The sequence below is a fragment of the Lyngbya sp. PCC 8106 genome, assembly GCF_000169095.1.
Taxonomy (GTDB): domain Bacteria; phylum Cyanobacteriota; class Cyanobacteriia; order Cyanobacteriales; family Microcoleaceae; genus Capilliphycus.
This window is the reverse complement of the sequence record NZ_AAVU01000006.1, coordinates 1-57,671: the sequence shown is the minus strand read 5'-3', so window position 1 is coordinate 57,671 and position 57,671 is coordinate 1. Positions and strand designations below refer to the sequence as shown.

General features: G+C 40.5%; 55 protein-coding genes and 1 pseudogene (1 of these 56 running past the window's edge). 30 read left to right on the top strand and 26 right to left on the bottom strand.

The genetic code is table 11. The annotated features are described in order from the left end of the window. Together L8106_RS29390 and L8106_RS05940 are read right to left on the bottom strand one after the other, a co-directional pair. On the bottom strand, positions 1-167 hold the 5' portion of the coding sequence (locus L8106_RS29390) for a hypothetical protein (protein WP_009783317.1). 97 nt of this gene lie to the left of the window's left edge; only the first 167 of its 264 coding nucleotides appear in the window; the start codon lies at positions 165-167; its stop codon lies off the left edge, out of view. 83 nt (positions 168-250) lie between these two features. Beyond that, positions 251-1,084, bottom strand: a complete 834-nt coding sequence (locus L8106_RS05940) for an alpha/beta hydrolase (RefSeq protein WP_039895585.1) — start codon at positions 1,082-1,084, stop codon at positions 251-253. Between the two features lie 83 nt (positions 1,085-1,167). Here L8106_RS05940 and gcvH point away from each other — a divergent pair, with 83 nt between their 5' ends. Beyond that, positions 1,168-1,557, top strand: a complete 390-nt coding sequence (gene gcvH / locus L8106_RS05935) for a glycine cleavage system protein GcvH (protein WP_009783315.1) — start codon at positions 1,168-1,170, stop codon at positions 1,555-1,557. Positions 1,558-1,917: 360 nt separating this feature from the next. After that, a complete protein-coding gene (gcvP, locus tag L8106_RS05930) occupies positions 1,918-4,896 on the top strand; it encodes an aminomethyl-transferring glycine dehydrogenase (RefSeq protein ID WP_009783314.1) in 2,979 nt (992 codons plus the stop codon). Between the two features lie 98 nt (positions 4,897-4,994). Here the strand turns inward: gcvP and L8106_RS05925 are convergent, their stop codons facing one another. Next, positions 4,995-5,843, bottom strand: a complete 849-nt coding sequence (locus L8106_RS05925) for a DUF4435 domain-containing protein (RefSeq protein ID WP_009783313.1) — start codon at positions 5,841-5,843, stop codon at positions 4,995-4,997. Next, positions 5,840-7,186, bottom strand: a complete 1,347-nt coding sequence (locus L8106_RS05920) for an AAA family ATPase (RefSeq protein WP_009783312.1) — start codon at positions 7,184-7,186, stop codon at positions 5,840-5,842. The genes L8106_RS05925 and L8106_RS05920 overlap by 4 nt, the downstream gene beginning before the upstream one ends. Positions 7,187-7,368: 182 nt before the next feature. Here L8106_RS05920 and L8106_RS05915 point away from each other — a divergent pair, with 182 nt between their 5' ends. Both L8106_RS05915 and L8106_RS05910 read left to right on the top strand, forming a co-directional pair. Next, positions 7,369-7,620 (top strand): DNA-directed RNA polymerase subunit omega, encoded by a 252-nt coding sequence (locus L8106_RS05915; RefSeq protein WP_009783311.1) that lies wholly within the window; start codon positions 7,369-7,371, stop codon positions 7,618-7,620. 116 nt (positions 7,621-7,736) lie between these two features. Beyond that, positions 7,737-7,982: a hypothetical protein gene (locus tag L8106_RS05910; RefSeq protein WP_039895584.1), complete on the top strand. Its 246-nt coding sequence runs from the start codon at positions 7,737-7,739 to the stop codon at positions 7,980-7,982. A gap of 26 nt (positions 7,983-8,008) precedes the next feature. Here the strand turns inward: L8106_RS05910 and L8106_RS05905 are convergent, their stop codons facing one another. Both L8106_RS05905 and L8106_RS05900 read right to left on the bottom strand, forming a co-directional pair. Then, complete coding sequence (locus L8106_RS05905) at positions 8,009-9,364, bottom strand: flippase (protein ID WP_009783309.1); 1,356 nt, start codon at positions 9,362-9,364, stop codon at positions 8,009-8,011. Positions 9,365-9,400: 36 nt separating this feature from the next. Continuing rightward, positions 9,401-10,204, bottom strand: a complete 804-nt coding sequence (locus L8106_RS05900; RefSeq protein WP_009783308.1) for a hypothetical protein — start codon at positions 10,202-10,204, stop codon at positions 9,401-9,403. Positions 10,205-10,778: 574 nt separating this feature from the next. Here L8106_RS05900 and L8106_RS05895 point away from each other — a divergent pair. Beyond that, entirely contained in the window at positions 10,779-11,540 is a 762-nt protein-coding gene (locus L8106_RS05895; protein WP_009783307.1) for a pentapeptide repeat-containing protein, read from the top strand. Between the two features lie 134 nt (positions 11,541-11,674). Here the strand turns inward: L8106_RS05895 and L8106_RS05890 are convergent, their stop codons facing one another. Both L8106_RS05890 and L8106_RS05885 read right to left on the bottom strand, forming a co-directional pair. Beyond that, positions 11,675-11,995 carry a transposase gene (locus L8106_RS05890; protein WP_198012906.1) on the bottom strand — a complete coding sequence of 107 codons (321 nt, stop codon included), beginning with the start codon at positions 11,993-11,995 and terminating at the stop codon, positions 11,675-11,677. A 94-nt stretch (positions 11,996-12,089) separates the two neighbouring features. Then, positions 12,090-13,379: an RNA-guided endonuclease TnpB family protein gene (locus tag L8106_RS05885; RefSeq protein ID WP_009783305.1), complete on the bottom strand. Its 1,290-nt coding sequence runs from the start codon at positions 13,377-13,379 to the stop codon at positions 12,090-12,092. A gap of 31 nt (positions 13,380-13,410) precedes the next feature. Between L8106_RS05885 and tnpA the strand changes: the two genes are divergently transcribed. Further along, on the top strand, positions 13,411-13,830 hold the full coding sequence (gene tnpA, locus L8106_RS05880) for an IS200/IS605 family transposase (RefSeq protein WP_039895582.1): 420 nt from the start codon (positions 13,411-13,413) through the stop codon (positions 13,828-13,830). Between the two features lie 70 nt (positions 13,831-13,900). On the opposite strand, the pseudogene L8106_RS31970 reads toward tnpA, so the two are convergent. Then, positions 13,901-14,104 (bottom strand): annotated as a pseudogene (locus L8106_RS31970) (helix-turn-helix domain-containing protein); the annotation flags it as partial. Between the two features lie 176 nt (positions 14,105-14,280). On the opposite strand from L8106_RS31970, the gene L8106_RS05875 reads away from it, so the two are divergent. The 3 genes from L8106_RS05875 to L8106_RS05865 all read left to right on the top strand — a co-directional run bounded on the left by L8106_RS05875 (position 14,281) and on the right by L8106_RS05865 (position 16,471). Then, positions 14,281-15,057, top strand: a complete 777-nt coding sequence (locus L8106_RS05875) for an endonuclease/exonuclease/phosphatase family protein (RefSeq protein WP_009783303.1) — start codon at positions 14,281-14,283, stop codon at positions 15,055-15,057. Beyond that, on the top strand, positions 15,050-15,688 hold the full coding sequence (locus L8106_RS05870; protein ID WP_009783302.1) for a YqiA/YcfP family alpha/beta fold hydrolase: 639 nt from the start codon (positions 15,050-15,052) through the stop codon (positions 15,686-15,688). Before L8106_RS05875 ends, L8106_RS05870 begins: the two co-directional genes overlap by 8 nt. Positions 15,689-15,754: 66 nt before the next feature. Further along, positions 15,755-16,471 (top strand): ROK family protein, encoded by a 717-nt coding sequence (locus tag L8106_RS05865; protein WP_009783301.1) that lies wholly within the window; start codon positions 15,755-15,757, stop codon positions 16,469-16,471. Here the strand turns inward: L8106_RS05865 and L8106_RS05860 are convergent. Beyond that, complete coding sequence (locus tag L8106_RS05860; protein WP_009783300.1) at positions 16,451-17,467, bottom strand: bestrophin family protein; 1,017 nt, start codon at positions 17,465-17,467, stop codon at positions 16,451-16,453. The genes L8106_RS05865 and L8106_RS05860 overlap by 21 nt on opposite strands. 394 nt (positions 17,468-17,861) lie before the next feature. On the opposite strand from L8106_RS05860, the gene purB reads away from it, so the two are divergent. Together purB and L8106_RS05850 are read left to right on the top strand one after the other, a co-directional pair. Beyond that, positions 17,862-19,157, top strand: a complete 1,296-nt coding sequence (gene purB / locus L8106_RS05855; RefSeq protein ID WP_009783299.1) for an adenylosuccinate lyase — start codon at positions 17,862-17,864, stop codon at positions 19,155-19,157. A 126-nt stretch (positions 19,158-19,283) separates the two neighbouring features. Continuing rightward, positions 19,284-20,009 carry a M15 family metallopeptidase gene (locus L8106_RS05850; RefSeq protein WP_009783298.1) on the top strand — a complete coding sequence of 242 codons (726 nt, stop codon included), beginning with the start codon at positions 19,284-19,286 and terminating at the stop codon, positions 20,007-20,009. A gap of 4 nt (positions 20,010-20,013) precedes the next feature. Here the strand turns inward: L8106_RS05850 and L8106_RS05845 are convergent, their stop codons facing one another. Together L8106_RS05845 and L8106_RS05840 are read right to left on the bottom strand one after the other, a co-directional pair. Then, positions 20,014-20,640, bottom strand: a complete 627-nt coding sequence (locus L8106_RS05845) for a 4Fe-4S single cluster domain-containing protein (protein WP_009783297.1) — start codon at positions 20,638-20,640, stop codon at positions 20,014-20,016. 167 nt (positions 20,641-20,807) lie between these two features. Beyond that, complete coding sequence (locus L8106_RS05840; protein ID WP_039895581.1) at positions 20,808-21,551, bottom strand: SH3 domain-containing protein; 744 nt, start codon at positions 21,549-21,551, stop codon at positions 20,808-20,810. A gap of 211 nt (positions 21,552-21,762) precedes the next feature. Here L8106_RS05840 and L8106_RS05835 point away from each other — a divergent pair, with 211 nt between their 5' ends. Then, the gene (locus L8106_RS05835) at positions 21,763-23,157 is read left to right on the top strand and encodes an NACHT domain-containing NTPase (protein ID WP_009783295.1); all 1,395 of its coding nucleotides are present in this window, start codon (positions 21,763-21,765) and stop codon (positions 23,155-23,157) included. A gap of 252 nt (positions 23,158-23,409) precedes the next feature. Here L8106_RS05835 and L8106_RS05830 read toward each other — a convergent pair whose 3' ends face one another. Further along, entirely contained in the window at positions 23,410-23,511 is a 102-nt protein-coding gene (locus L8106_RS05830) for a PetM family cytochrome b6-f complex subunit 7 (protein WP_009783294.1), read from the bottom strand. Between the two features lie 94 nt (positions 23,512-23,605). Continuing rightward, positions 23,606-24,814 (bottom strand): L-2-hydroxyglutarate oxidase, encoded by a 1,209-nt coding sequence (gene lhgO, locus L8106_RS05825; RefSeq protein WP_009783293.1) that lies wholly within the window; start codon positions 24,812-24,814, stop codon positions 23,606-23,608. Positions 24,815-24,988: 174 nt separating this feature from the next. On the opposite strand from lhgO, the gene L8106_RS05820 reads away from it, so the two are divergent. Both L8106_RS05820 and L8106_RS29385 read left to right on the top strand, forming a co-directional pair. Further along, a complete protein-coding gene (locus L8106_RS05820) occupies positions 24,989-25,465 on the top strand; it encodes a DNA phosphorothioation-associated protein 4 (protein WP_039895580.1) in 477 nt (158 codons plus the stop codon). Positions 25,466-25,536: 71 nt separating this feature from the next. Then, on the top strand, positions 25,537-26,661 hold the full coding sequence (locus L8106_RS29385; RefSeq protein WP_009783291.1) for a serine/threonine-protein kinase: 1,125 nt from the start codon (positions 25,537-25,539) through the stop codon (positions 26,659-26,661). Between the two features lie 9 nt (positions 26,662-26,670). On the opposite strand, the gene L8106_RS05810 is transcribed toward L8106_RS29385, so the two are convergent. Continuing rightward, entirely contained in the window at positions 26,671-28,152 is a 1,482-nt protein-coding gene (locus L8106_RS05810; protein WP_009783290.1) for a site-2 protease family protein, read from the bottom strand. Between the two features lie 322 nt (positions 28,153-28,474). Here L8106_RS05810 and L8106_RS05805 point away from each other — a divergent pair, with 322 nt between their 5' ends. After that, complete coding sequence (locus tag L8106_RS05805; protein WP_009783289.1) at positions 28,475-29,149, top strand: MBL fold metallo-hydrolase; 675 nt, start codon at positions 28,475-28,477, stop codon at positions 29,147-29,149. Between the two features lie 237 nt (positions 29,150-29,386). Here L8106_RS05805 and L8106_RS05800 read toward each other — a convergent pair whose 3' ends face one another. Beyond that, positions 29,387-30,520: an RNA-guided endonuclease TnpB family protein gene (locus L8106_RS05800; protein ID WP_009783288.1), complete on the bottom strand. Its 1,134-nt coding sequence runs from the start codon at positions 30,518-30,520 to the stop codon at positions 29,387-29,389. A gap of 307 nt (positions 30,521-30,827) precedes the next feature. On the opposite strand from L8106_RS05800, the gene L8106_RS05795 reads away from it, so the two are divergent. Continuing rightward, complete coding sequence (locus L8106_RS05795; RefSeq protein WP_009783287.1) at positions 30,828-31,292, top strand: hypothetical protein; 465 nt, start codon at positions 30,828-30,830, stop codon at positions 31,290-31,292. Between the two features lie 110 nt (positions 31,293-31,402). Beyond that, positions 31,403-31,861 carry a hypothetical protein gene (locus L8106_RS05790; RefSeq protein ID WP_156803597.1) on the top strand — a complete coding sequence of 153 codons (459 nt, stop codon included), beginning with the start codon at positions 31,403-31,405 and terminating at the stop codon, positions 31,859-31,861. Between the two features lie 10 nt (positions 31,862-31,871). Here the strand turns inward: L8106_RS05790 and L8106_RS05785 are convergent, their stop codons facing one another. Further along, positions 31,872-33,680, bottom strand: a complete 1,809-nt coding sequence (locus tag L8106_RS05785) for a pentapeptide repeat-containing protein (protein ID WP_009783285.1) — start codon at positions 33,678-33,680, stop codon at positions 31,872-31,874. Between the two features lie 146 nt (positions 33,681-33,826). Between L8106_RS05785 and L8106_RS05780 the strand changes: the two genes are divergently transcribed. Beyond that, entirely contained in the window at positions 33,827-36,961 is a 3,135-nt protein-coding gene (locus tag L8106_RS05780) for an NACHT domain-containing NTPase (protein ID WP_009783284.1), read from the top strand. Between the two features lie 563 nt (positions 36,962-37,524). Further along, positions 37,525-38,028, top strand: a complete 504-nt coding sequence (locus tag L8106_RS05775) for a hypothetical protein (protein WP_009783282.1) — start codon at positions 37,525-37,527, stop codon at positions 38,026-38,028. Positions 38,029-38,108: 80 nt separating this feature from the next. Here the strand turns inward: L8106_RS05775 and rsmI are convergent, their stop codons facing one another. Beyond that, the gene (gene rsmI, locus L8106_RS05770) at positions 38,109-38,966 is read right to left on the bottom strand and encodes a 16S rRNA (cytidine(1402)-2'-O)-methyltransferase (protein WP_009783281.1); all 858 of its coding nucleotides are present in this window, start codon (positions 38,964-38,966) and stop codon (positions 38,109-38,111) included. A gap of 124 nt (positions 38,967-39,090) precedes the next feature. Between rsmI and L8106_RS05765 the strand changes: the two genes are divergently transcribed. From L8106_RS05765 to L8106_RS05755, 3 genes are all read left to right on the top strand, one after another. Beyond that, positions 39,091-39,951, top strand: coding sequence for a sugar kinase (locus tag L8106_RS05765; protein WP_009783280.1), 861 nt, complete (start codon positions 39,091-39,093; stop codon positions 39,949-39,951). 186 nt (positions 39,952-40,137) lie between these two features. Beyond that, a complete protein-coding gene (locus L8106_RS05760; RefSeq protein WP_009783279.1) occupies positions 40,138-41,262 on the top strand; it encodes a cupin-like domain-containing protein in 1,125 nt (374 codons plus the stop codon). 169 nt (positions 41,263-41,431) lie between these two features. After that, on the top strand, positions 41,432-41,725 hold the full coding sequence (locus L8106_RS05755) for a hypothetical protein (RefSeq protein ID WP_009783278.1): 294 nt from the start codon (positions 41,432-41,434) through the stop codon (positions 41,723-41,725). Between the two features lie 18 nt (positions 41,726-41,743). Here the strand turns inward: L8106_RS05755 and L8106_RS05750 are convergent, their stop codons facing one another. The 3 genes from L8106_RS05750 to holA form a co-directional block, all read right to left on the bottom strand. Next, complete coding sequence (locus L8106_RS05750; protein WP_009783277.1) at positions 41,744-42,328, bottom strand: DUF99 family protein; 585 nt, start codon at positions 42,326-42,328, stop codon at positions 41,744-41,746. A 7-nt stretch (positions 42,329-42,335) separates the two neighbouring features. After that, entirely contained in the window at positions 42,336-43,364 is a 1,029-nt protein-coding gene (locus L8106_RS05745; protein ID WP_009783276.1) for a hypothetical protein, read from the bottom strand. A 127-nt stretch (positions 43,365-43,491) separates the two neighbouring features. Further along, complete coding sequence (gene holA / locus L8106_RS05740) at positions 43,492-44,487, bottom strand: DNA polymerase III subunit delta (RefSeq protein ID WP_009783275.1); 996 nt, start codon at positions 44,485-44,487, stop codon at positions 43,492-43,494. A gap of 75 nt (positions 44,488-44,562) precedes the next feature. Here holA and L8106_RS05735 point away from each other — a divergent pair, with 75 nt between their 5' ends. From L8106_RS05735 to L8106_RS05720, 4 genes are all read left to right on the top strand, one after another. Beyond that, positions 44,563-45,300: a DUF1868 domain-containing protein gene (locus L8106_RS05735; RefSeq protein WP_009783274.1), complete on the top strand. Its 738-nt coding sequence runs from the start codon at positions 44,563-44,565 to the stop codon at positions 45,298-45,300. Positions 45,301-45,321: 21 nt separating this feature from the next. After that, on the top strand, positions 45,322-46,275 hold the full coding sequence (locus L8106_RS05730) for a DNA cytosine methyltransferase (RefSeq protein WP_009783273.1): 954 nt from the start codon (positions 45,322-45,324) through the stop codon (positions 46,273-46,275). 26 nt (positions 46,276-46,301) lie between these two features. After that, on the top strand, positions 46,302-46,916 hold the full coding sequence (locus tag L8106_RS05725; protein ID WP_009783272.1) for a cobalt-precorrin-8X methylmutase: 615 nt from the start codon (positions 46,302-46,304) through the stop codon (positions 46,914-46,916). A 126-nt stretch (positions 46,917-47,042) separates the two neighbouring features. Then, the gene (locus L8106_RS05720; RefSeq protein WP_039895577.1) at positions 47,043-48,332 is read left to right on the top strand and encodes a bifunctional cobalt-precorrin-7 (C(5))-methyltransferase/cobalt-precorrin-6B (C(15))-methyltransferase; all 1,290 of its coding nucleotides are present in this window, start codon (positions 47,043-47,045) and stop codon (positions 48,330-48,332) included. 14 nt (positions 48,333-48,346) lie between these two features. Here L8106_RS05720 and L8106_RS05715 read toward each other — a convergent pair whose 3' ends face one another. Further along, positions 48,347-49,852, bottom strand: coding sequence for a diguanylate cyclase domain-containing protein (locus tag L8106_RS05715; protein ID WP_009783270.1), 1,506 nt, complete (start codon positions 49,850-49,852; stop codon positions 48,347-48,349). Between the two features lie 212 nt (positions 49,853-50,064). Here L8106_RS05715 and msrA point away from each other — a divergent pair, with 212 nt between their 5' ends. Then, on the top strand, positions 50,065-50,733 hold the full coding sequence (msrA, locus tag L8106_RS05710; RefSeq protein WP_009783269.1) for a peptide-methionine (S)-S-oxide reductase MsrA: 669 nt from the start codon (positions 50,065-50,067) through the stop codon (positions 50,731-50,733). A 110-nt stretch (positions 50,734-50,843) separates the two neighbouring features. Here the strand turns inward: msrA and galT are convergent, their stop codons facing one another. The 3 genes from galT to L8106_RS05695 all read right to left on the bottom strand — a co-directional run bounded on the left by galT (position 50,844) and on the right by L8106_RS05695 (position 54,470). After that, positions 50,844-51,911 (bottom strand): galactose-1-phosphate uridylyltransferase, encoded by a 1,068-nt coding sequence (gene galT, locus L8106_RS05705; protein WP_009783268.1) that lies wholly within the window; start codon positions 51,909-51,911, stop codon positions 50,844-50,846. Positions 51,912-51,988: 77 nt separating this feature from the next. Further along, the gene (locus L8106_RS05700) at positions 51,989-53,023 is read right to left on the bottom strand and encodes a DUF2891 domain-containing protein (protein ID WP_009783267.1); all 1,035 of its coding nucleotides are present in this window, start codon (positions 53,021-53,023) and stop codon (positions 51,989-51,991) included. Positions 53,024-53,150: 127 nt separating this feature from the next. After that, positions 53,151-54,470: an MFS transporter gene (locus L8106_RS05695; RefSeq protein WP_009783266.1), complete on the bottom strand. Its 1,320-nt coding sequence runs from the start codon at positions 54,468-54,470 to the stop codon at positions 53,151-53,153. A gap of 79 nt (positions 54,471-54,549) precedes the next feature. Here L8106_RS05695 and L8106_RS05690 point away from each other — a divergent pair, with 79 nt between their 5' ends. The 3 genes from L8106_RS05690 (at position 54,550) to L8106_RS05680 (ending at position 57,155) form a co-directional block, all read left to right on the top strand. Further along, a complete protein-coding gene (locus L8106_RS05690) occupies positions 54,550-56,076 on the top strand; it encodes a DEAD/DEAH box helicase (protein WP_009783265.1) in 1,527 nt (508 codons plus the stop codon). 131 nt (positions 56,077-56,207) lie between these two features. After that, on the top strand, positions 56,208-56,426 hold the full coding sequence (locus tag L8106_RS05685; protein WP_009783264.1) for a hypothetical protein: 219 nt from the start codon (positions 56,208-56,210) through the stop codon (positions 56,424-56,426). A gap of 264 nt (positions 56,427-56,690) precedes the next feature. Continuing rightward, a complete protein-coding gene (locus L8106_RS05680) occupies positions 56,691-57,155 on the top strand; it encodes an EF-hand domain-containing protein (protein WP_009783263.1) in 465 nt (154 codons plus the stop codon). Between the two features lie 178 nt (positions 57,156-57,333). Here the strand turns inward: L8106_RS05680 and L8106_RS32790 are convergent. Beyond that, positions 57,334-57,671 (bottom strand): hypothetical protein (locus L8106_RS32790; protein WP_009783262.1); only part of this gene is annotated, 338 nt, incomplete at its 5' end.

The following is a 57,671-nucleotide window of genomic DNA, read 5'->3' as shown; positions in this document are numbered from 1 at the left end:
TTTGCAAGTTGATATTCAGCTTGAGGTAGATGTATCGAGTTGAGTCCAGTTTCAGAGGTATGGTTAACCGGAGTTAGGCTAGCAATGGCAGAAAATTGGGGAACCCAAGTTAAGCAAATTCCGGTCAAAATCAATAGGGATTTTCCCAAAAATTTAGTGAGTTTCATCGGGTAAACGTCCTCGTGTTATGTGAACACGGTAAATGCACCCATACACAAATTCTGAATTGACTGATTATACACTGATTGAGTTAAGTTGAGCTAGGGTGATTTTCAACTAATTTGATAAACTGTTTAAGGGTTTCTAGATAACTTTGTCCGGCGACATCTAACAAGTCGTTATGATCCGCGCCGTCTACCCAGAAAGACATTTTCGGTTCATTGGCTTTGGCGTAGAGTTTTTGACCATGCCAAAAGGGAATAACTTGATCCTGATTTCCGTGTAGGATTAAGATTGGACTGCGAACATTCGGGATTTTAGCCAGATTGGGAAACTTATCAAAGGGAAATAGGGGAATGGGGGTAACAGTGCGAAAAATACTCACAAACGAACTTTCAATGATTAACCCCCCAACGGGTTGACGAGACGCTAAATCAACAGACGGCCCTCCCCCAACGGAACGACCATAGACGATAATTTCATGGGGCGGTATATTTAAGTCTTGGGTGAGGTAGTTGTAGGCCGCATTAATGGCGTGATAGGTGCCTTTTACCGTCGGTTTTCCACTGCTAGTCCCATAACCTGGATAGTCATAAACCAAGACTGAAAAGCCTATTTCCTGTAGCTGTTTTAAGTGGAAGTGAGTCTGTCCGATGTCTTCGGCATTGCCATGGCTGTAAAGGATAGTATACTGACTTTCGGGGTTGGGCAGGTAGAGGGCGGTAATATTGTCGCCATTTGCGGCTTTGAGTTGGATCAACTCGTTAGTCTGGGTGTAACTCGACGGTGGTGGGAGAAAAATTAGGCGATCAGTCCCAAAATAGGCCCAGATTCCAACGCAAGCATAAATGATCATTGTCGAGATCAGCAAGCGATGGAGTGAAAATTCTCCTATAATGAGGCGTTTGAGAGTTACTTTGTTCATAATTCTAGCCGATTATGCTGGGATTATTCTGTAGCTAAGTTAGCAGTGTTAGGCTGAATTTTTGCAATTTGTGAGGAATGATTATGACGATAGAATATCCTGAAGATCTAAAATACACTGACACCCATGAATATGTCCGACTTGATGGTGAAATTGCCACGGTTGGAGTGAGTGCTTTCGCCGTTGAACAACTTGGGGATATTGTGTTTTTAGAATTGCCCGATGTCAACGATGCGATTGAGAAAGGCGAATCTTTTGGGACTGTTGAGTCTGTCAAAGCGGTAGAAGATATGAAAGCTCCCATCAGTGGAACAGTAGTCGAACGGAACGATGCTGTGGTAGAATCACCCGAACAGCTTGCAGACGATCCTTATGGCGAGGGATGGTTAATTAAAGTTCGCATTGATGAGGTCAATGATTTAGATGATTGTCTGACAGCAGAGGAATATCGACAGCTTGTTGAAGGCGAGTAAAATTTAAGTCATTGGAACTAGGAACAAAAAATCTAGGATTCACAACTCTTAACTGATGAGGGATAACGGTTTTTCAACAACAGCGACCCCAGGAGTTGTTTTTGAGTACAGATTTGTAAAGTAAGTGCATCAACTATATCACAAGCCACGGTTCCTAGTTCCTTTGTGAAAAAATTTGTTACAAATAAATAAGGAAGCTGTATCTCTCATCGCCATGATTTCATAACCTGTCGTCAGGTTGAGGAACAGAGGGGAAAGTTTACTCTTTCTGTTGATGAAAAGTTATTTTATTGTCCATCTGGCTGTTCTGTAGTTCTCAATCCCATACTATTCACATTTTGGAGTTTTAATTAAAGTTTCATGTTAGATTTTCATTCAACGTCCAATCCAGAAGAAGCCAACACTCCATCTACCGTCACAAAAACTCATCAATTTTATTCCAGTTCTCCAACTGCTGAGGATGAACCCCAATTGACTACTATAACAGATTCTTTTTTAAAGCGACATATTGGCCCGAACTTTGCCGCGATCCAACAAATGTTAGAAACTTTGGGATTTTCTAATCTCAATGAACTCATAGATCGCACCATCCCGGCATCAATTCGCCTCAACCGTTCCCTGAAATTACCTGTCGCTAAAAGTGAATATGCAGCCCTCGCCCAATTAAAAGAAATTGCCTCAAAAAACCAAATCTTTCGCTCGTTTATCGGGATGGGCTATTCTAACTGTATCACGCCTCCAGTTATTCAACGTAATCTTTTAGAAAATCCCGGTTGGTACACAGCTTATACACCCTATCAAGCCGAAATTGCCCAGGGTCGTTTGGAAGCGTTGTTAAACTTTCAAACGATGATTATTGATCTGACGGGGATGGAAATTGCCAATGCTTCTTTACTCGATGAAGCGACGGCTGCGGCTGAAGCAATGAGTATGAGTTATGGCGTTTCTAAGGCGAAAAAAGCAGATGCGTTTTTTGTCTCTGAAGATTGTCATCCCCAAACGATAGATGTGGTTAAAACGCGGGCTTTACCGCTAGGAATTGAAATCATTGTGGGTGATTTTAAAACCTTTAAGTTTGAAACTCCTATTTTTGGGGCGTTGCTACAATATCCCGCAACTGATGGGGCAATTTACGACTATCGAGAATTTATCGAAACCGCCCACAAACACAAAGCATTAGTTACCGTAGCGGCTGATATTTTAAGCTTAACGTTGTTAACGCCTCCTGGTGAATTTGGGGCGGATATTGTGGTTGGAAATACTCAACGGCTTGGAGTTCCTCTTGGTTATGGAGGCCCTCACGCCGCTTATTTTGCCACCAAAGAAACCTACAAACGACAAGTTCCAGGACGTTTAGTTGGGGTGTCAAAAGATGCAAATGGAAACCCGGCTTTGCGTTTAGCTTTACAAACTCGTGAACAACATATTCGTCGGGATAAAGCCACCAGTAATATTTGTACCGCCCAAGTTCTTTTAGCAGTTATTGCGGGGATGTATGCGGTTTATCACGGGCCAAAAGGGTTAAAACAAATCGCTGAAAAGATTCATCAGTTAACGGCAATGTTAGCCGAAGGATTACAACGCTTAGGTTATGAAATTAGCAATGAATCCTATTTTGATACCCTACGAGTGAATTTAGGGTCCCAACCATTACAAGAGATTCTAGATGCAGCCAAAGTTCATCATATTAATCTACGAACTCTGAATCAAAATACTGTCGGTATCAGTTTAGATGAAACCACCACACTGAAAGATTTAATTGATTTGTGGCAAATTTTCTCAGATACCGATGAATTGCCTTTCCGACTGGATGAACTCTCCGGAAATTCTACACTGCTAGATGCTTTCAAACGAACTAGCGAATATCTCACCCATCCGGCTTTTAATCAGTATCATTCTGAAACCGAATTATTACGGTATTTGCATCGGTTGGAAAACAAAGATTTATCGTTAACCACTTCGATGATTCCTTTGGGTTCCTGTACGATGAAGTTAAATGCGGCAGCAGAAATGTTACCTGTAACTTGGCCGGAATTTGGTAAAATTCATCCCTTTGCCCCCAAATCTCAAACCACAGGTTATCAAATTTTATTCCAACAACTTGAATCTTGGTTAGCAGAAATTACCGGATTTGATGGAATTTCTCTCCAACCGAATGCAGGTTCTCAAGGGGAATATACAGGTTTATTAGTGATTCGTCGCTACCATCAACAACGCAGCGAAACTAACCGTAATATTTGCTTAATTCCTGAATCTGCCCACGGAACAAACCCGGCAAGTGCGGTTATGTGTGGCTTAAAAGTTGTTGCTGTAAAATGTGATGCGGATGGAAATATTGACATTGATGACCTCAAAACCAAAGCCGAAAAACACGGTCAAAATTTGGCGGCGTTGATGGTAACATATCCTTCCACTCACGGGGTTTTTGAAGAAGGAATTCAGGAAATTTGTGATATTATTCATCACAATGGCGGTCAAGTTTATATGGATGGGGCGAATATGAACGCCCAGGTTGGTTTGTGTCGCCCGGCTGATTTTGGGGCGGATGTTTGCCATTTAAACTTACACAAAACCTTCTGTATTCCTCACGGTGGCGGTGGGCCGGGAATGGGGCCAATTGGGGTAAAATCTCATTTAATTCCCTTTTTACCGGGGCATTCAGTTGTTACAATGCAGGATGATAATCCTCAGTCTTTGGGCGCTATTTCTGCGGCGCCTTGGGGAAGTCCGAGTATTTTGGTAATTTCTTGGATGTATATCGCCATGATGGGTGCCGAAGGGTTAACGGAAGCGACAAAAGTGGCAATTTTAAATGCGAATTATATGGCTTTTCGTCTCAAAGACGCTTACCCGATTTTATATAAGGGTAAAAATGGTTTGATTGCCCATGAGTGTATTTTAGACTTGCGAGGCGTGAAAAAATCGGCGAATATTGAAGTCGATGATATCGCCAAACGGTTGATGGATTTTGGCTTCCACGCGCCTACTGTTTCTTGGCCGGTACCGGGAACCATGATGGTTGAACCGACTGAAAGCGAGTCGAAAGCAGAATTAGACCGTTTCTGTGAGGCGATGATTGCCATTCGGCGCGAAATTGGGGCGATTGAGTCGGGAGACATAGACACTGAAAACAACCCCTTAAAGAACGCACCACATACCGCAGAATCGCTAATTGTGGGTGAGTGGAATCATCCCTATTCCCGTGAACAGGCGGCTTACCCGGCGCCTTGGTTGCGAGAACATAAATTCTGGCCTTCTGTGGGACGGATTGATAACGCTTATGGCGATCGCAATTTCGTTTGTTCTTGTCTACCAATGGAGGCTTATTCGGACAATTAGAATCGTCTAAAGTTTGGCGGTAATTATTTTCAGGGCGGGTTTTGTATTGATGTCTATTTTGAACAGATTATCGACAGAAACTCGCCCTAATTCTATTCTTATTGATGGAGAATTACAAACGGTGTATTTAAACTTTCCCACTGTTGAATCAGAGAATAAAGTTTAGTTTTGCGAAAATAAGAAGATTCATAAGCCAGTCGCAGAATTTTCTCTATTTTGTCTGCTTCTACATCTTTTGAATTATTTGAACCGAGGAACTGACACAACCCAATTGAGAGAATTTCAATCAAATCATGTCCGCAACAGACACACCAAGGATTATAGTTTGGACTAATTAAATTTTCCATCTTGTCTTTTATCTCTTGTTGGTTAATTTGAGGTTTCTGAGAGTTATTTTTGATAGCCACTATTAATTTAACTCTATCTACAGCCAACGTTTTTTTATCGATAAATTTACTAAAAGATAATCCCTCGAACTTCAAATCAAGAGACTCTTTCAAAGAAATCCACCGCAAGTAACCAATATCAACTCCTCCTGCAAGTAAAATCGAGCGAACATCTTGATTTAGGATTTTGATTTTATCCTCCGAACCAAATTCAACTAAAAATTTTTCTAATGCGGGGGATTTAAGTAACATTATCTCTAAATCATGATTATCAGTTATCAAGATGTTACTTTGAGTCGGTAAATTGTTTTCTAGTCTATCAAAGTCAGCATCAATAATTGCTAAAACACCTAAAAATTCATCGGATTCTAAAATATCTAACACTTGAATCACATTCTTTTTGCCGTTTGCACTAGCAACACGACACTTTTCTTTATTAACTAGGTTTTTATAAAAACGAGCATCCGTATCTCCTTCGACAATGAGAAAAGAACCCTGAAATTGAGTCCGCATTAACCGAATTTTATTTGCTACTCTATCCGGGGTAATAAATTCTCTCATTTATTAGGCCCCTTGAGTTCTACGGTTAAATCCCATCGTTCATTAATAATATCTGGGGAGTGAGTTGCGATTAAAACATCAAAGTTCGCCAGTTTAAGAATATCTTGTAAATCATTGATAAATTCAACCTGCCAAGCAACGTGTAAAGAAATTTCGGGTTCGTCAAGTAAAATTAATGAGTTGGGTTCAACGTTAAATAATAACTCATAAAGCATCACTAATTCATGCTGTTCTCCTGAAGATAAATTTGTAGGAGATAAAGGATTACCGTTGAGTGTAGTAAATGTAAATCCTTTCTCTTTGGTGATTGACATTTTTTTATAACTAAACCGACTTTCAGCAATTTTCTTGAAAACAGCAATTTTGCTCGATATCTCACTAAATACTTTCAGTTTTTTCTCAACATCCTCTACATAAACTGATAATATACTTTTAGTTTTATCATCAATTTCTTGTTCTACTTGAAAATCTGGATTTTCATCTTTTTCTAAAAGACCTAAATCTATTAATTGATTTCGCTGTTCTTCTAATTTACTCAGTTGATCCCTTAACGCATCTTCCGTAAAATTAGAGGATGATTTTTGGTTGACAACTCTTACCGGGAAAGTTCGATCTAGAGACTGAGATAACACACCATATTCGGTTAATGTTTCTTGAATCTGTTCGGATAGTTCCTGAGAATAAGTTGCAACCGAAGGAACCATAGATCTAGCGATAGATCTAGGAGTACGATTGCTAGAAAAACTAAATAAACGTTGTGCTTCTATGAAACCAACTTTAATTTTTTCTTTTAACTCTGACAACCATTTATCTTCCTCCGGTTGACCTTTGACAAGCCTATTGAATCTGTTATTAGAAAATCTAACAGAAAAAAGAGAGTCACCAAAACGTTCAAATATTTCCGATCCATTTAATGTTTCTTGAGTAGGCAAATACAACCATTTCCTGGTTCCGATTCTTTCCAACCCTGGAATAATATCATCTATAATTTCGACCGGAAAATCTAGAGAATCTATATCAGTTCTCAATGGATAGGTAAAAGTTTGTACTTCTGAGTCTACTTGATAATAAGAAAACGAGAGTTTTTTTATTTTTTTATTCTCTTGTTTTTTAGTTATTACTAGATAACTTTCATCATCAAAATCTAATCTAAATTCTGTAAAGGAAATTGTATGAAGAAAATAATATTGTGAATTAAATAAACTGTTTAATATCTTGAGTAAAATAGTTTTTCCTACTCCATTCGGCCCATGAATAATGGTAATTCGTTCATCCAGATTCATTGGGATGACATGATCAAACATACCAAACAGATTTTTTACAGAAATCTCTTTGATTCTCATGGCTACAATTTACGATAATTTTATATTATACCACAGATACAATTCAAATCAGCTTATTGTGGGTCTAAGGGTTTGAACTGACTGATTTCTCCTCGCCCAAAGATAACATGAACTTATCCTATTGTTAACAACGATTTTACCTCGGTTTTCTAGGATGGAACTGTAGAGTAAATCAAGTAGTCATGTATAACACTATCTCCTCGGTCAATACCCATGAAATTAACCGTTTGAGTGAAGAATTAATCAAGAGCGGATCAAGTAGCCGTTATCAGATTACGGTGAAAGTGGCAAAACGAGCGAAACGGTTTCGTTATGAAGATTTTGATAATCCTAATGCTTCTGAAGTTAAACCTGTTGTACGGGCGATTGTAGAGATGTCTGATGAAGTGAACCAGCCCGAATTAATTATTGATGAGATGAGCGCACATTACTAAAACTTAAGTCTTTGATTACTTTTTTATAACATCATTTCTCCAAGTTCGTTATAAAATCTGCATAGGGTTTTCGCGAAAGCTCTTTGAGCGAATTTCAAAATAATTTTTAAACTTTTATGTCAGGGATATGCTTAATTTGGTTAATGATTGCTGTAGTAACAACTTGGGCTGGCTGGAAAACAACTGATGATGTTCATCGCATTGCTTTAGTTTCTATGGGGGTGTTTTGTATCGTCTTGTTTTTGATTTCAACTCCTGAATCTGTGCAGTTGTTTTTAAAGTTCATGTTTTTGATGGTGTTATTGTTGGGGCGGTTTGTATTGCGTTCTTCTCTACGCCCTCAACCTCAACGATATGAATGATTGGGTAAAAAAGTGTATATTAAGGTTTAGTGGTCGGGAGATTTGGGTAAAATGGCATAGAGAATAGAAGGATAAACGTTTAGGTAGCGAACGACTAAAACGTGTAGTAAAATATTCCACATCGCCATCGTTACAGCAGTAGACAGAGCCGCACCTAAAATACCCAAAGTGGGAATCGTAATCGCATTTAAAATAATATTAGTGATCGCACTACATCCAAAGATGATAGCAGATTGATTTTGATGTCCTGTCATCACCATTAGATATCCAACTGAACCGGAACCAACATTCACCAACTGTCCGAAAATTAGAATCGTCATGGGTAGACGGGCGGCGACAAACTCTGAACCAAATAAGCCTAAAATCGGTTCAGCAAAGGTAATGATAGCAATAGAAAGAAGTAAAGACGGCCAGAAAATCCAATGGGCAACAGTCCCCACTAACGATTGTAAACCCGAGCGATCATTTTGGGTGTAAAGTGTGGTAAACACCGGGGCAGCCACTGTATTCACCGCTTGTAAAACAAACGTCACCCAAACCGATGTTTTCGCCGCAGCGCTATAAATTCCAACTGATTCTGGGCTAATAATTGTTCCAATCATTAAAATATCAGTTTGGTTGAGAACAATAGCAAACACCCCTTGCAATAATAACGGAAAAGCCACTTTCAACCATTTAATCGTCTGATAATCAGGAGTGGCTAACTGATATTCAGTCTTGAGTTGATGTTGTAAGAATTTCCACTGACTGACGACGACAAGAATTAAAGATAAAATCGAGAGTCCTAAGACAGTTTCACTCAGAAGGGGGGATTGAATTTGCCCTGCATAAAAAGCCGCCCCTAATACCAATAGCGGCTGAATTAAGCGAAACGGAGCATAGGCTAAAATAATTTTATTAAAAGCCCGAGCAATTTCTGCTTGCAGTTGGGCTAAAGCCATCAAAGGCACCATCCAAACTCCAATTAATAGCGGCGTATAATAGATCCAACTAGAATCAGTAAAGATTAAAATTAAAGCCGTGGTGCCGAAAGCGAGGGCAACACTAATCACACCCGTTAACTGCCAAGTGCCTTGAATTAAGCCCGTTAATTGTTGCCATTGTTGGGTGACTTTATATTCAGCAATAAACCGCAATACAGCAGTCGGCAAACCCAGTCCACTGAAAATGGCGAGTAACAACGTGCAGGAAACAACATATTCATAAATCCCAAACTCAGCCGTTCCGAGCCAACGAGCCAGAAAAATATGGACAATATACGTCAGTCCAACACCTGAAACCTGGACTAAAAAAGCAGTTCCCGCACCTCTAGCCAAATTCACCAGTAGAGGAGAATCAAAAAAAGATAGACCCCATTGGGTCAAAAGTTGTCGAATGCCCATTAAAAACTGGCAAATTAGATTCGGTGAGATCTGATCTTAACGATTGCGTCTGTTTCTGACTTGCGGAGGAAGAAAGTCAGTTTGCTCATCATAAAAAGCATAAGGCCAAGCAAAATTAATCGGTTGCATGGGATACTTTTTCGCACTCGATGAACGTCGCTGAGGTTGAGTGAGGACAAAAATCAAACTCAGGATAAAAATACTTCCGCCTAAAAACAGAGCCACCACAACTCCCACTAAAACCCAAAGAACAGCCGTTTGAATCATCGAGTTGTTTCCGGACTGATTCGGAAAAGGTTTCGAGGAACCCGCCGACCAAGTAATCATGCGTTGTTGTTCATTGAGTTGCATCAAGAGCTGCTCATTTTTGATTCGTTGCTGCTCAGTTTGAGAAGTCAGTTGTTCGATTTGCATCCGATGCCGCTCCGTCTGCGTCGTCAACTGCTCAATTTGCATCCGATGCCGCTCCGTCTGAGTTGTAAGCTGTTGCGTTAAGTTCTGCTGCTGCTGAACTTGGTTTTGGAGTTGGGAATCCGAGTTATTGGGGGGATTGGAAGGACTACTCGGTGTTGCACTCAGAGGAGGGGGAGGAGGCAGTTGCAGCGAACCGTAGGATTGACTCGGTTGAGGAGGGCCAAACGGAAGAGTACCAAAAGGCTGATTGGGTTGGGAAGGATTAAAAGGTAAAACTCCGTAGGGCTGATTATTACGATCAGATTCTGAAGCATCCTTTGAATTACTAGAAGGCAGGTCGCCAAATAATAGCCACCCAATGAGCAAGAGGAGGGCGGTCATTACGGTGAACATACACCCCCCCATAAATGCTGTCGTTTGACTCATTCCCTTCTGCTTCACGCCACAATTCCACTATGGACAATATCAACTTGAATCTCAATGCGATGCTTTACTTGTTTATCCCGTTCTATCCTTTGAACTAGAACAGAGACTCAATGAGCAAGTATAGTTCATAAAAGTCTCTATCGACTAGAGAAGCAGACTTAAATTTTTCAAATCTGAACTCCTATTTCCAGGATAGGCGAGATGAAATTATAGAGGTGTCCAGCTTTTGAGTGAATTGGACTCCTTTCAAGTGCGATCAGATGAGATTTTTTTAGAGCTAGTCTGGCTTAACATACTGTATAAAATGCTCCTCTGTCAATCGGCTCTCAAAAAATGGCTCGATTCACTCCTCATGTCCATTTACTGGGGTTTAAGCGTCTGATTGATTTTTGTCTTTCTTAAGAAAACGATAAAACTGCAAATTGATGAAAGATCACCCTCAACTTACCCCCTCTAAAGTCTTAACAAAGGTTGTTTCATCCTTGCAACTGGGATAACCCGTGATAGAATCAATTGCACAAGCCGTAGATGCGTTCATTTCTGGTTTTTTGTTGGCTGATTGGGGAAAAGGATAATGAAACTGCAAGCTTTAGTCACCACAATTTTACTCTCTCCACTGTGGTTGGCAACGGAAACTTTGGCGGCCGATGACGATGCGATCGCTCAATTACGAGCAACAAATCGCTGTCCAGGATGCGATTTACGGGAAGCGAATCTCAGCGGACTGGACTTGAGAGGGGCGAACTTGTTCAATGCCAAACTACAAGGGGCAATTCTACGCGATGCTGACTTGCGGAGCGCCAACTTGTACGGAGCCAATCTCTATGTAGCCGATTTATTTCGAGCAAACCTCGCAGATGCCAATCTTTACGAGGCGAATCTTCGATATGCGAATCTCCAAGGTGCTGATCTGCGACAAGCTGATTTATCACGAGCATCTTTGACCCGAGCCGATCTTCGCAAAGCAGATCTCCAAGATGCCAATTTGTTTAAAGTCAACTTCAGCGAAGCCTACCTCTCAGAAGCCAATTTTGAGAACGCTGATCTGCGTCAAGTGACTTTCTTCAAAGCGAACTTAGCCGATGCCAACTTCACAGATGCTAATCTGTTTGGATCTGATCTTCGTCTTGCAAACCTCAAGGGTGCAGATTTCTCCAACGCGAATTTGCAGGCAGCCATCCTAGTGAATACAAATATTGCTCAAGCAGAACTGTCCAATACTGACTTAACAAATGCCTTGCTGCAAGGAACAGAAGTTGGCCCGGTTGTTTGTATTCTTGATCAGGTGGTTAACTGCCTAGTTGCACCCCCAACTCCTGCGGCTCCTCTATTTTAAGAGTTCGGCGGGAAGTCCCAAAACCTCTCAAACAACGCTGACATTCTTGAGGGTGCAGCCAAGAACTAGACCGAGATTACAACTCAGCACTTTTTTGAACCTTTGGTTTTCCGGTTCAAAGATTTTTGAGCGAGTCAAAGTTTTTTATAGAGCTTATTAAAATGCTTGGGGTTGGAAACTTTAATTCCATCAGAAGTTGTAAATAGACTGGTGATTCCCAGGTCGATTCCTATCTGTTTTTTGACAGGTTCTAACTTCTGATTTGTTGGATCATCAATCCTTAAAGAAACAAACCATCTACCACTCGGATCTAACTTAACCGTAATGATAGATGGTTCACAACTCTTGGGAAGTTGACGACTCCATCGAATCGGTAAAGGTTCTTTGCATTTAGCAATATAGACTTGACCCTCCTTAAACTTAAAAGCTGACGCTCGTGAATTCAGCACTACCACCGCTTATCTTTTTCTTGAAGTTTGGGTATTTTCCCCGACCTGCAAAGAAATTGGTAAATGCAGTTTGTAAATGCCTCAAACCTTGGTGACGTACTCAACACCCTAAGCTGACGCTATAGGGGTCGCTTAAGATTGAATTTCTTCTAGAGCGTTTTATAGTGAGTTTCACGCCCAGACCCACTTTTTTAATTAAGATGGCACTGTTCAAATCTCTATCAAGTTCAGTTGAACAATGAGGGCAACTATGCCATCTTTCCGATAATTCTTTAGGTACAATATTGAGACAATTTGAACAGAATTGAGACGTATTTCTAGGATTAACTTTGACGACTTTCACTCCAGCGTTTTCGGCTTTGAATGATAGTATTTCGACAAATTGACCTAGACCTGCATCTGCCAAACTTTTATTTAACCCCGACTTAGCCGCTTGACCATTAGGTAAGTATTTTCCGGTTTCATCCTGTTTAGGCTTACATCGCTTTATCATATTGCGAATCTTTAAATCTTCGATAAAGATTACATCGGACTTAGCGATTAATTGATTAGCCTGCTCATAATGAAACTGCTTTCTCTGCCTTTGAATTCTTTGGTGGATCTTGGCAACCTTTCCGTACAGGAGTTTTCTGGCTCTACTTCCCTTCTTTCTACTAGCCGCTTTTCGTTGTAGCTTTTCCAGCTTGTCTTCAGCTTTACGGAAATATTTAGGAATGGGAATTGCTTCACCAGTCGATAAAGTTCCAAATTTCTCTAGCCCTAAATCAATCCCGATACTATTATTCTCTGTTGGTTCAATATCATCAGGGTTGAAGTCAGGAACAGTGTTATCAACTAAGGAAAGTGTTACATAAAAACCATCAGCTTTTTTTGTGACCAGAGCCGTTTTTATTGTGACACCTTCTGGTATAGGTCTGTGATATATGAGCTTAATCTTGCCCAGTTTAGGAAGTTGAATGTACCCGTCTTGAATACAATCAACCTTGACTCTAGAGTAAGAAAAAGTTCTATATCGACCTTTACTTTTAAAGCGAGGTTTACCACTTTTCTTCCCGTTACAATCGCCTTTTAAATACCTGTCAAAAGCTAGTTTGACTCGTTTCACCATATCCTGTAATACATCAGCATGAATGTCTTTGTATTCAGGAAAGAGTTGCTTAAGCCTAACTAAGTCTCGCTTTTGACCATAGTATTCCGGCTGTTCTCTTAGTCCTGGTAAATGAGAAACCAGTATCGAACAAGAATTAATAGGGCATCTGTTGCGCTCCCACCAATCAAATCTATCCCCTAGAAGATAGTTGTAATGGCGGCGTAACAACTCAAGCCAGTGGTTGATTCTGGCTTTCTGCTCAGTCGTAAGTCTTAATCGATACTGATATGCTAATCTCATGCTAGGATTGTAGCATATATCATTTAGTGTTGTGACTACAAAATCTTATAAGTCAACCGGACGTGCTGTTTCAAGCTTGCAAGCTCACTTGGTGCTTACAACCAAATATAGAAGAAAGGTGTTAACTAGACCTATGCTTGAACGACTTAAAGACCATATACATAATCTCTGTTCAAAATGGAACGTCCTCGTTATTGAATTCGTTGGCGAGGACAACCACATCCACTTGCTTTTTTCTTACTACCCGCAGTTAGATTTGTGCAAGTTTATTAACAACTTAAAAACGGTTACGAGTCGATTAATTCGTAAAGAGTTTGAACAAGAATTAAATCAGACTTACCGAGGAAAAGCAGTATTATGGAATGGATCTTACTTCATTGCTTCATGTGGTGGAGTTACTGTTGATGTGTTGAGAAAATACATCGAAGGACAGGAAGTTCCTGTGCATTGATAGAGATCCTGTCTGCCATTCCTCGTCACGGCAAATTAGAAATTATGCCGGACGGCTCCTGGCAGTTTAGCTGAAGCGGAACGCAACTGGCATGATTTAAAAAGTCTAATTCCTCCTGTTTTTTCCAATTTGTCAGCATTGAAGAGGTTTGAGAATAACCCACTCACTCAAAACGTTCATACCACGCTTCGGTTCCTTCGGACAGTGCTTTGTTGTACACTAACCTCACACACCCCAACGTTCTCCTCAACAGATCTTCCTGTTCGGGAGTTGGTTAAAATCGTTAATGGTAGGCTTTCTCTGTCATGTTTCACACTTTAATATACAGTCTGTGAATATGTTAATCTAGACTATTAAAGCCGTCCTTAAAAGACGGGGTTTAAGAGCCAAAATTTCGATGAATATGATACGAATAAATCTCTCGTGTTCAGCTTTTGCGGTGTCGATGTGATGAAAATTGTTACGTTTAACGTTCGTTTTGATAAACCCGATCCGGGTAACAACGCCTGGGTATGGCGGCGACAGGTAATGGCTCAACTCATGGCTGAGTGGGATGCAGATTTAGTTGGGACTCAAGAAGGAAAAGCACATCAGTTACTTGATCTCCATCGACGCTTAAGCAATTATCAAACTGTAGGAGTTGATCGTCAGGGAAACGGTTTGAGTGAATATTGTGCAATTTTTTACCATCAACAGCGATGGCGTTGTCTCAAAACTGGAGATTTTTGGCTGAGTAAGACTCCAAAATTAGTCGGAAGTGTGACGGCTGAGTGGGAAAATCCTGTTCCTCGGATGGTGAGTTGGGGAGTGTTTGAGGGAGTAGGTCAAGACAAACCGATTATTATTTTTAATACCCATTTCGACTATCATAGTCAACGGGCTAGAGAGTTGAGCGCCCAGTTAATTAGCGATCGCTTAAGTCAGTTCAACGCGGATGAATATTTGTTTATTGTCACAGGTGATTTTAACGCCGAACCCGACAGTTTCACCCGTAAAACCCTGTTAAAACCCCTCACGAATGGGGTTGTGTTATGTGATACACTCGCTGATATCGACTTGGACGAGCAAATGACCTATCACGAATTTACCGGAAAAGGGTTTGCTGCGGTCGATACTATTTATTATGATAGCCGTTTAAACTTGCATCAAGTGAGCGTTGATCGCACTCAAATTGATTACGTTTGGCCGTCTGATCATTTTCCTGTTATTGCTCAGTTTAATGGATAAATCTTATATTTATTTGCATGGGTTTGCTTCTAGTCCGAAATCAGCCAAAGCCGATTTTTTGCGGGATCGGTTCCGAGAACAACAGATTGACTTACAAATTCCCGATCTCAATCAGGGGGATTTTTATCATTTGACCCTGACTCGACAACTCCAACAAATCGAAACGGAATATAATCTTAAATCTGAGCAAAAAAAAGTGATTATTGGTTCGAGTTTTGGAGGATTAACAGCGACTTGGTTAGCGCAACGAAATCCCTCAGTTGAACAGTTATTTTTGCTTGCACCTGCCTTTGATTTTCTCACTCATGTGTTACCGCTTCTCGGCAATGAAAAGCTACAACAATGGCAAATTGAACGAGATTTATCGGTTTATCATCATGGTAAACAACAGAATGTTCCTCTAAACTATCACTTCATAGAAGACCTCTCTCATTACTCTGATGCACAGTTAAACCGTTCTCTCCCGACGTTAATTGTACATGGAAGACAAGATGAAATTATCCCCGTGCAAGCCAGTCGTGACTACAGCGCCTCACGTCCTTGGGTGAAACTGATTGAACTAGACAGCGATCATACTTTAGGAAATATTTTACCAGAAATTTGGCAAGTGATCAAACTTAATTTAGATTGATTTTAGATGTTTTCAAGAAAATCTATTGTAAAATCAAAAATAAAATCTGATTTCAGTCACACTTAAATGCTTGAATCTCATCCAGAATCGCCCCAAACTTTAGCGATTGATATTGGGGGAAGTGGTATTAAAATGATGGTGTTGAATCGGGTCGGCGAACCTTTAACCGAACGAGTTCGAGTTGAAACACCTCAACCCGCAACACCCAAATTAGTGATCGCTACTCTGAGTGAATTAGCCCACAAACAGGGAGAATTTGACCGAGTTTCTGTGGGTTTTCCGGGAGTTGTTGTCCGAGGAGTCACAAAAACAGCGGTGAATTTACATCCAGACTGGGAAGAATTAAACTTCGCAGAAACCCTCTCTCAACAGTTTGAAAAACCTGTGCGAGTTGCGAATGATGCGGATATTCAAGGACTGGGTGCAATTTCTGGTCAAGGGGTCGAATTAGTTCTCACATTAGGAACTGGAATTGGTACCGCTTTATTCCTCAATGGTCAGCTTGTTCCCAATTTAGAAGGCGGACATCATCCGTTTCGGAAAGGAGAAACCTACGAAGAACAGTTAGGAAATGCTACCTTAGATAAAATTGGTTCAAAAAAATGGAACCGTCGCCTAGAAAAAGCCTTGAAAACGCTCAAACGAGTGTTAAATTGTGACCGAATTTATTTAGGAGGAGGCAACACGAAAAAAATTAATATTGAGTTGCCAAGCTTTATTGAAGTTGTTCCCAATATCACCGGAATTTTAGGCGGAATTCGTTTATGGGAAATCGATCTTTGATGAATTAAAAGGAGGCGATGGAGTCGGATTTGGGGTGAAATGTTTTCTTAAAGCCGTCTCCACAAAATCAGAAGTATTCGTCTCTATTGGAGTTTGATCTTCTGAGACAAAAGAAATTGTACTTTCTACACCTATAACAATTTTACCACAAATTTCATCTAAGGGAAGATCAGTGGAATCCTTTCCAAAAGGACTATCCATTTGACTGCCAATTTCATCAACCCCGAGTAAAACAGAAGCAATTGCTGCTACTGCAAATCCCACCCACCAGTTTAATTGATCAATCAAACTAAAGGGTAACAAAAAACAGTAGACCATAATTAATTTTCTCAAAAAATTGACATAAGCGGGAGGAGTCGGGGTCGTGAGAACTCGTTCACAACAGGTCAACCCTTCAATCAAACGATTTAGTTGATTAAGCATGATCATTTGTTCTATAGGTGTAACCGTTTGATGTTGAGTAATTTGTTGGAGATCATTTCTAATCCATAATGAAATTTGCAGCGGTGGATTTTTAGCTTGACGACATTGATCTAAGATTTGGGGTGAAAGCCATTCATCTAACTCTGTGGTAATTGTTTGTTGTCGGAGATGGAGTTTTGTCGCAATCGCAAACCCAATGAGGAGTTTTAATAAAGTCGTTTTTTCAGAGATATCTTCTTCATTAGTCTCCAAAATTGTGATCTGAATTTCTCGGGATAAGTTGCGAATTTCAACCGTTAAAATACCCCAAGCTTGACGACCCTGACAAAACCGTTCATAAGCCGCATTTGTCCGAAAAACTAATAATAGCCCTAATACCAAGTTACAAGCCACATTTGTCGTTAAACTGGCGACGACATTTAATTCTAATATGGGTTTAAATTGATGAAAACAAGCGACACCCATTGCCAAACTTGCAAACAAGATTGTTCGCGGTAAAATCGCCCTGAGAATTTGGCTTTCTGAGGTCAGGGTTTGCCAGAACCAATTCAATTGATTAAGATTGAACAACACATTTATATTTTCTCGATTGAGACAAATAACTATAGATAAGATTCTAGCTTAAGTATAAAATATAAAAAATTGGATGCTGTATCCTTTGATGCGAGTTGGGTTTGATTTTAATAAAAATATAACTTAATCAATCACAGATTCACAAAAATTAAAAAATAAAGATAAAGACTCGAATTCTTTCGTTAAGTTTCCAGGGGCAATATCAGCGTTGAAAATACATCCCAGAAGATCAACGTGTAAAATTACATTGAATCTCCATTGACAATCGCTCAAATTGCCACTGACCGCTACAATAAAACGGTTATGCTTGCAAATACCCAACGTGTTATTCGCGCCGAGGCACTTGTAGAGTGACTGAATCCCTAAAAATTAGGTCAAATTCAAAAAAATCAAGATGATTGAACGATACACACTGCCTGAAATGGGCAATCTTTGGACAGATGAATATAAACTGAAAACTTGGCTTCAGGTGGAAATCGCCGTCTGTGAAGCCCAAGCCGAACTCGGATACATTCCTAGCGAAGCCGTCGAACAGATCAAAGCCAAAGCCAATTTTGATCTCAAACGAGTCCAAGAAATAGAAGCCGAAGTTCGCCATGATGTGATCGCTTTTCTCACCAACGTTAACGAATATGTGGGCGACGCCGGACGTTATATTCACCTGGGGTTAACCAGTTCCGATGTCTTAGATACCGCTTTAGCCTTGCAATTAGTCGCCAGTACCGATCTGCTTTTAGAACGGGTGGAATGTTTGAGTCAAGCCCTACGTTATCAAGCCCAACAACATCGCAATACTGTGATGGTGGGGCGATCGCATGGGATTCACGCCGAACCCATTACCTTTGGCTTCAAACTCGCCGGATGGTTAGCCGAAGTCTGTCGTAACCGAGAACGTTTGGTGCGTTTGCGTGACAGTATCGCCGTGGGTAAAATCTCCGGGGCGGTGGGGACTTATGCGAATATTGATCCCCGTGTAGAAGCGATCGCCTGTCAAAATTTAGGACTGCAACCCGATACCGCTTCAACTCAGGTGATTTCGAGAGATCGCCATGCCGAATATTCCCAAACTTTAGCATTATTGGGCGCGTCTATCGAACGGTTTGCGGTGGAAATTCGTAACCTACAACGGACTGATGTTTTAGAAGTCGAAGAATTCTTTTCTAAAGGTCAAAAAGGATCTTCAGCAATGCCTCACAAGCGCAACCCAATTCGCAGTGAACGGTTAACTGGATTGGCGCGAATTTTACGAGGTCATGCCGTTGCAGCTTTGGAAAATGTAGCCCTGTGGCATGAACGGGACATTTCTCATAGTTCTGTAGAACGAATGATTTTACCGGATTCCTCGACTGTTACCCATTTTATGCTAGTGGAAACGACAGATTTAGTCAAAAACCTGTTAGTTTATCCTGAAAATATGACTCGAAACATGAATCTCTATGGAGGTGTTGTGTTTAGTCAGCGTGTTTTGTTGGCATTAGTTGAAAAGGGGTTAGGTCGTGAAGAAGCCTACAGTATTGTACAATCTTGCGCCCATGAAGCTTGGAACAAACCGGGAGGAAATTTTCACGATTTGATTGTCAAAGATGAGCGGGTGACGACTAAGCTTTCAACTTCAGAACTGGAAGCGTGTTTTGATCCTCAATATCATTTGAGACATTTAGAAGAAGTGTATCAACGTTTAGGCATTTGATACAGAATAGGTGGGGTTAGTTAGGCTAGGTTTGAAAGTAAACTGCGGTTTTAAGTTCCCAGTCTTTCGTCTGACCCCTGTTCGCTAATTTGATTTAAACTTTTATCGAGTTCTAATACTGAGAACATGACTCGAAAATTTTTCTTATTTTTTACGGTATTACTCTCAGTTGTTGGATGTCATCTCACGACAGTTCCTCCGACTGAACTTCAGGTTAATTATGAACCCGCGATGGCGGTAGAAATTGCACAAACTTCGTCTAATTCTCCTTCTATTCAAGTCTATTCTCAAGTTCAAGAGGAGGAAAAGCTTGTTGATATTCAGGAGATTAATCCGAATATTAAACTGGATATTCGTTACGCAACAACTAACAATTTTTTACAACGAAAACTTTATTCTGTTCCTCGGTGTTTGCTGCGGGCGGATGTTGCCCAATCCCTCTCTAATGTACAGCAAGACTTAGAAGAAATGGGCTTAGGACTCAAGGTTTTTGATTGCTATCGACCTTGGTCTGTCACTAAACAAATGTGGGAAATTTTACCTGATGGTCGTTATGTAGCGAATCCCGAAAGAGGTTCTCGTCATAATCGAGGGGCGGCAGTTGATTTAACCTTAGTTGATCTTCGCACAGGTGAGGAATTAAAAATGCCCACTGATTTTGATGATTTTACCGATAAAGCCGCCCGAGATTATTATTCTCATCCTCCAGAAGTTCGCCGCAATAGTAACTTATTGGAATACAAAATGAAACAATATGGCTTTAGTTCTTTGATTACCGAATGGTGGCATTTTGATGCGGTAGGTTGGGATCAATATTCCCTCCTCAATGTACAACTCAATCAGGTTCCTTAAATCTTTATTCACCTAAATTCATCTGACCCAAAAATCCGGTCACAATTCGACTACCATCTTTGAGAACGTGAATTTCAATTTGATCACTCGCCCAAGTGAGTTTATCGGCAAATTCGGGATTAAAAACACGAACTTTTTGATTGCGAGAAGACACTAAAGATTCAGGTGAATGAATGGCTAAAGATTCGACAAACGGCCCATCAATTAAAAGGTCTAATTCATCTAACAAGTCTTGAGAAGCAGCAGGGGCTTGAGGGGATTGTAATTCTTCTAAGGTAAACCCCGTAAATGACATAATATTTAAACCCTTAGCTTTTAAAAGTTTTGCCAATTGAGTTAAACCGGATGCTTGCCAAAAAGGTTCTCCGCCCGAAAATGTGACACCTTGATTGTGAGAATTACTAATAATTTTATCAGCTAATTCTTCAACTTTGATCAACTGATTGGGTTGAAAAGACCAAGAAGGAGTATTAAAACATCCCCCACATTCTCGTTGACACCCTTGAACCCAAATCACCGCCCGACAACCAGGCCCATTGACTTCAGATTCATCAACATAACCCATGATATTCAGATATCCGGGGGGAATTTCTGCCAACAAAGCAGGAGGATTAAAAATCAGCTTGTTCATTTTAATTCTAGAGGAGAGGTTGGATAGAGTGATGTTATTTTGATCTATTTTAATCGAGTTGATTCGACGTCTCTTTTCGGTTAAAATGCCTCTACTCTCCCCAGTTTTGTGTGAAATCAAGCCAAAATCACACTTAAAATTTTAATTTATTTTTAAGATTTTACCGTTTATTTAACGTTTACCGAAAACTCATATTCATATCCGCGAAAGTTAGAATCAAGTTCTAGGGTATATTCTCCGGTTTGAGGAAGTTTACCTGTCCATTCACTGAGATTTTCAGTATAGGGATCTCCGGCTAAAAGTTCTCCGTCTGGGGTGACAATACGCGGAAAAACCTGTTGACGACTTTCCACCGTTAAAGTTTGACCGGCTTCTGCGTTGAGAGTATAACGATGACTTCCCCCGCCGATAATTTCTCCTCGAATAATGGCGGAATTTCCCCCTTGTAAAAAGTTAATTGGTGTTTCTACATTTGCACAACTACTATTCGTGCGATTTTTTGCCACCCATCCCTCTACCGGACTACTAATTTTTAACCAACCTTGATCTTCATTGACAACAGAAATAAACGTATTATTATCAAGTTGACCGACAATATTACCATCTTGAATTTCTGGGGAGGAACGAACATTTAGAGGCGGTTCCGGGTCATCAACCACAGCCATACTGATGCGACAATTTTCTACAGGGGGTCGAATCACGACGGGTTGAGGAGAAGGGGAAGAAATCGGGGCGTTAGCGGGTGCTGCTGCGGTGGGAGAAGGCGTCGTTTGGGGTTGACTCACGGAGTTTGAAGTCTCGGAAGCCGGAGGTTGAGAAGAATGGGTCGATACCGTCAGATAAGCTACAATCACGGCTGTAACAAGTCCGGCTGCACCTGCAATCATCAACTGGCTAGGTTTGAAGGACATGAGTATAAACCTCGTTTCTCCAGGAAAATTTATTGAACCAATTTAGTCTGAAAAGCTGTTGAGTCTGTGTTATGAGTTTCGAGATTACGCCTGAAAATTCAGGATTTTCTCTTAAAATTTGACATCGAGATTTTAAATCATCGTCTACCCTGTATATTTTAAATTAAACTTGAGCTGGCTTTATAATTGATCGCCAATATCTTATACTTCTATGTTACGATTCAACTCCCATCGACTTCCCTATCAGAAACGTTATCAACTGCTTCAACAGGTTAAAAATGAAGTCAAGCAATCTCGCTTACAATCACCTCACAGAGCGGTTTTAACCCAGTTAGCCCAGGAAACTCCCCCCTTACGAATGCGGCGAATTTGGGATATCGAAGCCAAAGTGGGAAATCGTCCTAGTTTTCGACTCTCCTCCAACTGTGGAATTATTCCCGTTTTTGATCGAATTGGGGGAAAGCTGTTGATTCTCGGGGGAACCGGGGCGGGAAAAACAACGACATTAATGGGATTAGCGAAGGTGTTGGTTAAACGGGCGCTCAAGGATGATGGAGAACCCATACCGATATTATTAAATTTAGCAACTTGGACTGATAGCGAACAATCGATAGAAAATTGGATTATTGACCAACTTAAGATTAAGTATAACATTCCCGCAGAGATCGGCAAAGATTGGCTTGAAAACTTACAAATTTTACCTTTATTGGATAGTTTAGATGAGGTAGGAAACAATCAAACAAATCAATGTATTCTCAAGCTGAATGAATTTTTATCGAGTGCTGTTTGTCCTCTACATTTAGTGGTTTGTAGCAGTGTAGAAGCTTATCATAGTTGTGAAGCGGTATTGCAGCTTAATGGGGCTATTTTACTGCGTCCACTCACCAAAAAACAAATTAGAACTTATTTGATGAATGCTCGCAGTCGAGAACTCTGGAATAATATTGAAAATGATGAAAGTTTATTGAAATTAGCGAAGAAACCGCTACTTCTCAGTATGATGACTTTAGCCTATGAAGAAATATTAATATCTTCTTGGAAGCGCTTAGAGACATTAGAAGAACAACGTCAATATTTATTTAATGCTTATATTAGAACTCAAATTGCACCTCACAGAGAACAGTCAACCTCTAGTAAGAACTGGGAAGAACAAAATTTAGAGAAGGTTAGGCAGGGTTTAGAGTGGTTAGCAAAACGTTTAGAAGAAGAAAATAAATCTGAGTTTTCGACTCAAGAAATTTCGCCCAGTTGGTTACAAGATTATGAACAAGAAAAAAAATATAATATTGGGGTTAAATTTATCTCGGGGTTGATTTGGTGGGGAATTGTGGCTTTAATCGCGATTGGGGTGATTTTTAGTTCAATTTGGGTTGTTTTGGGCGGAATACTTCTAGGCCTGATTTGGGCTACTCTCTATAAACGATTTGCGATTAATGACTGGATAAAACAGTTTGTTTTAAGATGGTTTTTGTCTTTGAAAGGTTATCTTCCTTGGCAAACTAATCAGTTTTTAAATACAGCAACTAAACGCTTGATTTTACAGAAAGTAGGTCGTCGTTATCGGTTTATTCATCGTTTACTTCAACGCCATTTTTCTCAACTGTAATTGTTATTTAAAAAAATATACAGAGAGTTAAATACTGACATAAATCAAGCGAATTTCTATCCTAAAATTTTCATAAGAGCTAGATTTCACAATGCGGTAAAAATAGCGTTAGAAAAAGTATGAAATTATGCTAATAGTTGATCATCCTGAACCGGAGGAAGGTGAATGAAATGCCTATAAAAAATTAAGCGATCGCTCAAACCTAAAGTGCGATCGCATTTTTTTATTCGGTTTTAAGCTAAGTTACTTGACTTATTCGCCGCCTTGAAGTTTGAGTAACAAGAAGCCACCGGCTAAACCGACTAAAACGATTGAAAAGCACAAGACTGAAACATAAATAATTTCACCAGCCATAGATTTTGATCTCTCCTTGATGTTATCCTTTTTTAATCTAGTATTTTAGCGTCCCTTTGGTCAAGCTTTTTTTCCTCAACTGAAGGAACTCTCGTTAAAGCTTGGTAGCAGGTTCCTGTACATTTGCAACTTTCTCGACAATAGCTTTACCAATTTCTAGGGAAGCGGTAGCAGCAGGAGAGGGAGCATTACAAACGTGCATAGCCTTACGTCCTTCTACAATTAAAAAATCATCCACCAGTTTGCCATCATTTCTCAACGCTTGCGCTCGCACTCCTGCGTGAGTCGGAATCAAATCTTCTGATTGAACTTCAGGAATTAGACGTTGTAAACTATGAACAAATGCCGCTTTACTAAAAGATCGAATAATTTCTTCAATGCCATCTTTGGCGTGTTTGGTGGCGAGTTTCCAAAACCCCGGATAAGTGAGTGTATCAAGAGTATCTGCTAAGTCAAAATCAGTCTTTTTATAACCTTCTCGCTTCAGACTTAAAACAGCATTAGGCCCCGCGTGAACACTCCCATCAATCATCCGGGTAAAATGAACCCCTAAGAAGGGAAAATTGGGATTGGGAACTGGATAAATTAGAGTTTTAACTAAATGGCGTTTTTGGGGAATGAGTTCATAATATTCGCCTCGGAAGGGAATGATTTTGGCTTCGGGTTTAACTCCACCTAAGCGAGTAATTCTGTCACTATATAATCCCGCACAGTTAATTAAAAATTTGGCTTTGAACTCACCTTGATTGGTTTCAATAACTGTACCTTCTGAGGTGTTTTTAATATTCTCAACTTTAGTCGAGAGTTGGAGTTTTCCCCCTTGTTGGGCAATCAATTCGGCATATTTTAGGGCAACTTGCGTATAGTTAACAATTCCGGTAGAATTGACCTTGATTCCCGCTAAACACTGGACGTAGGGTTCAACTTCTTTGACCTGTTCGGCAGTAATTTTGTGGATTTCAAGACCATTCTCTAAACCTCTTTGATAGAGATTTTCGAGGAGTGGTAATTCTTCCGGTTCGGTGGCAACAATAACTTTACCACACACATCATAATCAATATTATGTTTTTGACAAAATTCAACCATCGACTGACAGCCTTCTCGACAAAGTTTTGCTCTTAAGCTTCCCGGTTTATAATAAATTCCTGAATGAATGACACCGCTATTATTTCCGGTTTGATGAGGAGCAAAATGGTTTTCTTTTTCTAAAAGCAGAATTTGAGCATCGGGATAACGTTGGCCTAAAGCCATTGCTGTTGATAAGCCAACAATTCCGCCTCCAATAATTACAAAGTCATACATAATTTTAGAAAATTAATCAATCAGGTGTACGATTTTAAAGTTTATCTTACACTTTAATGTTTCTTGAAACAAGTCATTTCCGTAAAACTTAATCATCTATTGCGAGTTAAGTTTAGATCAATTATAATATTAGAGGAAGATCAAACTGTCAATTCTCAATTAAATGTAAATGTTATGGCATTTAATCGAATTCGAGTGGCAAAGGATAAAGCAGATTTTGTCAAAGCCTTAACTGAATCCGAAGGCAAAACAGGCCCGTTCCAAACCTACGCCGATGTGATTGTATTTGCAGCAACATTAGGAATACGCCGCAAAAAACGAATTCCTCTAGAAGCAGTTTCTAAGCGAGAACCGTCCCCCATTTCTTTAGAGATTTTTATTTCTCGCGGCTATGATTTCGTGATTAAACTCATCGCATTTTTAGAAACTAATGATTCACAAATCCTCTCTCCTTTTGATACAGATTCTGAAGAAAAACGAGCGATAATTTTTGAAGAATATGCGAATGGAGGTTTAGAAGTCTTACGAGAAGAATGTCGTGGGGCGGTGGATTATTCAGATCGATTATTATTATTGCTGATGTCGGAACGTGATCGTGAGACTCAATTAAAACAAGATCAAGAATTTGATTTAACTCGATTTTTGAATTAAAATTTGAATAAAAACTTTCAATTCAAGTGTTTCTATGCCAAAATTGAAATACCGTCTTACATCTTGTTAGAATGCTAGGAAAAAAACTGCGAGGACGATCTGAAATTATTCGTTTCTTAGGAAGTGGCGGCTTTGGGAAAACCTACTTAGCACGGGATCACGATTTACCCAGAAATCCCTTTTGTGTTGTCAAACAGTTTCAACCACAATTTCATCAACCCCAAGCCTTAAAACAGGCGCAACAATTGTTTCAGCGAGAACCAGAAGTTTTATATCAATTAGGTCATTATGATCAAATTCCTCGCCTATTTGCTCATTTTCAACAAGAAGAATTTTATATTGTCCAAGAATATATCGAAGGTCATGATCTCAGTCAAGAATTACAAATTGGGAAACAGTTATCTGATTTTGAAGTAGTCTCGCTGTTACGAGGTATTCTGGAGATTTTAGAATTTGTTCACCAACAACAAGTCATTCATCGAGATATTAAACCCTCAAATTTAATTCGTATAACGAAAGATAACAAGCTCGTTTTAATTGACTTTGGTGCGGTTAAACACGTCGCGGTTTATAATAAAATTCCCGGTACAGTGATCGGAATTCCTGGCTATATGTCTCCGGAACAAGCCAGAGGAAAACCCCAATTTAGTAGTGATTTATATGCAGTCGGAATATTAGGAATTCAAGCCTTAACCGGAACATCACCCCATAAGCTTTCGGAAAGTTCACACACTGGAAATATCATTGTTTTTCCGGGTTTTGAGTCTTTAGGGAGAGGAATAATCTTTGGAATGAGTTTAGGAATCATCTATGGTTTAGTTCGAGGGTTTCAAGGGGATATGATTCAACAAAAAACGTTTCCAAATCAAGGAATGTTTCAATCAGGGATTAACGCCTTAATTTTTGCAGTTATTGGATTTACTCTTCTTGGAATAGCTGCGGGTTTACTCAATTGGTATCTGAAAGGTTGGGTAATTTTAGGACTGTGTTTTGGGCTAATCGTGGGCGGTGGAGAAGCTTGTATTAAACATTTTATTGTGAGAGTAATTCTTTATATAAATGGAAGTATCCCCTGGAATTATGCGCGTTTTCTCAATGAAGCCACTCGACGAGTTTTAATGCAAAAAGTGGGAGGGGGTTATATTTTTATTCATCGCTTACTGTTAGAACATTTAGCACAAACTCATGTCAAATAGGGAAGCAAGTTAATAATTCAACCACTGAGCAATCGTTTGAGGAACAGGTAAAAGAATCACCAATAATAAACCCAGCGTTAGTAAACCGATAAAGTCTCGAATATTATTCAATTCACTGACATCATTTAACGCAGGTTCATCATTAAGTGGTAACAAAAAGAGCAAAATGGCTAAGATGAAAAACTCCTGACGAGTGAACGCCAAAACGAGAATTAAGATGCGAGAAACTTGACCAATCGCCATACTGGTCCGTTGACCCATCATCGCATGAACCATGTGACCCCCATCAAGAAGACCAATCGGGAGGAGATTAAACGCAGTGACGATTAAACCCAGATAACCCGCGATCGCAACCGGATGAAGATCGATAGCATGAGTCGCCGTCAACTCCGTTCCCAAAGTCAACTTACTCAACACCGTTAACAACAGCGAAAAACTCGGATCAATGGCATTAAAATCTAAAATTCCTGCACCATCGGGCGGAATGGGAACCACAGTTGAATGCGCCAATCCCCAAATTAAAATCGGTAACGTGGCGATAAATCCAGCCCAAGGGCCAGCAATACTGACATCAAATAAAGCTCGACGGTGGGGAAGTGGCGATCGCATTTGGATAACCGGCCCAAACGTCCCGAGAAAGAACGGCACGGGTATAAAATAAGGTAAAGTGGTGCGAATCTGATAACATCGAGCTGCCAAATAATGAGCGGATTCGTGAATCCCCAAAATTGCCATCAAAGACAAAGCATAAGGTAATCCTTTCAGTAACCAGCTCGGATCAGACTGCCAAATTTCTGGAGAGACATCTGTCATTTTGACCCCTACTATCGTCGTGGTAAACAATGTAACGACTAACAATGCCAAAGCCAGAATCGGTCGATTTAAGGGGTCATTGCGAGTGATCGTTGTGGATTTTTCGAGGAAAGGATTGGGAACTAGAGCAAAAAACGGCTGATCATTCAAATCCGTTTGAAAGACAACAATAAAGCGATCGCCAAACCGAGCCTTAATTTTATCTCGAATTGTTTGGTAGACCAGCTCAGGATTAGAGCGGATTTGACCGCGACAAATGACCGCTTGGGGCCGATGTTCTAGTTTTTGTAGGGGAAAAACTGACCAGGGAAAGCATTCACGGAGTTGACTTTCTTCGGCGGGTGTGATCACCCGAGGCGGTGGTAATTTTTGTGTCGGTTCAGAAGTCATTGCTGAAGTCGATGTCGTTGACGAATCAGTTGGAGGTGGGCTTTGGCGTCCGAGTTGAACTAGGAACCAGTAAACACAAGGACAAACAATAAAGGGGATGATGATCAATTCCAGGGGAATGCGCTTTTCTTCACCATGGACAAGCTGCCAGGTACTCCAAATCAACGCAGGTGTCATCATCACCAGCCACAAAATCCAAATCGGTGTACGGGTAATGCGAGCTACACCCCGTCGCAAAATCCAGTACGTTATCCACCCTAAAAGGAGTAACCACAACCAAAGAAGCATGATCTAATTTTACTGCGACTAATTACCTAGTCTAGAATTAACAATTAAAATGAGTAGACCGAACAAATACCAGGAGTCATTGACTCAAACTGACGCTTAGACTAAATTCTCTGCTATGCTATTATCCCACTTTAGTTCATCGGTTAGAGAGGAAGGGAAACAGATACAATGCCTGTAGATACAATCCATAAGTTGATTATTCTAGCTTGGGATAACGATTGCCTGTTTCTAGATTAGCGTGTTGAGTGCTGCTATGCTATCACTCTGGCTTGGAGACCCACAGTTTCATCCCATCATTTGAGTTTATCTGACAAAAATTTTTATGGTAGAGTCCCGACCCGTTTCTAAGCCCCCACAGCCGATCTTGGATTATATTTGGGCTTTTTCTCCCAACCGAGAGACGTTAGGAGGAACCGCCTACTTGATGATCGAAAATCAGACCAATATCTTAATCGATACTCCCGCTTGGGATGAGGTTAACCGGAATTTTATTGAACAACAGGGTGGACTTGATTGGTTAGTGATCACTCATCGCGAAAGCATCGGTAACGCCCGCAAAATTCAGCAAGCCACAGAATGTCATCTCCTCATCCAAGAACAAGAGGCTTATCTGATTCCCGAAGCCACAGTCACTACGTTTCAACAAACTTTTACTCTCAGTCCTCACAGCCAAATGATTTGGACTCCCGGTCACTGTCCAGGTTCGTCCTGTTTCTACTCTAGCTCGAATGGGGGGATCTTGTTTAGTGGGCGTCATTTGTTACCCAATCTTCAGGGTTTACCTGTCCCATTACGCACCGCGAAAACGTTTCATTGGCCCCGACAAATTCAGAGTGTTAAACGCTTAATTGAACAATTTTCACACTCTACCTTACAATTTATCTGTCCGGGGGCCAATACCGGAGCCTTACGCGGTAAACGGGTGATTAACCAAGCCTACGATAAACTCGCGAGTTTGGATTTAGAGGCGTTGTTACAAACAGAAATATTATTTTGACATCCTCCCCCGGATAAATCACGGGGGAATCCAAACATTACTGCTTGGGCTTCCTCTTTCTACGAGTTGACTTACTTGATTGAGTTTCCCCGCTCAAGCAGAGGTCGGTCTCTCCGGAGGCGTTGATTTCCGTCTGCCCGACGGTATTTTAAAAACAGATATTAAGCGGAAAAACGGATTAAGCTACGTGTGAGAAGCCTAGATTTATGCGTTTTACAGTCAAGTTAATCCGTTAATCTATTTCTTATCCGTTTCTTGATTTGCTAACTGTTTTAGTGCAGATTTTAGAATGTTGATTGCGGCATTTTTGTCACGGTCGGATGTGTATCCACAGTGAGGACATTTATGAGTTCGGATGCTAAGAGTTTTAACAACTTTTTCACCGCAATTTGAGCAGTTTTGAGAAGTATATGCGGGTTCAACGGCTACAACCGGAACCCCATAAATCTTCCCAAAATACTCCAACCATTCTCTAAATCTGTACCAAGCTGCATCATTAATTGATTTAGCTAAATGATGATTTTTAACCATGTTCCGTATCCGCAAGTTTTCAATCGCTACCAAATCGTTAGACCGGATGACGTGTTGAGCTAATTTACAGACCCGATTCTGACGCCTGCGTGAAACCTTGAGATGCGCTCTACCTAATCTATTCCTGGCTTTTTTACGGTTTTGACTCCCCTTTTGGGTTCTTGATAGTCGGCGTTGCAACTTTTTAAGTTGGCGTTCATCCTTTCTCAAAAAACGAGGATTGTCTACTTGATTGCCAGAACAATCAGTGTAGAAATAGTTGAGACCGACATCTAACCCTGTCTGTTTCCCTGTGAGTTCTTTCTTCTCCTCCCGGTTGTGGTCTATCAGAAATTGTACATAATACCCATCATGCCTTCTGATCACTCGAACTCGTTTAATTTGTTCAAGTTGATAGAAGTGCAAATTTCGACTTCCCCAAAGCTTAAATGTACCCGCTTCAAACTTGTCGCTAAAGGTTAAATAACGCCTATCATCCGACAGTTTCCATCCTGATGTCTTGTATTCAACAGAAGCTCTGACTTGATACTTCTTGAATTTGGGAAAGCCTTTCCGACCGGGTATTTTTTGCCGACAATTTCTATAAAACCGTTCAATTGATGCCCATGCTCTCTCTGCGTGTGCCTGTCGCGCCATTGAGTTTAATCTGGCTACCCAAGGGAACTCCTGATTATCGGACAGCACCTTGCAGTGCTTATAAGCGTCGTTGCGACTTTTAACCTGACCATCTAACCATGCTCTGATGACGCTGTTCCGAACAAAACGCCCCGTCCGAATGGCTTCATCCAACTTTCGGTACTGGCTTTCTGTTCCTTTCAGCTTCATCTCGTAGACCCGCATAGTTATCGTCATTACCTACGATAAGTTATGATAACACAAGCTTCTTCCCCTGCCAAATAAAATGGGCTGCTCTCGCAGAGCAATCCCCCGTTTTAAAACGGGGGCTTTACGCATCGTCACCGTAACTTGATTCATCTTTGTTCTCTGAACTTTTATTAAGATTTATCAATAATTTTCAGTGTATTTCAGTCTCCTCTTTAGCCCACTCTGATCCAAACCTTGGTAAAATACAGTTTGTGAGTTTAGTAATCACTCAGATTAAATAAATTTACCTCGATAATATTTCTCTGAAACCTGACCAAACCCTATGACTTCAACAACAACCTATCCTAACGCTCCAGATATTTCCACTGATGACTACGTGATTATCGGTTTAGCTACCTGCTTTCTCAAAGAAGAAGGGGAAGTTCATCAAGTCGAAATTATTGAACCCATTCCCTCAGCCGCCCTAGAAGCCATACTCAAAGGAATTCCAACCTCTTATCAAAAAGCTTGTGCAACAACAATAGGAGCGGTTCTCACAGGCGATACTGTCCAAATTCCCCCAGAATTTCCGCCCGAAGTTCAATTAGCGGATGAGTTCAAAGAAAGGTTGCTCTCCGCCACCCGAACTTATAAAAGTCGCCCCAATGCTCAATCTCATATTGCTTTAGGGACAGTTTTTCAAGAGTTTAACTATTCCTTAGAACGGAAACGAATTTTAAATTCTGAGCGAATTGTTAGTGCAGAGGATAACGTTAAACAACACAGTTATACTCATCAAGTTCTTTAAGCAGATTTGGGGAAGGGGAATTTGTCGGGTGTATTAGTGGGTTATCTTGGAGAATTTTGATTAAGATTTACCCAATTTTATGCACCCTATTATTTTTATCAATACACTCGATGATGTCTCTTACACTCACATCTGTTTATCTCGCAAATTTAGGTCTTCCGCTTTTTACTCAAAGTATTTTTTATCAAGTTCTTCTGCTAATTCCAATTATTTTTATTGAAGCTTTTATCCATAGAAAAATACTCAAACTCAAGATTGCTCGTTCGATCTCTATTGCTTTTAGTACCAACTTTATCTCGACTTTTGCTGGAGTTTTGTTGGTATTTATTGTCGGTCAAAATTATTGTTGTTTGCCTTTTTCTTTCCCTTTGTTACCCTTAGAACTGATTGTTACACTCATCCCGATGTTTTTCTTTTCTTTTATGTTAGAATTAATCGTTGGGTATCTGGTACTAAAAGAACAAGAGCAAAAAATAATTCATCAATCCTTTTTCCAGGCTAATGTCTTTACTTATCTGATGCTAGAAACATTGGCAATTACCCAACTGATTCGAGGGTACTGGAATTAAAAAGGTGAGTTTATAGACCTGTATTATCTCCCCAAAATTGAATCGCTTTGATAATAAAATAACCAATAGGACGATTAATCGCTTGTTGAATTTTTTCAATATTTTCAGGCGTTAAAGTCTCAATTAAACTCTGTTTTAAAACGGGATCGCTTTCAAGTTGTTCAACAATTTCTGCTGCGGCTTTCATCTGTTCCGACGTTGTATTAATCGGATAAACTGCTTCTATTTCTTGGATAAACTGTTCAATTACTGAAATAATGGCAGCTAAATTTTGAGGTAAATCCTGTTGTAAAGAGGTTTCCTGATTAACCGTTTCTACAGACAAATTTTGAGATTTTTTTTGTTTTTCCATTTCCTCATATTCTTCTTCTCCTTTGAGAGAAACCTGAGAAATTTTTCCCGAAAACTCCGAACGGTGATCGTTAGCCGAATCTAAAATAGTAGAATACCAACTTTCTTTATTTTGCAAGAATGAACGAATTAAAGCCGTAAATTCTTGAGGATTTAAGGTTCGATTCCAATCCGACGGCTGACGATAGGGATTAGGATCACTACTCTTTTCAGACGGAAACCGTAAAAACAAATAATCACAAGTGATATTTCTGAGTTGAGTTGTGAGAGTAATTGCCCAATCTTGAATAAAAGCCCCCGTTAAGGTCGCCCCATTAAGATTAGCTTGACTTAATTTAGTTTGAATCAACTTTGCTTTCGATAAATCAGCCCCGCGTAAATTCGTAAAACTGAGATTGGCACTGATGAAACTCGCCCCGGCTAAATTCGCATTTTGTAAGCTGAGTCCCCGCAAATCTTGAAAATCATAATTCTGGTTTTGACCTTGACCCGTTTGTAATAATTCCCGAATTTTTGCATTCTCTAAATAAGTATTACCGCCTCTAACTTGATCGAGTAGTTTTGCGCCACGCCAACGAGTTCGGATTAGTTTAGCATGACGAAAATCAGTTCCTTTGAGATTAGCATTAATAAAATTAGCATCTGTTAAATCAGCTTGACGAAAACTTGTTCCTCCCATCGCCGCTAAATTAACCGCTAAATTGTGAACTAAAACATATTTTTTGTTGCCTTGAATCGCCTGCCAACCGATATAATCAAACCAAAACGTCACAAAAACAGCCAATGCGATCGCGATTGCACTCACCCCACCAGAAATATAACCCGCGATCGCACTCGCCGCCACCGCCACCGTTAACACCTTGGTCAGACTCATCACCCAAGCCAGACGCTCAGTCACCGCAAAAATCACCCCAAAAGCCACCGCCGATGCAAACAAGATCGCCCCTGCAAACCCCGCTAACACCCCCGCGATCGCCAAAGTACCGAGCAACGTGACAACATTCGCCAGTCCAGAGACCACCCCGATAATAATCCCGACAATCACAATTTCGATCGTATCGATAAACGCTCCCCAACCCCGTTCAATTCCCCGACGTCCACCCATGAAAACCAAGACCAGCATTAAAGCCAGTGCAGCCCAACCCGTGTTCGCGTCTTCAGGAGTGGACATATTGAAAAACAACAATACAAAATAACCCACAAGCACCAAAGACAGTCCCAAAAAAACCGATAATAGCCATGCTGTCCCGGAGAGGATGATCACCCAAGCCTTGGGAAGTCCAGCTTTTGCCCCTCGAAACTTCACTTCGGATAGGCCAGCACCTTTAAAGTTTGTTCCTTGGATATCGGCATAGCTAAAGTCTGCACCCGACAAATTTTGACCTTGAAAAGATTGATGACGGAGGTTTTGACCTCGAAAGTCTCTGCGACCTTGAGCATAGAGTTGCGACACCTGTTGGCCTTTCATGGGGCTGTCTCGATTTCTAAAGTTGGGCGATCAGTCAGGGGGGCGATACTCCCTTCTTCAACAACAATAGCGGATCAACTTGAATCTATTTATCTGAGAAATCAGTGATTATGTACAGTAGAAGTAGGTCGCTAGAAGTTAATCAGATGGAACCGATCACTACTGTCGCTGGATGGGTTGTCCCGAAAGTCGGAGATCTTCTCTGGAAAGGAGCAACAGAACAGGTTAAAAAGACGCTCAATAAAACCGATATCGAAAAAGCGATCGCGTCCGGTTTGAAAGCAGCCGAACATTGGGAAAAACAGCAAAATCTTACCCAAAAGGGGTTATTTTATCGGGTCAGTCCTGACGGAGTAAATGGAGTTTCTAAACTTCTAGAACGGGTATTGGCTGATTCGGGAGTACAGGCGGAATTACAAAAGCCGTTGAGTCAGAAAGGTCAACCCGATATCGCGTTTTTAGCTAAAGTCTTTGAGCAAGAAGCAACAACCTCAAACACACCGATTCATTTACCTGATCTTATTGCTTGGATTGAGCAATTTGTCAAGGCTTATTTTGAAAAAACTTCAACTTTTATTCAGTTTCAAGTTAACAAAGAGAACTATTTTCAACAACTCGCAAACTGGTTTGATGATGTTAAATTTGCGGGAATTGCTGTTCCGGGTCAAGAGGTTGATCAATCGGAAAAATTGGCGCGAATTTTTGTCATGCCGGATGTGGTTGAAGATGTTTCAACTCAGAGTAACTTTGAACGAGAGTGGTTAATTTCCGGTAGTCGTCAAGCCGAATTAATCCAAGAACAGCGCGAACGAGTTTTGTTTGAAAATCTCTCAGGTCGAAGGTTTTTAGCCTCGGAACTGTTAACAGAAGTTTCTGCAAAAAAATCCGTTTTATTGGGTGCGCCGGGTTCGGGAAAAACCACTTTAATGAGTTATTTGGCGGTGATGCTAGCTCAAAAAAGACCCGAACGTTTGGGCTTGGATGTTAACGTTGACTGGCTACCGATTTTAATTCGGATGCGGGATTTTTCCCAACACCCGAATCTTGGTATTCTCGATTTTGTTAAACAATTTGCAGAAAAGAGAATGTCTGTAAAACCGCTACAGACCGGATTTTTTGAATATTGGCTGGAAGACGGACGAACGTTAATTTTATTAGACGGATTGGATGAAATCGCCGACGAAGGTAAACGGTATGAGATTGTTCGACGGATTGAAAACTTTCTCGGACAGTATAACAAAAATATTGCGATTATTACCTCTCGTCCAGCGGGTTATCGGCGCGACTTTTTCCGAACTGAGGAGTTTCCCCATCACGAACTACAACGATTTGATGATGATAAAATTGAGCAGTTTATTAACAACTGGTATGATAGCCGTTTTTTAGATAAAACAGAAGCCGAACGCCGCAAAGATAGCCTCAGAAAAGCACTCAATGATAACGACCGGATTAAACTCTTGGCACGAAATCCGCTATTATTGACGATTATTGCCTTGATTCATCGCTATCAAGCGGTTTTACCGAAAGAACGCTACAAACTTTATCAACGAGCGGTTGAAACCCTATTAACCTCCTGGGATGCCAACAAAGAACTCTCGAATCATACTATTCTGAACTATCTCGAACTGGATGATTTGCAGCGGTTAATGGAACAGTTAGCCTATTGGATACATACTCAGGGAAATACGGGAGATAATGAAGGCGGTACGGTTATTGATCGCGAGGAATTGATTGAACAGTTGAGTCGAGAAATCAAAACCCTCAAACAAATTGAACGGTATCAGGCGAAGCAAGAAGCGGAACGATTTATTGGGTTTGTTCGGGAGAGAACCGGACTGTTAAATGAACAGGGTCAGGATTGTTATGCTTTTGTTCACAAGACGTTTCAAGAATATCTCTGCGCCCAAGAGGTTAACTATCAAGCGGATAATGAGGACGATTTTGAGATAGTTTTAAATGCGATTAAAGATCATCTCCACGATGCCCACTGGCGAGAAGTTTTGCTATTGTTAATCGCCCAACAAAAACCAAAGAAAGCCGCCAAAGCAATTCGGGCAATTTTAAATCAAGGAAGCGACTACGAACAATGGCTACATCGGGATTTATTATTTGCGGGAAATTGTTTAGCCGAACATCCGAAGGGTTTAAAAGTGGCGGATAGTGGTTTGGTTGAAGACGTTTTAGAACGGTTAGTGGCGTTGGAAATTCAAGATAGATATCAAGTTGGATTTAGGGTTCGTGAACAAGTTTTTAAAATCCTGTGCAGTTTCTACGAAACTGAGTTTGAAACCCCGGCGTTGCAACTGTTGAAAGAACAAAAGGATAAAATTGATAACTCTCGTTTGCAGAAATATCAAGTCGAGTTAGGTGAACGAGAGGCGGTTATTAATACTCTCCTAGAACAACTCACCGATGAAAATTCTAATGTGCGAGAGAAGGCTGCGGAGGCTTTGGGCGAGTTAGGCAACAGTTCACAAACGGTGGTCGATGCCCTACTGCAAGCGCTCACCGATGAGGATTCTGATGTGAGTTGGAGGGCGGCCTTTGCTTTGGGTCAATTGGGCAAAGGTTCACAAACGGTGGTCGATGCTTTGCTGACAACGCTCTCCGATGAAGATTCTGATGTGCGTGGGAATGCAGCCATTGCTTTGGGTCAATTGGGCAAGGGTTCACAAACGGTAGTCGATGCCCAGCTGAAAACACTCTCCGATAAGGCTCCTTATGTGCGTGGGTGGGCTGCCAGGGCTTTGGGTATGTTGGGCAACAGTTCACAAACCGTGGTCGATGCCCTGCTGCAAACGCTCTCCGATGAAGTTTCTCATGTACGTTGGAATCCTGCCTGGGCTTTGAGTAAGTTGGGCAACAGTTCACAAACGGTGGTCGATGCCCTACTGAAAACGCTCTCCGATGAAGATTCTGATGCGCGTGGGAGTGCTGCTTCTGCTTTGGGTAAATTAGGTAACAGTTCACAAACGGTGGTGGATGCCCTGCTGAAAACACTCTCCGATGAAGATTCTTCTGTGCGTCGGGGGGCTGCCTATGCTTTGGGCAAGTTGGGTAACAGTTCACAAACAGTGGTGGATGCCCTGCTGAAAACACTCGCCGATAAAGATTCTTTTCAAAATTCTTTTGTGCGTCGGGGGGCTGCGTCTGCTTTGGGTGAGTTAGGCAAAAAATCCGATACTGTTCTTCCTGCTGTTATTCTATGGCTGGAACAACACCAAGATTCTGAAAATATTGGCAGTGGAATTGATGCGTTGTGGGATTTGTTGAATGATTGAATTGTCAAATTTATGTTCATCCACATTCCCGATGACTATTCTAAAGAAGTTAATCGTTAAATATATAGCAATGTTACCTGATTTGTAAAAAAGTAATCAAGATCACCCCCCAAAATTGGCGGGAAGGGGGGGCTGTTTCATTCTCAGTTAAAAATTGCCGGGGGTGATGGGGAGAGGTATTTTTTAAACATGAAAAATAGCTTTTTATTAATAAAAATCCTCCCTACCTCCCCACCTCCCCACCTCCCCACCTCCCAACAAATCAAGTTTTAGGGCAACGAAACGGCCCTGGGGGGAAGGGGGGGCAATGTCGTTTACAAATGATTTCTTATTGCTATAACCCCCATTTTTACGTCTATTGAAGTCTTTCATGTTATATCAAATACGGAAAATAATGCTACACATCTTTCTCCCCACCTCCCCACCTCCCCACCTCCCTATCAATCATATGCGGATGAAAATATTTCAACATCCAGAACACTTAAACAGCGTTTAACGGGTAAGATTAGCGACCTTTGATGGGAGAGGATAGAATAGAAATACTGGGTAAGATAACTATAACAATGACTCTTGATGCCTTATTCTCCCAAATTGTTAATTACCGCGATATCATCATCTTTTTGATCCTGATTGCCCCTTGGTTAACGTGGCTCATTTGTTTTATAATTCCTGGTTATTGGGAAGAACCCTATCTCCTCAGTTTTAACCTGTGGTTAGCATTAACTACGATGTTATTTTGGGTCGGATATTTAGCCTATGCGACGAATACTGGAGGTTGGTCGTTAGTGGTGAAACAGGCGGATTTGTTCTTGCTGATTTCTCCTCCTTATTATCTATTGACTTCTTTGTGGATCTCTAAACAAAGAATGCCTTTAGACTTTATTCCTGCATTTAGAACTTTAGAAGGATTTATTTTCTTAGCCGGAGCTTTTCTTGCCCTATCTTGGATTTTATCACGGATTAGAATTGTTTTTTTCTCTGCTTTGCCCTTTTCAACTTTTCTCATAATTATTGCGGTTATTTTAGGGATTGGATATCTGGGCTATCGTCAGATGGTGGGGAAATGAAAAATTCCTTGGTAAATTACCCTAAATCGTTAACTTTAAACCCTCAATTTTAGGATAAGTTTACTCCAGTTTAAGCTAACCTATAACTCAGTATTTTCTTCTTCTAAAGTGAGTGCGAGTTGGTAAATTTCACGACGGGGAAGGGAGATATTTTGAGCGAGTTGACGGCTAGCTTGCGATCGCGTTAATCCCTGACGAAGTAACGCCTCTATTTCGGCTTTAATTGCACCTTCTGACAGTTGTGGCGTTTCTTGAATTTTTCCTGCTACAACGAGAGTATATTCACCTTTGGGTTCACGATTTTCATAATGCTTGATGGCTTCCTCTAGGCTTCCTCGCCAAAATTCTTCATGGAGTTTGGTTAACTCTCTCCCGAATACAATCTGGCGATCGCTTCCTAAAGTTTCTGCTAAATCTTGTAAAGTTTGTCGTAAACGATGAGGAGATTCATATAAAATAATAGTATGAGATTGCGATCGCAAATCTTGCAAACGTTGCTGTCGAAGTTTGTTTTTTGTCGGTAAAAATCCTTCAAATACAAATCGATCCGTTTCTAAACCCGAAACACTCAACGCTGTCAAACAAGCACTCACCCCCGGAATCGGAATCACCGCAATTTCAGCTTCAATACAAGCTTTTACCAGTTCATATCCTGGATCAGAAATTCCCGGTATTCCCGCATCAGTAACAATAGCGATCGCTTTTCCCTGATGCAGCTTTTCTAAGACTTCAGGAATGCGACGATGTTGATTGTGTTCATAGTAACTAATTTGTGGAGTTTGAATTTGAAAATGTTGTAACAATTTACCCGTGTGTCGGGTATCTTCTGCGGCGATCAAATCTACCGTTTTTAGGGTTTGAACCGCTCGAAAAGTTAGATCACCCAAATTACCAATTGGTGTTCCCACCACATACAGCGTTCCTGGTTTAACTTCCATTCATTTCCAATGAGCAAAGGACAGACAAAAATTTTAAATTAACGACAATTAGTAACCCATAAACAGCTAAATTTCAATAAAGGTGCTAAACACTGAGATAGGGAAAATATTTCTGGGTGTTGATATGACTTACAACGGACTATTTGTTGGATTAGTGACGCTAGACTTTCTCTATGGGGTCAGTGAATATCCAGCTCAAAATCAAAAAGTTGTCGCTTCTGATTATACGGTAGCAGCAGGGGGGCCTGCAACTAATGCAGCCGTAACCTTTAGTTTTCTTGAAAACCAAGCTCAACTTTTCGCTGTGTTAGGAACTCATCCGATGAGCGAACTGATTCGAGCGGATTTAACTCAACAAAATGTGATTTTAACAGATTTAGACCCCACTCGCAGCGAACCGCCAACGGTTTCTTCTATTTTAGTGACTCCAAAAACAGGCGATCGCACGGTTGTTTCGATCAACGCCGTCAAATCACAAGTCTCTGTTGAGAGTTTACCTCAAAATTGTTTAGATGGGATTGATATTGTCTTGATTGACGGGCATCAAATGGAAGTCAGTCAACACATTGCCAAACTCGCCCGAGAACAGGAAATCCCCGTTGTTATTGATGGGGGCAGTTGGAAACCGGGGTTTGAAATGGTTTTACCCTATGCTGATTATGCCATTTGTTCGGCAAATTTTTATCCTCCTAATTGTCAAACTGCGGCTGATGTTTTTGCCTATCTCTATGATCTGGATATTTTGTTTATTGCCCGCACCCAAGGAAATCAACCCATTCAGTATCGTAGCCCCAACCGAGAGGGTGAAATTGAAATTCCGTCAATTCAGGCGGTGGATACGCTCGGGGCAGGTGATGTCTTTCATGGGGCGTTTTGTCATTTTATTTTACAAAGTTCTTTTGTGAAATCATTAAAAGCTGCGGCGGAAATTGCTGCTTGTTCTTGTCAATCTTTTGGAACTCGTCAATGGATAAAATCGTCTTAGCAGTAGTGTGAAATTTTTTCCCCGTTGATCACAAAGGGTTCTTCTGGGTGTAACCTCTAAAGTAGATGATTTGTACCCGAACTGAAAATAGATTGACAAAATAGAAAAATAATGATAAATAATGAGACTAAAATTCAGTAAATTAATACAGTTAGTCCTTTTTTAATTGATAATTTTTTAGCCAAAATGACAGATTCTAAACCGCTGCGAATTACGCTCCCCCCGTTGCAAATCACCCTAGAAGATGAACAACAAGTCAGTCTTCAATGGTTAGCACAACAATTAAATTTACCCTCTGAACCTCAGCCTCAAGTGTCTGACTCTTGGAAAACCTGGGTGATGATTAATAAGTTATTAAATCAACCCGATGAGGCTTTAGTGAAGCAGATGGTGGAACAGGGAGTTGATGTGAAGTTAGCCCTCGAAGAAGTCGCGCAAGCCTCAAATCATCCTTATTATCAAGCCGGAGATCAATTTGTTCAACAGTTGCGAAAATTAGAGTCTATTCTGCAAATTCAGCAGCAACTCTCGATGCTTTCCAGTCAAGCTGAAACCGTTGAACGTCGAGTGAGTCTTTCTAGAAGTGAATTTTTAGATGGGTTTTATTCTCAAAACAAACCTGTAGTTTTGACAGGAATAATGAACAACTGGAAAGCCTTAAACCTCTGGAATCCCAAGTATCTCAAACAACATTATGGCACGGCAACAGTAGAAGTTCAAGGCAATCGCAATAGTGATCCTGAGTATGAACTGAATGTCGAAAAACATCGGCAAAAAGTGTTACTTAAAGATTATATCGATTGGATAGTCGAGAAAGGAGAAAGTAATGATTGTTATATGGTTGCTAATAACCAAAATTTAGACCGAGAAGACCTCAAAGGGTTAATGAATGATCTCGAAGTTTTCCCTGAATATCTCAACCCCAAAGACACTTCACGACGAGTCTTTTTCTGGTTTGGTTCAGCCGGAACGATTACCCCATTACATCACGATCCCGTTAATTTAATGTTAGCTCAAGTGTTGGGTCGAAAACGGATTTTATTGATTCCCCCTCGTCAAACTCCCTTTCTCTACAATCATCTGGGTGTGTTTAGTCAAGTTGATCCCGAAAATCCCGACTTTAAGAAATATCCTCTCTACCAAAATATTAAACCCATTGAACTGATTTTAAAACCCGGAGAAGTGATTTTTATTCCGGTCGGTTGGTGGCATCATGTCAGAGCATTAGATGTAAGTATTTCCGTATCATTCACCAATTTTGTTTTTCCTAATTATTACCACTGGCAAAATCCTACCTTTGGTCGAACTTAGTTGAAACCCCCTAACAGTTGTGATCTCGATCAGTAAAATATTCAGCTCAGATCAAGACAGAAGGGGGCTTTAAGTCACGGATGATTTGATCAGATTTTAGCCATGATGATTAATAGATGTCTTATGGTCAACTGCAAGCCATGTTGCAGATCTGAGGTTGATAATCGCAATGTTTTCACCATCTTCTCACAAAAATAATACCGACGAGTACAAATCCCCACCCAATGATATTCCTGACCCATGCGACTGGATACAGGAACATCATTCCCTGGCTTGTGTTGCGGAAACTCTCAATCTCCTCAACCAAACCCCGAATAACGGCATTCAAGCAGGCGAAGACTTTTCTTATACCCCAGAAGGAGAATTAATAATTGGTCTGAAAACCCGAGATCTTTTGAAAGCCAATTGCGGAGATCACCACTGGAAATATGTGCGGAATTATTTGCCTATTCAAAAAGGATAAGTTTTTGCTCTAATTCCATTAAGCTTGGCTGCCGCTTTCTCCTGTGATCACAGCCGCACCAATTAAATGAGCCAAACGCAAAGCTTCTGGAACTTTACCACAATCTGTCAACCGCTCTAAAGCTTGAGCGATCACCAACGGTTCTTCACCGCAAACCTGAAAAAAAAAGGGCGGATAAGCATGAATTTGACCTGCACGGCGCAAAATTTGCCATCGTTTTTCCGCATCGGGTAAACGTCGTAGCGCCTGTTCTATCTTGCTTAAATTGGGGGGACGACGCATCACGGCAACACAAGGTCTTTCTAATCGACTCGCCAACTCCGGTAAATCGATTAAATTAAACCCTCCAAAACCAATCCCATCAATTAAAACCAGGTGCAACTGATCTAAAAACTTACCGCCAATCAGTAAGTCACAAAGGGTGTCTGTCGCATCCCACCCATCCGGTTGCACTTGTCCCCAAACCATACCCTCAAAGCGAGTTCCCCCACAAACGACACCTGCAACGGAGACAGGTTCACCGCTATGGCGCTCAAAGGTGGCATCATCAAAGCCAATCACTCGAATAACACGATTGAGTTTCAGCAGAGATTCGAGATTCATTGTCTCCCTAGTTGGGCGCACCTGCGGCACGTTGAAGCGCGACTTGACGGTTTGCTTCGTATTCTGTCACCTTTTGTTGAGCGGTTTGATAGTTGGGACTGGACTCGGGAACTTGTCCCATCAGTTCCACAGCTTGTCTCCATTGGCTAGCGACATTCTCCCACTCGGTTCGAGATTGAGCAGTTTGAGCTAGGTTAGCAGCATTAATCGCACTGCGAACGGCTTCCGTCCAAGGATCAGCAGCAGGGGTTTCTGCGGTGGGAGGGGGTTCAGAAGTCTCGGGGGTTGTCTCCTCTGGGGTTAAGGTTTCGACTTCTTCAGACTCAGAATCTCCGCCACTAAGGAAGGGAAGGGGATAAATCCCACTCAAGTGTAAACCTGCAACGGCAGCGATCGCCAACAAAATCAGCAGTCCGACAAACAGCAGTATTTTACCCTTATTGTCTGGCTGGGCTTGTTGGGTTTCTGCTTCTAAGTCGTCGTCTAAGTCGTCGTCTTCTTCCGGGTTGTAGTTCGCCCCGATATCGTCATCAATGTCTTCATCGTCAATACTTTCATCATCAAAATCATAGTCTTCAGCCTCCGGATCAGAAACGATCACGTCTTCGGGAAGCACTTCTTCTGGAATATCATCTTCGTTCAAATAGTCCTCCTCATCCTGATCAATTTCAAGCTGTGGTACAGGAGGAATCAATTCTTCCTCAAAGTCCAATGATTTTTGGGGAAAGTCTTTGAGAATAATTTCATCTTCCCATGCGGGTATGTCATCCCCAAATTCTCGCCCGTAAATTTTGACGGTATGTACAGAGTCAATGTCCAGCTTTTTCATCCCGTTCTCAATAAAGCTGACTAAGGCTTTTTGATGATTGGGGACTTGTTCGCCTTCAAGCATGACATGAAGACAGTCATTCTCCCGCATGACATCGGCGCTAATGCCTTTCGGTTTCAGGGAATGGTTGATCGCCGTGGCGATCGCTTTGGGATCACCTTGTCTAGCGAGTTGTTTAGGGAGGTCGCGTTGGTTTTCGTCTGGCATGGCTATCCCTGTGTTGGGGTAACTGGCAATTTAATGATACTATCTGTTTTTGTAAGCTGTGTAACCTAATTTGGCAAGACACTCAAGGGGTCGAACCCGCTGGCAAACGTCTCAACGATCCCAGTGTTTAACTTCTGCTTGGAGATTGAAAGAGGTTACAGAGGGCGATTACATGGGTTTGTAAGGATGAGATTTCATCAGCACCGCGTTTGAGTTGGGTTTCTAACTCTAACAATAGCGGTAAGGTGTGTTGAAGTTGTCGAACTGAAAGTGATTGTACCTCTTGACGCAGAAAATAGATGCGCTTAGGATTACCAATTTCTGCGACTTTGGCGATTTCTCGCTCATCTTTGACTCGCCGATCAATCATCAATTTTACCCATAACCAAGTCCGAAATTGACCCACTAATGTAGCCACAATTTTCAGCGAGGGTTCGTTGTGATCGATCAAAGCTGCTATTAATTCTAAAGCCTGATTGGTATTTCCGGCTTTAATTGCTTGGGCAAGTTTGAGGCTGTTTTGAGTATTGGACTGAACTAAGGTGGCGATCGCTTCGAGTTTTAACGCTTCGGAGTCGTTTCCGGCATAGAGTTTCAGTTTTTCCAATTCGTTGTAGAGTTGTTGCGTATCGTTGCCCACAGCTTCGGCTAACAGTTCAACTCCAGGTGAGGTTAGTCTAACTCCGACTTCTGCGGCGACTTGTTTGACTCGCTGTTCGAGTTGATCGGTTTTCCAAGGCGAAATTCGCGAAAATTCTTTAACGGTGGCGTGACGTTGCAGCAATTTGGTCGATTTAAGTCGGCCATCGGGTTTGTTCGGGGTTGTCAGTAACAGGGTTGTGGTTTCTGGAATGACAGCAAGGGTTCGTTCTAATTCCTGGTACACCTCCTGAGAACACTGTTGAGTGATCGGTGTATTGACCAACCAGACTAAACGGTTTCCCAAGCCAAACGGTGGGGTCATGGCCTGGTTGAGGCCAGAAATCACAGAGTTTTGCGAATCGGGTAGAATTTTGTCAAAATTGAATGTAGACCAGCTAGGATCGAGAATGGACTCGCGCAGAGCATCTACAGCTTTGGCAAGAGAAAATTCATCATCTCCCCAGTAGAGGTAAACTGGCATTGGTGACGGTTTCTGAACAAGAGGCGAAAAAGATTGGACGATACTTACCAAGTTTACGTGAATCGGGTAGCGCGGATGACGCTGCCAGAAACTTATAATTCTCAGTTAGACCACATTCAGGAGTCTCCTAAGTATAAACCACTTCCGGACGGCCAACGACAAGCGGTTCCTTTTCCTGGTTATACCATCATTACACCTCCGGCTCCTGATAATCCAGACAATCGCAGTTTTTATGACGATCTGCAAACTTGTCAGCAACAACTGAGTCAGAAATTTGATTCCCAATGGTGGGTGCCGGTGCCACCGGATAGCTTACACTTGACTTTAGCTGATTTGATCTGGAATGATGCCTATCGGGATGCTTGTCAAGACCCTGAGTTTGAACAGAAGTTACAAGGGGCGATCGCTGAATCTTTTTCCGCTTTTCAAGCGAGTTTAATCGATCAGCCGATTCGTTGGCAAGTTCTGGGAATGATTGTGATGACTCGTGCGATTGGTGTTTGTTTAGCACCCCGAGATGAAGCTTCCTATGAGGAGATTTTACAGTTTCGGCGAGCTATTTATCAAAACCCGAGTTTTAGGGCTTTGGGTATTGAACAGCAATACCATTTTACCGCTCATATTACGTTTGGGTATTTTGGGACAATTCCATCGGATTTAGATCGGAATCATCTCAATACGGTTTTGTCGGATTTTAATCATCAATGGATAGACTCACCGCAAGAACTCGTCATCAAACGGGCTGAACTTCGCAAATTTGATGATATGACGAACTATTATCGGGAGGAAAGTTGGCCTGCTTTGGAGTTTTGAAGGTTTGTCTATTTGAGTCTGATGAGAGTTGTTGATTTATTTGCCGGGTGTGGAGGGTTATCACTCGGCTTACAACAGGCTGGCTTTAATATAGTCGCCGCTTTTGATGATTGGGAAAGTGCGATTAAAGTTTATCAAAAAAACTTCGCTCATCCCATTTTTTCTGGCAATCTTCAAGAGGTTCAAACTGCGGTTGATTTAATCAAGCCTTTTTCTCCCAATGTAATTGTGGGTGGGCCTCCTTGTCAAGATTTTTCTAGTGCGGGAAAACGAGATGAAAATTTAGGACGGGGTGACTTAACTCTCGCCTTTTCTGATATTATTACCAGAATTAAACCCCAATGGTTTATTCTGGAAAATGTAGAGTTATTTAAAAAAAGCCGTCAATACAGCCAAGCAAAAGCATTATTTGAACAGTCGGGTTATGGACTAACTGAAAAAGTGTTTGATGCGAGTTTGTGTGGGGTTCCCCAAAAAAGAAAACGGTTTTTCTGGGTGGGTGAACTCAACGGAAAAGATAATCGTTTATTGAGTTATTTTGAATCTAAATTATCTTCAAAACCCACAACGGTTCGAGATTATTTGGGTGATAAACTCGGACTCGAATATTATTACCGACATCCGAGAAGTTATCAACGTCGAGGAATCTTTAGTATTGACGAACCCAGTCCAACGGTGAGAGGGGTTAACCGTCCTATTCCGAAAACCTATCAAAAACATCCTAAAGATCCAGTAGAAATTACCCCAAATCTTCGTCCGTTAACCACTCTAGAAAGAAGCTATATTCAGACTTTCCCCGAAACGTTTATTTTTGAGGGGTCTAAAACCGATCTCGAACAAATGATTGGAAATGCTGTTCCGGTTAAATTAGCGGAATTTGTGGGAAAATGTATGATTGAGTCAGTAGAAAACAGTCAATTAGAAATATCTAAATCTGAAAGTGACTATCAGCAACTCTCACTCAATTTAACTTAATCTCTAACTTAAGATTTGACTGAACTATGGTTGAAAAACTCGATGGAATAATTACTCAAAAATCTTTTGAAATTATTGATAGTGAAATAGGCGAACATTCCTTTACTGCTAACGAATACGCGATCGTTCGTCGAGCCATTCACGCTACCGCAGACTTTGAACTCGCCCAACTGATTCGTTTTAGTCCAGGTGCAATAGAGCAGGGAATTGCCAGCATAGCTCAGTGTACCCCTATTATTACAGATGTCAGCATGGTCAAGCAAGGAATTGCCGGAATGATCGCCAAAACCTTCAAAAATCCCCTGATTTGCGCCATTGAACACGTCTCAAACCCCCTTCCCGGAAAAACCCGCACCGAAACAGGACTCTTGAAAGTTGCAGAACAATTTCCGAATGGAATTTTTGTCATTGGTAACGCGCCAACTGCTTTATTATCGTTATGTTCACAGGTGAGTCAAGGTTTGGTTAAACCGTCGTTAATTATTGGTGTTCCTGTGGGGTTTGTCTCTGTTGTAGAATCAAAAAAGGTACTCGCTCAAACTTCGATTCCCCAAATTAGAATAGAAGGGCGAAAAGGCGGATCTCCTGTTGCTGCGGCGATTTTAAATGCTTTAATGGTGTTGGCGTTTTGTAACGGATAGGTTAATGCTAGGTTTTTTGGATTTATGCTTTTTGTAAACGGATATTCTAACGGATGGGTTGATGTTTGGTGATTTTGGGTTTATGCTTTTTTAACGGATATTCTAACGGATGGCTAGTGAGATAAATTGACAATACAGGTGGTTGGAATTGGTTTAAATGGAGAAGCAGGACTGAGCGAGTCTGTGCGACAAATTGTTGATCAAGCAACAGTTTTAGTGGGAAGTGATCGCCATCTTCGTTATTTTAGAGATCATCGAGCATCTCGGATAATACTACAAGATTTGACCGAAACTTTAGTTGAAATCAAGCAATATTTACTCGCCTTTGAAACAAATACGCCGGATATTGATCCCATTGTTGTTGTGTTGGTGTCTGGTGATCCGTTATTTTTTGGGTTAGGACGGTTATTATTAGCAAAATTTCCCCCCGAACAATTGACCTTTCATCCTCATATAAGTTCAATTCAACTAGCATTTAATCGGGTAAAAGTTCCTTGGCAAGATGCTCAGATTATTAGTACACATGGACGTTCTTTTGATCAACTGACTCAAGCCCTTCAACAAGGTGCAGAAAAAATTGCCATACTAACTGATACCACTTATCATACCCCAAATGCGATCGCTTGTCTACTCTATTCTCTGGATTTAGCAACCGCTTATCAGTTTTGGGTTTGTGAAAATTTAGGGGGATCAGATGAGCGAGTTCAACACTGGTCAGTTGCAGATATTTCAACTCAGAAATTTGCGCCGTTAAATGTGGTTGTTTTGTTAAGAGAGTCTCATGTTTCTCGGAGTTTAGATTTATCTCAAGTTCCCTTTTTAGGAATACCAGACTCTTTGTTTTGTAGTTTTAGCGATCGCCCTGGGCTAATGACAAAACGAGAAGTGAGAACATTAATTTTAGGAGAATTAGCATTACAACCCGAGCAAATTATTTGGGATATTGGGGCAGGAACGGGTTCAGTTTCGATAGAAATTGCGCGTTTATTTCCGAGTTCTACGTTATATGCAGTGGAAAAAACAGCCGCAGGAACAGCGTTAATTGAGCAGAATAGAGAACGATTTAAGACTCATAATGTGATTTCAATTCACGGGGAAGCACCTGCTATTTTGCATCGTTTACGCGCTCCTCACCGGATTTTTATTGGTGGAAGTGGAGGAAACTTAGAGGAAATTTTAGGGTTAGCGAGTCTACGACTAATTTCAGGAGGAGTCATTGTCTTAGCTTTGGCGACATTAGAACATTTGAATTTAGCACTCAGTTGGTTAGAAGAACGAATTAGAGTTGAACCCACTTGGCGCTATCAGTTGTTACAAGTTCAGTTATCCCGTTCAGTTCCGATTAGTAATTTAACCCGATTTTCTCCTTTAAATCCGGTGACTATTATCACCATTGATCATGTTCCTAATCTTTAAATATTTATGGTGTTTTATAATGATGTTGCAACCGCACAATTACGACCTTTATTTTTAGCTTTATAAAGAGCTTCATCAGCAACTCGAATTAAAGTTTTAGGGGAAAGTTCTAGATGAGGAATGGTAGTTGAAACTCCTAAACTCACGGTTACAGAAGAATCTACAATAGATTTGGCATGAAGAATTTTGAGCTTTTTAACTTCTTGGCGGATTAAATTTGCAACTTTTAAACCTCCAATTAATGTAGTATTGGGTAAAACAATCACAAATTCTTCGCCGCCATAACGAGCGACTAAATCCGCCGGGCGCCTTGCTGTTCGAGAAATCGCTTGAGCAATTTCTTTTAAACAATAATCGCCGGATGGATGTCCATAAAAATCATTATAAAGTTTGAAACAATCGACATCACATAAAATCAGGGATAAAAATTGTTTTTCACGAGCAAGTCGTTTCCATTCTCGCTCTAAATATTCATCAAAATAACGACGATTAGCAATTTGAGTCAGACCATCAATTTTAGCTAAACGTTCTAATTCTATATAAGCCGTTCGTAAGGCTTCTTCTGCTTTTTTATGTAGAACTAAAGCCCCCAGTTGCGCCGCCACTCCACTCACCAGTTTGATGATATGAGGATTGGCTAATATTGCCTCTTTTTTAAAAAAGACCAACACGGCTAAAACATTGTTACTCAATATCATCGGTACTGCAAAAGCTGCTTTTAATCCCATTTTTTTAGCCATCTGAAAGCGAACAAATATTTCCTCAGATTCTAAGGAAATATCCTCAATCCACTCAGATTTTTGAGAGAACCATACCCGCCCAACTAATCCCATATTCAAAGCAAACTCTAACTTCATACTGTAACTTTGAAATTCTTGGATTAACTCATCTGTACAACATTGAATTTGACTGGCTTTGTAAACAATGACAGAATCTTTCGGAATCCAAGCCTCTCCATAGTCCCAATCAATTGCTTGACAAACTTCACACAATGTCACTTCCAAAGCGGTTTCAAAATCCCAGGTTTCACTGACTGCTAGAGTAATTTTTAGTAAAAGCTGAATTTCTGCTTCTGCTTTTTGGCGATCGCGAATTTCTTGTTTAAGCTGTTGATTTTGTTTGAGTAAAAGTTTTTTTTGTCGCTGAATTGTCAATTGATTTTCTACTCGTGCTAGCACTTCATCCGCTTGAAAAGGTTTAGTAATATAGTCATTTCCTCCGACTTTAAAGCTTTTTACTTTATCAAAAGTGGTTTCAAGCGCACTAATAAAAATCACAGGAATTTCACAAGTTTCGGGACTAGCTTTGAGTTGACGACAAACCTCATAGCCGCTCATATCAGGCATTTTGATATCTAAAAGAATGAGATCGGGTAAACTAACTTTAACGGTTTCTAATGCGATAGACCCGCTGCGGGCATTTCTAACTTGATATCCTCTCTGGCGGAGTAAAGTAGATAGCATTCGGAGATTATTAAGATGATCATCAATGATCAAAATATTTGCTGAAAACTCAGACATATTTGTGTTAAATTTATACTAAACAGTAAAGCTCTATTATTGATATTTTCTCAAACAATCTCGTTTTCTTGCCACAAAACAGAATATTAACAGCTTGCTCACTCAGTTTGATGAATTTTGCCCACTTTACCATTGACGGATGATCATGGCTGCGATTTTCTCTACAATGTTAAGTAAGGTTAAGATATCATTCAAACACTGAGTTAAAACTTATGGGACTATTTGGATTTAACAAAAAAGTGGCGATTCCGAAGCCAGAAGAGGCTCTACCAGGACGTTCGCAACCAATGCCAGCACCGGAAAATCACTTCGTCAATGGCAAACCTCTACAACCTCCCTATCCCGAAAACATGGAAAAGGCAATGTTTGGGATGGGTTGCTTCTGGGGCGCTGAACGCAAATTTTGGCAGCAACCGGGGATTTTTATCACGGCTGTCGGTTATGCGGCTGGATATACACCTAACCCAACTTACCAAGAGGTTTGTACAGGTTTAACGGGTCATAATGAGGTGGTGTTGGTGGTTTATGATCCGAATGTGATCAGTTTTGAAAAGTTGCTGAAAGTGTTCTGGGAAAGCCATAATCCGACTCAAGGAATGCGTCAAGGCAATGATGTCGGAACTCAGTATCGCTCTGGAATTTATGTCTATTCTGACAAGCAACAAAGCGCTGCGGAAGCCTCACGGGATGCCTATCAGCAGGAGCTTTCTAAGGCAGGATACGGAGAAATTACCACTGAGATTATCGAAGCGCCTGAGTTGTATTTTGCTGAAAGTTATCATCAGCAATACTTGGCAAAAAATCCGAATGGATATTGTGGTTTGGGTGGAACAAAAGTTCAGTTACCAGAATCAACGGCTGCGTTTTCTGTAGAGAGTTAACTATTTCATTGGGGCGGGTTTTGTCAAAATGTATGTTTTTCACAGACAACTTTAATAAACCCGCCTTTATTGTTAGGAATGAATGATTAAATCACCTATTTTTGCAGGAGTTAATGTCGCAGATAAACTAAATTATCATTATTGAAATCATCATCATCAGAATTTTCATCATGGGGAATCGTAACGGTTCGCAAAAATTCTGCACTTTCTTCAGGTAAAGCGGTATTAATATACATTCCACTGCCTAACTCAAACCCGGCTGATAGCGAAACTCGTGGCACAACAGCAATATACCAATGAAAATATTCTGCATATTTATCAGAAGTTGGAATAGAGCGAATCGTATAGTTATAATCTGGATTTTGTAACCCATAATAAAGTTTTGCTAAAACGACTTTTAGAGTCAGAGATAAATCGGTAATTTCTCCATTGGTAATCTCATCAAAAGAGGAAGAATGACGACGGGGAAAAATCCAAATATGAAAGGGAGAAAGAGCCGCATAGGGAATAAAGGCGACAAAATATTTACTCTCGAAAACAATCCGTTCTTGGGTGTTTAGTTCCTCTTGTAAAGTATGACAAAAAATACATTCTCCAGTATCATCATAATAGCGAATGGCTTCTTGAGTGCGATCGCGCCATTGATAAGGTACAATCGGTAAAGCAGCAATTTGAGAGTGAGGATGTTCAAGAGATGTACCTGCTCCTCGTCCATGATTCTTAAAAATTACAATGGTTTCAATTCGAGAATCTTGACGTAAATCTGAGTATCTTTTTCGGTAAACTCGAAGAATGCTTGAAATGTCTTCAATACTCATCAAAGCGGTGGTTAAATCATGGCGAGAATGTTCAATAATGACTTCGTGAAAACCGACACCCGATAAGGAGCGAAAAATACCGTCAATATTTCTAATTCGTTCTCCAGTTTGAGATAAAGCGGGATATTTATTACCCACAACTCGTACTTTCCAATCACTTCCTACGCCTTCACACAGTCGCAAAGATTCAGGGGTTCCGGTTAGATGTTCGTTACCCAAACAAAACGGACAATCAGAACGATACACAGGAATTTTAAGAGTGGGAATTTCATTTTGAGTAAATTCATGGGGGCGTTTTGCTCGTTCAGTGGCAATAATTACCCAATCTCTTGTAATCAAATTTTGTCTTAACTCAGTCATAAAATTAGATAGAGAAAGAAAAGTTATTAAACTAGAATTCTGCAATCATGCTTCAGTTTCAGAATTCTGAGAAAATCTTAATGATTGTGCATCGGTAATCCTCGCTTTGTCGTCAGGTAAATCGCAAAACTGCCTAACCAATGACTTCCACTGTAGTCAACCGCAGAGACTAAGTTTAAACCTGTTTCTCGATGCACCCAGGCAACGGCTTCTAGGGCGGGTATACGAGCGTCAGAACTCGGTAATTTTGAAATAATACCTTCTAGCATCCAAGCCCGACTTAAGTTTAAACCATCAAAATGAGATTGGGCATAATCGTGGGGATTTTCTACAGAAATAGGCTGCAACCAATCGGTTTGTTTGTCGGTGGGAAGTTTAGGTAAAAACTGACTTAACCAAGCGGCAAAAGTGTCGTGAGAAAGAAGGCGTCGCATTAAGTCGGCTTCGGCTAATGTTGGTGACAGAAAATCATATCCCCAGGGTTCTAAATGCAGAGGATGATTACAATCATTGAGATAAAATTGACGGATTTTTTGCTCAATTTCTGGGATTAAACTGGGGTGATGAGCGCTTGCCCAATCCCAAATTAAACCGAAAGCAAATGCGGTTTGAGAATGGCTACCTGTACGGTTAGGGTAGGATAAATTTTGCCACCATTTTTGTAGATTTTGGACAGCAACGGTTTCTAAGGGTTGGAGAATTTCGAGCCATTTTTTGCCTTGAATATCTTGCCATTCTCTTAATTCACTGGTGAGTTGTAAAAGCCATACTAAACCGTAAGGACATTCAAACCGAGGTTGAGATTGTAAATGGTTAACTTCGGTGTTAATCTGTTCAGAGGTAATATTTTGAGCAATTGCTTCTCGGGCTGTTGGATTAAATGAAGCATCAGGAAATAAACGGATTAATCGCACAAGCATCCAATGATTATGAACGGCGGAATGCCAGTCTAAGCATCCATAAAAGGCTGGAGTGAGTTGACGATGAGGAATAAAATCTTCATCATTGTCTAACCAATATAATTGAACGTGTGGATATTCTCGTAAGACACATCCCAAAGCAAACTGAGCAAATTGATTCGCTATTTTGAGGTCAAGTTGATCGGGTTTCACAGCAGAAAATAGGGTAACTTGAACTGAGAAACAAAAGATGAGAGGATATAAGTTTAAATCCTAACCTAAAATTTTCAAATTATCAGTAATTGTCACACTTCTTTTCAAAGATAAACTCTAAATTTACTTAATTTAAAGGACTGGCTGCTTTTGCGGCTTTGGCTTGTTCGACATTAACACCTGCTAAAATGATTAAACCCACAATAAAGAAAATAATTAAGGAGAGAATAGAAGTGCGGGCGGTTCCTGTCATTTGACGAATTAACGCAAAAACTAATGGCCCAATAATTGCTGATCCTTTATTAAAAACTGAGTAAAATCCATAAAATTCAGCCGCCGCATGAACGGGAATAATTGAACCATAAAAAGAACGACTGAGAGATTGAGATCCGCCTTGAACTAATCCGACAATTCCTCCTAAAATAAAATATTCAGTTGGGGTGGTTAAAAAGTAAGCATAAATCACCACAAATGACCAACCAACCAAACTCACCATTAAGGCTTTTTTAGCGGATATTTTCTCGGCTAACTTACTAAATGCTAATGCACCGCCCACACTAACAAACTGAATCACTAATAAGGTAATCATCAAAACATTGGTGGAAAATTTTAATTCTTCAGTTCCATAAATTGTTGCCATAACAACAACGGTTTGAATTCCATTATTGTAAATCATGTAGGCAATTAAAAAAGATAATAACTGCTTGAAATTTTGCAGTTTTCTGAGGGTAATAACAGTTCTAATAATTCCAACTTTTAGATAAGCAATTCCAGAGGGAAGATGACGATATTCTACAGGTAATGTCTCCAGCGTTGGGGCTTCTTTGATGTACAAAAACGTGAAAATTGAAAAGCCACCCCACCATAATCCCGCCATTAAAATCGCTAATCTAGCCGCTAGTTCAGCAGAAATTCCTAAAGCTTGATGTCCCGCAATTAACCCGAGTGAAAGGGCAAATTGTAAACCTCCTCCGATATAACCATAAGCAAATCCTTTCCCTGAAATCCAATCTATTTGATCTTCTGAAGCTAGACTGGGTAGGAAAGCATCATAAAAAATGTTAGCACTCACAAAACCGACTTGAGCAATGAGAAGTAAAATGATAGTCTGAACTAAATCTCCGGCTTGTGAAAAGAATAATAAACAAGTCGCAAAACTCCCAGTATAGCAAAATGCCATGAGAAACTTCTTTTTAGAAGCGGAGAAGTCTGAAATCGCTCCCATCACCGGAGCTATTAAAAAAACAATAAAAGCTGATAAACTAATTAGAAATCCCCAAATTGTGGTTGCACTATAAATGGTTCCAGCAAAGCTAACACCACCTTTCGGCACGACAACAGCAGCGAAATAGGCGGGTAACACAGCCACAACAACAGTGGTGATATAGGCAGAATTTGCCCAGTCATACATCAGCCAGCCGAAAATTTGCTTTTGATTGTTAGACATCGTTAAATTTAGTGTTAATCATTAAAATAGATGTTTGAGTCACAGATTACTCCACCCTTAACTGATAGCAATAAACCTTATGCCTCGTACTCCAATTTTATCCTTTGATCGCGGTACTCTGATTTTGCATCCTCCTCCGAAAGGAAAAGCCTGGATTGACTTTGCAACTTGGGATGATCGGGTAGAAAAGTTTCGCATTCCGGCAATTTATTATCTTTCTTTAATCAAATCATTACAAGCTGAAAATGTCAATTTTGTTGATCATGCGGAAGATTTTAAATCTGTAGAATTTGTTCCGAGTGTGGAGATGAAACCCTATGCTCATCAACAGGAAGCTTTAACAGCATGGCGACAAACTCAAAGTCAAGGAGTAGTGATTTTACCGACGGCTTCGGGAAAAACTTATCTTGCTCAAATGGCGATGCAAGCGACATCAAACAGCACTTTAATTGTTGTTCCGACTTTGGATTTGATGCACCAATGGTATGCTCATTTAAAGGCGGCTTTTCCGGATTTGGAGATTGGTTTATTAGGGGGAGGTTCACGAGATAAAACTCCGATTTTAGTTGCAACTTATGATAGTGCAACGATTCATGCTGAGACGATTGGGAATAAATATGGGTTGTTAGTGTTTGATGAATGTCATCATTTACCCACGGATTTTTATCGTGTTATTGCTGAATATGCAATTGCTCCTTATCGTTTGGGTTTAACGGCGACTCCAGATCGTTCGGATGGAAAACATAGTGATTTACATTATTTAATTGGGCCTAATGTTTATAGTAAAACACCGGAACAACTTGCTGGAGTTGCATTGGCTGAACATAAAAATGTGCAGATTTTTGTGAGCCTTTCTCAACAAGAACAGAAGGTTTATCAGGATAAAATCAAGATTAGAAATGATTTCCTCAAAGACAACAAGATTAGATTGGCGAGTTTAGAAGGCTGGAAAAATTTTGTGATGATTAGTTCGCGATCTCCAACGGGAAGACGGGCGATGTTAGCCCATCGTCAAGCGAAAGAAATTGCACTTTGTACAGAAGGAAAACTGCGAGTATTAACGAATTTACTTTCTCAGCATTATCCTGAACGCATCTTGATTTTTACAGGTGATAACGCTACAGTTTATCGTATTTCTCGGGATTTTTTAATTCCAGCAATTACTCATCAAACTCCGGTGAAAGAACGTCATCAAATTTTATCTAAATTTCGCCAAGGGGAATATAAAACTTTGGTGGCTTCTCATGTGTTGAATGAAGGGGTTGATGTTCCTGACGCTCGGATTGCAATTATTTTATCTGGAACGGCTTCTGAGCGAGAATATATTCAACGTTTAGGGCGGGTTTTGCGAAAGGGAAGTCAAGCTAATAAACAGGCAGTTTTGTATGAAGTTGTCACAGAAAATACAGCCGAAGAACGAACATCACAACGGCGAAAAGGTCAGAACAAGTATTCAGCCGATCAGAATAAATCTCAATCCCAACCTCAACAGTTAGAACTGCTAAAATATGGAACAAAACCCCAACCGACAAAACGAGCTGCGGAATCTTCTGGAAAGTGGGGAGAAGATCATCCCAAATCATCTGGAAATAAGGAAGAAGAATAAATCTTGAAAGAGTTGATCAGTTTTCTTGTGTTTTGAAGCTTGATGCGATAAGATAATATTTAATATTAAACTCTAGGTTGAATCTCACTCTCTCCAAAATTAGCAAGATTGTTATCGTCAACTGAAAATCAATGTCTATCTCAAAACAAGAAGCAAAACAACAACTTGAACGTTTAATTTTTTATGATGAGTCTTCCTCCGAGTGGGTTCAGGATGTTTGGGATATGAGTCCAACTTTAGGAGAAACTGCTGCAAAATTAGTAGAAGCTTTTGATTCCTTAATTGATTATTGTCCAGAAGATCAACTAAAAAAAATGTTGCAAACTTTATATAAAGATCATCTAGAGTAATCTCACCCCAATGCCATCTAAGACACGGATTAACCGTACAGCAAGCACGGGTGATGTCTAAATCGAGAATTACTCTGTCGGGCGGTTCCCTGGCTTCTAGATGACGGAGGAAAGGGAAACTCAGGCGAACCCCCTGAACCCACTCGGAGGAAGGAAAGTGAAATCCCACAAAGCAGATGATATTGGGTTAACTCAGAGAATTGAGGAATGTTTGTGATAAACTCCTTACCTGTAAGGAAATAGTCAGTTGAACAAATAGGAAGAATGAATTCTGAAGGTTTTGGATTTGAGGTATCAGAGGCGGCAAAAGAGCTACTTTCTCCTGAGAAATTAGAACAACTCAAACAATCCTTTGCTCAAATTGATAGCAATCACGATGGTCAAATCGTGCTAGAGGAATATTTGCAATATCTGCTAGAGCAAGAGAAAGAAAAGCTAATCAAGCAGTTTAAACACCTTGATGCGAATCAAGATGGCTGTATTGAGTTTGAAGAATTTTTGATGGCAATAGAGCCAGATTATAATATTCTCAAAAAATTTCGAGAATTTGATACAGATGGCGACGGTTTACTTTCATTTCAGGAAGCATTAAAAATTGCTAATCAGTTGTATATACCTGTGGAGACAGAGGAACTCAAAATCATTTTACAGCAAGCTGATGAAAATGGAGATGAACAAGTTACCTTTTATGAATTTTTAGGAGCCATTATCCAGTTTGGTTTCCAATAGTTTGTCTGATCAGTTTATCTGGGTTCGAGAGTATTTTTTATTGAATTAACGAAGAACTCAGATTCCCCTAGCCAACTCAATACATTGCTTGAACATTTGCTTGGGTTGGCTGACTATATATTGATTCAAATTTACCCAAAACTAATCAAGCCTTAAAATGAATAAAGAAATCAATAAATTAATTTCTAGAGGCGAGAATTTGAGATAATTCAGCGTGCATAAACGCAATATCAGGATCGCGTTGAATTGCTTCAAAATAGCGCTTTTCTCGAAGGTTTCCGTTTTCAGAAGGGCGAAGCAAAATTTGAGCTTCTTCTAAGAGATGATTAACTTGTTGTAGGGTGACTGGCTCATCTTTCGCCGCCATCACTTCATCGATTTGAGCGATTAATTGAGAAAAGGGACGCAACCAACTAAACATTTCGTCTCCAATCACCAATTGAAAAAATTCTCCGCGAGAACGAATCGGGCCATTAAACTTTTCGTACTCAATTTTTTCAGATTCTAACAGTGCTT

Coding starts and splice junctions, on each gene's coding strand:
- L8106_RS05940 (WP_039895585.1), bottom strand. CDS start 1,084: ATGAACAAAGTAACTCTCAAACGCCTCATTATAGGAGAATTTTCACTC.
- gcvH (WP_009783315.1), top strand. CDS start 1,168: ATGACGATAGAATATCCTGAAGATCTAAAATACACTGACACCCATGAA.
- gcvP (WP_009783314.1), top strand. CDS start 1,918: ATGTTAGATTTTCATTCAACGTCCAATCCAGAAGAAGCCAACACTCCA.
- L8106_RS05925 (WP_009783313.1), bottom strand. CDS start 5,843: ATGAGAGAATTTATTACCCCGGATAGAGTAGCAAATAAAATTCGGTTA.
- L8106_RS05920 (WP_009783312.1), bottom strand. CDS start 7,186: ATGAGAATCAAAGAGATTTCTGTAAAAAATCTGTTTGGTATGTTTGAT.
- L8106_RS05915 (WP_009783311.1), top strand. CDS start 7,369: ATGTATAACACTATCTCCTCGGTCAATACCCATGAAATTAACCGTTTG.
- L8106_RS05910 (WP_039895584.1), top strand. CDS start 7,737: ATGTCAGGGATATGCTTAATTTGGTTAATGATTGCTGTAGTAACAACT.
- L8106_RS05905 (WP_009783309.1), bottom strand. CDS start 9,364: ATGGGCATTCGACAACTTTTGACCCAATGGGGTCTATCTTTTTTTGAT.
- L8106_RS05900 (WP_009783308.1), bottom strand. CDS start 10,204: ATGAGTCAAACGACAGCATTTATGGGGGGGTGTATGTTCACCGTAATG.
- L8106_RS05895 (WP_009783307.1), top strand. CDS start 10,779: ATGAAACTGCAAGCTTTAGTCACCACAATTTTACTCTCTCCACTGTGG.
- L8106_RS05885 (WP_009783305.1), bottom strand. CDS start 13,379: ATGAGATTAGCATATCAGTATCGATTAAGACTTACGACTGAGCAGAAA.
- L8106_RS05875 (WP_009783303.1), top strand. CDS start 14,281: ATGAAAATTGTTACGTTTAACGTTCGTTTTGATAAACCCGATCCGGGT.
- L8106_RS05870 (WP_009783302.1), top strand. CDS start 15,050: ATGGATAAATCTTATATTTATTTGCATGGGTTTGCTTCTAGTCCGAAA.
- L8106_RS05865 (WP_009783301.1), top strand. CDS start 15,755: ATGCTTGAATCTCATCCAGAATCGCCCCAAACTTTAGCGATTGATATT.
- purB (WP_009783299.1), top strand. CDS start 17,862: ATGATTGAACGATACACACTGCCTGAAATGGGCAATCTTTGGACAGAT.
- L8106_RS05850 (WP_009783298.1), top strand. CDS start 19,284: ATGACTCGAAAATTTTTCTTATTTTTTACGGTATTACTCTCAGTTGTT.
- L8106_RS05845 (WP_009783297.1), bottom strand. CDS start 20,640: ATGAACAAGCTGATTTTTAATCCTCCTGCTTTGTTGGCAGAAATTCCC.
- L8106_RS05840 (WP_039895581.1), bottom strand. CDS start 21,551: ATGTCCTTCAAACCTAGCCAGTTGATGATTGCAGGTGCAGCCGGACTT.
- L8106_RS05835 (WP_009783295.1), top strand. CDS start 21,763: ATGTTACGATTCAACTCCCATCGACTTCCCTATCAGAAACGTTATCAA.
- L8106_RS05830 (WP_009783294.1), bottom strand. CDS start 23,511: ATGGCTGGTGAAATTATTTATGTTTCAGTCTTGTGCTTTTCAATCGTT.
- lhgO (WP_009783293.1), bottom strand. CDS start 24,814: ATGTATGACTTTGTAATTATTGGAGGCGGAATTGTTGGCTTATCAACA.
- L8106_RS05820 (WP_039895580.1), top strand. CDS start 24,989: ATGGCATTTAATCGAATTCGAGTGGCAAAGGATAAAGCAGATTTTGTC.
- L8106_RS29385 (WP_009783291.1), top strand. CDS start 25,537: ATGCTAGGAAAAAAACTGCGAGGACGATCTGAAATTATTCGTTTCTTA.
- L8106_RS05810 (WP_009783290.1), bottom strand. CDS start 28,152: ATGCTTCTTTGGTTGTGGTTACTCCTTTTAGGGTGGATAACGTACTGG.
- L8106_RS05805 (WP_009783289.1), top strand. CDS start 28,475: ATGGTAGAGTCCCGACCCGTTTCTAAGCCCCCACAGCCGATCTTGGAT.
- L8106_RS05800 (WP_009783288.1), bottom strand. CDS start 30,520: ATGCGGGTCTACGAGATGAAGCTGAAAGGAACAGAAAGCCAGTACCGA.
- L8106_RS05795 (WP_009783287.1), top strand. CDS start 30,828: ATGACTTCAACAACAACCTATCCTAACGCTCCAGATATTTCCACTGAT.
- L8106_RS05790 (WP_156803597.1), top strand. CDS start 31,403: ATGATGTCTCTTACACTCACATCTGTTTATCTCGCAAATTTAGGTCTT.
- L8106_RS05785 (WP_009783285.1), bottom strand. CDS start 33,680: ATGAAAGGCCAACAGGTGTCGCAACTCTATGCTCAAGGTCGCAGAGAC.
- L8106_RS05780 (WP_009783284.1), top strand. CDS start 33,827: ATGGAACCGATCACTACTGTCGCTGGATGGGTTGTCCCGAAAGTCGGA.
- L8106_RS05775 (WP_009783282.1), top strand. CDS start 37,525: ATGACTCTTGATGCCTTATTCTCCCAAATTGTTAATTACCGCGATATC.
- rsmI (WP_009783281.1), bottom strand. CDS start 38,966: ATGGAAGTTAAACCAGGAACGCTGTATGTGGTGGGAACACCAATTGGT.
- L8106_RS05765 (WP_009783280.1), top strand. CDS start 39,091: ATGACTTACAACGGACTATTTGTTGGATTAGTGACGCTAGACTTTCTC.
- L8106_RS05760 (WP_009783279.1), top strand. CDS start 40,138: ATGACAGATTCTAAACCGCTGCGAATTACGCTCCCCCCGTTGCAAATC.
- L8106_RS05755 (WP_009783278.1), top strand. CDS start 41,432: ATGTTTTCACCATCTTCTCACAAAAATAATACCGACGAGTACAAATCC.
- L8106_RS05750 (WP_009783277.1), bottom strand. CDS start 42,328: ATGAATCTCGAATCTCTGCTGAAACTCAATCGTGTTATTCGAGTGATT.
- L8106_RS05745 (WP_009783276.1), bottom strand. CDS start 43,364: ATGCCAGACGAAAACCAACGCGACCTCCCTAAACAACTCGCTAGACAA.
- holA (WP_009783275.1), bottom strand. CDS start 44,487: ATGCCAGTTTACCTCTACTGGGGAGATGATGAATTTTCTCTTGCCAAA.
- L8106_RS05735 (WP_009783274.1), top strand. CDS start 44,563: ATGACGCTGCCAGAAACTTATAATTCTCAGTTAGACCACATTCAGGAG.
- L8106_RS05730 (WP_009783273.1), top strand. CDS start 45,322: ATGAGAGTTGTTGATTTATTTGCCGGGTGTGGAGGGTTATCACTCGGC.
- L8106_RS05725 (WP_009783272.1), top strand. CDS start 46,302: ATGGTTGAAAAACTCGATGGAATAATTACTCAAAAATCTTTTGAAATT.
- L8106_RS05715 (WP_009783270.1), bottom strand. CDS start 49,852: ATGTCTGAGTTTTCAGCAAATATTTTGATCATTGATGATCATCTTAAT.
- msrA (WP_009783269.1), top strand. CDS start 50,065: ATGGGACTATTTGGATTTAACAAAAAAGTGGCGATTCCGAAGCCAGAA.
- galT (WP_009783268.1), bottom strand. CDS start 51,911: ATGACTGAGTTAAGACAAAATTTGATTACAAGAGATTGGGTAATTATT.
- L8106_RS05695 (WP_009783266.1), bottom strand. CDS start 54,470: ATGTCTAACAATCAAAAGCAAATTTTCGGCTGGCTGATGTATGACTGG.
- L8106_RS05690 (WP_009783265.1), top strand. CDS start 54,550: ATGCCTCGTACTCCAATTTTATCCTTTGATCGCGGTACTCTGATTTTG.
- L8106_RS05685 (WP_009783264.1), top strand. CDS start 56,208: ATGTCTATCTCAAAACAAGAAGCAAAACAACAACTTGAACGTTTAATT.
- L8106_RS05680 (WP_009783263.1), top strand. CDS start 56,691: ATGAATTCTGAAGGTTTTGGATTTGAGGTATCAGAGGCGGCAAAAGAG.